Genomic DNA, 56532 nt, shown 5'->3' with positions numbered 1-56532 from the left:
GAGGCGTCAAAGTCCACCACAAACTTGCGGGTCAGCGAGTTCTCTTCAGAAGCTGAATGGCCTGCTTTACCAGAACGGGTCTGGGTAATCGGCATCAGCATCTGCTCAGAACGACCAACTTCATCACCCCAGTACATCTTGTAGTGGAACGAGAGTTCATCACCGGCTTTCACCGCTTCATTTGGCGACCAGAAGGCAACGATGTTGTCGTTGATTTCCTGATCGGTTGGAATTTCTGCAAGCATCACAGCACCGGAACCCCAGTCACCAAGAGGCTCGATCCAAAGGCTTGGACGCTTGTCATAGCGCGCTTCAAGATCTTGATAATTCTCAAGATTTTTATCGCGCTGCATCAAGCCGAACCCTGCTGGAGAACGTGCTCCAATGAAGGAAAGCTGCAGATTATCCGGGTTGGAAAGTGGCCGCCAGGAGGTCTTGCCATTGGCAAAACGCAGCTTCAGGCCATCACTGTCATGCACCTCAGGTCTGAAGTCATCAAACCCGACACGGTCGTTTTCACCGTAAAGGTACATGGAGGTCAGCGGTGCAATCCCAAGCCGCTCCACATCACTGCGGAAGAACAGATGTGCAGTCACATCCACTTCTGTTTGCTGGCCTGGTTCAAAAACAAACTGATACGCACCTGTCACACTCGGGCTATCAAGTTCCGCCCAAACGGTCACCTTGTCGGAACCCTCAGCCGGCTTGCCAAGGTAAAATGCGGTGAAGTTCGGAAACTCCTCCGGCTTGCCGCTGGCTGTATCAATAGCAAGCGCACGGGCAGACAAGCCATAAACATTGCCAGCACCCAAAGCACGGAAGTAGCTGGCGCCCAAAAACGCCACCAGTTCATCCATCCGCCCTTCCACATTCAGTGGGTTCAGCAGGCGGAATCCGGCCACGCCGGGAAAAGAAACATCGCTCAGAGATGCGGTCAGTTCTGCATCCTGATAGTCAAAGTCAGCAGCTTCAAACACGAATGGCTGAGCCGCGCCCTCTTTCACCTCATGAATTTTCAGAGGATTTTTGAACAGCCAGCCAGGATGGAAAGCATGAACACGGAAATTCTCTGTGTCCTTCCATTTGCTGCGGTCACGCTTATAGGCAATTTTCCGATAACCATCGTACTTCAATGCAGCCAGCGCTTCCGGCAATTCTCCGGATGGTTCTGTATAGCTTCCTGCGCCTGTGCCTTCATCTTTGCCACGAGTGCGCCAAAGGTAAATGGCATCTGAGACTGAGAGCTTTCGCTTGCACCAGCAGCTGCAGAAGAAGCGAAAGCCCCAAACCCAACACTGGAGCAAATGACGCCTAATACAGCGATATTGGAAAGAAAACTACTTCGTTGATTAAGCAACGAGACGCCCCCAAGGTTTCAAATACAACAAAGTGCAGTGTTCGCATACACTGCGCAACTATAAGTTCTAGCAGAGCCTAGATCTCAGACCAGACAAGTCTCCATAACGCCCGATCACCTGAAGTTTATCGTAGCGTAATAAGGCGGAGATGTGGTCGTGGCTAGGCGGAGAGGTGATGATTCACAGCGAAAATTAACCCTGTGAAACATCTCTAAACCATTAGAATTACTGAGATATTAGGGGCAACTTATTCAGGCGACACGTTTTCACCACGCTCTAACCCCAAACCCACCAAAAGCAATCACGTCTCTTCGTCAACTTCTTTGCCTGCATAGGCTGTGATCTGACTATTCTTGGCAAACCCCAGACACTCAAATTCAGATGATATCCAGTCAACTTTTCTTGGGCACGGCGCTATCTCCTGCCGCTGCGGCAGCAATACTTACACAGAACAACACGCATTCTTATCAGTTTCTCTGAGCTAGTTTTTAAGGCACTCCCCCTACCCTTTTCATAGGTTCTGAAGGAGGCCCTATGGAAATTGGCATCGGTCTGATCGGCGGCGGGTATATGGGAAAGCTGCATGCGGTGGCATTGAACGCAGCCGGTGCTGTATTTGACACCAAGCTGCGCACCCGTCTGGAGATGATCTGTACCACCACCGAAGATGGGGCGGAGGACAAAGCCAGACAATTCGGTTTTGCACGCGCCACCAGCGATTGGCGCAAACTGGTCAACGATCCCCACGTAGAAGCAATCGTCATCGCCAGCCCTCAGACCACCCATAGAGAAATTGCGCTAGAAGCATTCCGGCTCAGCAAACCAGTCCTTTGCGAAAAACCTCTCGGCGCCAGCCTGTCGGATGCCACCGCCATGGCACAGGCGGCAGAAGAATCCGGCCAGATCAACATGGTGGGCTTCAACTACATCCGCACCCCGGCAACCCAACTGGCCCTCAAACTCATCAAAGATGGGATCATCGGCGACATCACCTTCTTTCGCGGAGAACATACAGAAGACTTCTTCGCAGACCCGAATGCCCCGGCAACATGGCGCTCCAGCGGAGATGCCAACGGCACCATGGGAGACCTCTCCCCTCACATGATCAACTGCGCCCATGTTCTGGTCGGCGCAATCAAAAGCGTGAATGCTCAGATCGAAACCGTCTTCAAATCCCGCCCTTCCCAATGTGCACCCAACATCGTTGAACAAGTCACCAATGATGATGTCGCTCAGTTCATGTGCACCTTTGAAAATGGTGTCACCGGCCACCTGCTCTTCAGCCGCGTGGCTCTGGGCAAGAAGATGGGCATTATCTATGAGATCACAGGAACCAAAGGCGCGCTGCGGTTTGATCAGGAAGACCAGAACGCACTCTGGCTCTACCGTATGAAAGACGGCCCGGAGCAATCCGGCTTCCGCAAGATCCTCACCAACCCACATCACCCGGACTACGCCGCTTTCTGCCTCGGCCCCGGACACGGCACCGGTTATCAGGATCAACTGATCATTGAAGCTCGCGATTTTCTGGAGGCCATCGCAACTGGCGAAACCAAATGGCCAACTTTCAAGGACGGTCTTGAGGTCTCCAAAGTAGTCGACGCCGCCCGCCGCTCCCACAAATCCGGCAGCTGGGTCGATGTGAACTAGCTTTTCGCAACAAAAAAGGCCCACCAGACAGGCGGGCCTTTGAATTCTTTAAAGCTGGAAAACCGGCTTATTCCAGACCGATCTTCGCTTTCAGCATGTCAGACACAGCCTGTGGGTTTGCTTTACCCTTGGAGGCTTTCATCACCTGACCAACAAACCAACCCAGCATGCCTGGCTTTTCTTTTGCCTGCTCTGCTTTGTCAGCGTTCGCTGCAAGGATCTCATCCACGATGCCTTCGATGGCGCCAAGATCAGTCACCTGCTTCATGCCGCGATCTTCAACGATCTGCGCTGGATCACCACCTTCAGTCCAAACGATCTCGAAGAGGTCTTTCGCGATCTTACCGGAAATAGTGCCTGCTTTGATCAGATCGATGATCTTACCCAGCTGCTCAGAAGAGATCGGGCTGGTGGTAACGTCCAGACCTTCTTTGTTCAGGCGGCCAAAGGTATCGTTGATCACCCAGTTTGCAGCCAGCTTCGCATCACGGCCCTTCGCAACTTCCTCAAAGAAGTCACAGGAAACGCGCTCAGCAACCAGAATGTCAGCGTCGTATGGTGTCAGGCCAAACTCGTTGATGTAACGAGCTTTCTTCTCATCTGGAAGTTCTGGCAGGTTCGCTGCCATCTCATCAACCAGCTCCTGAGAGAACTCAAGCGGCAGCAGATCTGGATCTGGGAAGTAACGGTAATCATGCGCTTCTTCTTTAGAGCGCATAGAACGGGTCTCACCCTTCACGCTATCGAACAGGCGTGTTTCCTGATCGATCTCGCCACCGTCTTCCAGAATACCGATCTGACGACGTGCTTCATATTCAATCGCCTGACCAACAAAACGGATGGAGTTCACGTTCTTGATCTCACAGCGCGTACCGAACTCACCGCCCGGCTTGCGAACAGAAACGTTCACGTCCGCACGCATGGAACCTTGGTCCATGTTGCCGTCACAAGTGCCGAGGTAACGCAGAATGGTGCGCAGCTTGGTCAGGTACGCTTTTGCTTCGTCAGCAGAGCGAATATCCGGCTTGGAAACGATTTCCATCAGCGCCACGCCAGAACGGTTCAGGTCCACGAAAGACATGGTTGGGTGCTGGTCATGCAGGGATTTACCCGCATCCTGCTCCAGGTGCAGACGCTCAACGCCCACTTCAACCTGTTCCCCGTCCTTCATGTCCAGATGGATGGTGCCTTCACCAACGATCGGCTGTTTGAACTGGGAGATCTGGTAGCCCTGCGGCAGATCCGGGTAGAAGTAGTTTTTGCGGTCAAAAACGGACTTCAGGTTGATCTCTGCCTTCAGGCCAAGACCGGTACGGATCGCCTGACGCACACACTCTTCGTTGATCACTGGCAGCATGCCTGGCATCGCTGCATCAACCAAGCTCACATTATTATTCGGATCGCTGCCAAAGCTGGTGGAAGCGCCCGAGAAAAGCTTGGCCTCAGAGGTCACCTGAGCGTGAACCTCCATGCCGATTACGATTTCCCAGTCGCCTGTTGCACCCTTAATGAATTTCTTCGGGTCTGGCGTCCGCGTATCGACAAGCGTCATGCGATCAATATCCTGTGTTCGTTAAAGTCTTCGCGTAAAAATCGGCCACGCAAATGCACGGCCACGAAGACCACCTAATTTCTCAATGGTGTTGGGTAGGCCATCAACCCCGCAATGGCAAGTGAATCTTCGCCCGTTTTTTGCGCAGAGTGCCTAAATTTCGGGGAGAAGCCTGTAGAAAGACATCTTCAGGCGCACCAAGCTTGATCCACGCTGAACTCAGCGCCCTTGCCCATCACTTTGCACGGCGACGGCGTGCCCCGATTTTCATAGCAATAGCACTTACAATCAGGCCCGTTGCAAAACGGAACGGAAACAGCGCCAGCGGACCAACCTCCGGGTTCCACGGCATCGGAATCCCCACCAGCTTGATCGCACCTTCTAAAAACAGGCTCAGCGCAGCAGCAGCAAATCCGGCAATGAAGATCTTCGCTCTCTGATTGGAATAGTAACCCATATAAGCGGCGATCAGGATCGCAAACGGATTCAAAAGCCCCGGCCAGAGCAGGATTACGGAGATATCATCAGTCATCTAAGTCTCATTCAGATCAAGACGGCGGTATCTGTGAACCGCCACATATGCGCTACGTAGTTCCCCTAGCACATTCTGCAAGGAACTACTCAATAGACTTAGAGCGCATCCCCGAAAATGCACCACTACATACCTTCAGATCGGCAAAACCGCCCGATAACACCCACACGTGCGCAAATCTGCAACACTCTCTCAGCTCTGCGCAGCACACCTCCTCACTTCCCTTGCATCACTGCACCCCCTTGCCTATAAGGCAGCCATCAATCAATGGAGTTTTGATGCGAGCTCGACAAGAGTCCCGGTAAAGCCCTGTCGAAGATAGACAGGGCATGCACATAGAAACCAACCTCACTGACCGCATGAGCGGGCAGACGAGATAAGTGCATCTTCAAAACTCAAAGACATCAATGGATATTTCGAAAGCTGAACAGCGCATTTTGCATGTGCTGGCACAAGGCGGCTGCATTGAATTGCGCCGCGACGACGACGGCACTCTGGAAGAAATGAACTGCATCACCCGCGACGGATGGTATTACGCTGGCCTTTCTGAACACATCTTCAGAAAGCTGAAATACCGGCGCCTGATCTCCTCCAAAGGAGGCCGTCCATACCGGATCACCAAACTGGGCCTCTCCCGCGTCCGCAGCCAGCTCGACAATCGCTGACAAAACCACCCCGCAGCATCAGGCTGCGGGGTGAACCTTCGCTACTCGCTATCTGCCATGATCAGAAATCTGCTTCAAAACCGCAGCAACAATAGCTTCAGGCCGATCTTCCTGAACCAGATGCCCTGCCTCAGAGATCAACTGACACGCTTGACCAGATAAGGACTGCGCAAGCGCCTCTCCTTTTTCAGGAGGAATCCACTCATCACACGCCCCCCAGAGAACTGAAACCGGACAATCCAACGGCCCGTAAAGCGGCTCAACCTCATCCGTATAGATCTGATTCATCTGTGCAATCTGCCGGTAAAAGGCAGGCTGCCCAACCGGACCAATCCACGGCGCGCTATAAATCTCCAACGCCTCTTCAGAAAGCTCAATATGAGCAGCAGTTTGCAGATAAGCACGCAACATCGCCTTATGCATATACTCCGGCATCTCGGCGAAGGCAGTTGTGTGCTTGCGAACATGCTGAACCAATGGCGAACCCCAGGGAGCCAGAGCAACAGCATCGAAAATTGTCAAAGAACCATAACGCAAGCCATCCAGATAATAGGCCCGCAAAACCGTTGCTCCGCCAAAATCATGCGCCAACACATCAGGGCGTGTCAGCTCCCACTCGTCAAACAGAGCTGCCAATACCTTATTCTGCACACCAAGCGAAACATCCTGCCCTTCACGCATTTCAGAAAGACCGTAACCGACCAGATCAAAATAATAGACCGTTCTGCGGTCCATGATATGGGGCACAATCCTGCGCCAGACCTGAGATGAAAATGGTGTTCCGTGAACAGCCACCAACGGCGGCCCGTCACCCATTTTGCCCCAGCGCACAGCATTCCCATGAATGTTGGAGGTATATGGAAGTTCAAGCATAACACGACTCACATTGACATTTAGCTAAATGACTATATGAATATTCAAATGGAAAGAGCAATACAAATAAAGGCCATCTCCAGCGAGCCGAGACTGAAAGTTCTGCGCCTCCTCACAGAGCCTCAAAAACACTTCAGCCATCAGCAATCCGCTGATCCGGTTGAGTTTGGCGTGTGCATGACATTGATTGCCGAAGCTTTAGGTGTTGCCCAACCCACCGCCAGCAGGCATCTGGATATCCTCAAGCAGGCTGGTTTCATCACAGCCCAGAAGCACTTGAAATGGTCCTACTGCAAACGTGATGAAGCAGCGATCAAAGACTTCCTGCAATGGTTGGGAGATGAAATTGCACCGATCTAACCAACCAGCCCCGCAGTTACGCACTACGAGGCTGGCACTCACTTCCACAGATGAGCTTGGCCATCAGCAAGTCGTGAAAAAGAACCTGCGATCCTTCTTTTCGCGAAATGGATAAACATGACAGGTAGTTTGATACCATCCCCGATCCCACAGCTCGACGGTAATATGAGTTGCAGATGGGGTTCCGCCGGGATGCCACACGCCGTTCTCATCACGCAGGCGCAGGTACAAACCGTCAGTTCCTTCCGCATTGCGATAAGCACGTTGAATGTTGGTATTGTAGGACTCGCTCAACACTTGCCGAACGGTTGGACCGGTAAAACTTGATCGCGAGTTCAAGGTAGCATTGCCAACAAGCTTATCAGGTTCAGCGGCCCAATAAATATCAGCCTGCGCACTCGGCAGAGCAACTCCCAGTGTCAGCAAACAGACACTCATAAACTTTCCGATTTTCATTATTTCTTCCTTTCCCCAAAACTTCGGGCAAAAGGAAGACGCAGCAAACTTGGTGATGCGCAGCTGAAATCAGTAACAGCGTGAACACATCCAAAGCTCTAGCCCATTAAAAACCACAGGCTATTGCCTCAGCAACTCACGCTCATCCACCACGTAGCGCACCGGCTGCATCATGCCGACGGCGAGGTGCCAGATGTTGTGGCAGTGATACGCCCACATGCCGGGATTGTTGGCCAGAAATTCAATAGTCACCGTCTCCCCCTTCGGCACCCAGACGGTATCCATAATCGGAGCAAAGTCATCATCTGCACTGCCAAGCACACGGAAGGTATGGCCGTGTAAATGCATAGGGTGAGACATCGGCGAGCGGTTGATCATGCGCAGCTGAACCACCTCTCCCTGCTGAATGTCCAGATATGTCTTTTCTGGATGAGGACCAGCAAAAGGCTCTGGCCAGTAATGGTTGTTCATCATCCACTCGTACTTCTTCATCTTGCCGGAAAGAAGCACATCATAAACCCGGTCCACCTTGCGCCCGAAACCGGATGGATTGAGCGCTTGCAAACTCCGGAAATCAACCGTCACCCCATCAAATGTGGGTCGTTTATCATTCACAGTTACCTGCGCATCATCAGTGTGAATGACGCCAAGACACTGCTTATCATCACCTAAGGCTGCGGCATGGATCGTGTAGCTGCCACTGTCTGGCACATCAACCAGCACATCATAGCGCGCAGAGGTCGGTACAATCACATTCTGCCCTTCAATGGGCTTTACCCGGTTGCCATCCACCTCGATGACAGAAAACTTCAAGCCATCAATGGAAATGCGGAAAAACGTGCTGCCGGAGGAGTTGATCAATCGCAGCCGCAACCGTGAGCCTTTTTTGACAGTCAGCGTCCACGGCTTGGAGTTCGGCTGCCCATTCAAGGTATAGCCAACATTTACAACATCAATATCAAAGTCTTTGGTGTTTGGTGGCTCATACGCATCCTTGATCTCAGGCCGATGTCGTCCGCTTCGGAGCTCTTCAATGATCTCCTTCCCCTCTGCCGGGGGATATCGCTGAACATCAAAGCTTCATCATAATCATAGGAATATGGATTGTCCTTGGGATCAATGATAAGCGGACCGAGAAGCCCATACTGCTCCTGCACACCAAGGTGAGAGTGATAGTAGTAGCTGCCCTGCTGAACCAACGGGAATTCATAGTACTGCGAGGTTCCGGCCTCAATCGGCAACTGGGCAATCTCAGGCACACCATCCTGTAGAGATGGTAGCAAAATACCATGCCAATGAATGCAAGTTGGCTGGGTCATCCGGTTGTTGATGAGCACCCGGAACATATCCCCTTCTGTATAGCGGATGGGTGTTCCCGGCCATATGCCCCCAACCAGCATGCCCTGCAGATCAACCCCATATTGCGAATAGGGCTTTTCATCCACGACCAGCGTGTAATCTGGTTTGGCAACACCTGCCCCAAGCAAAGACTTGGCGCAGCCGGTTTCAGGAGGAACGGAAGCTGGAGGGAGAACGGGCTGCGATTGTTGCGCCCCGGCATTTCCCGCAATGAATGTCGCCGCACCGGCCGCAAGCCCGCCGCTCGCGCTGGTTTTCACAAAGTCTCGACGGCTCAGCTTCATGGGGCACCTGCTCTTCCACACATCAAAAGAGCAGCTTAAGGCAGGGAACGCCTACATTTCCCTAGCATTTTCGAGAGGATTATAAGGAATGGACTACGCGCCGATCAGACGATCAGCGCCCATGGAACCCAGAGCCAGAGAACTGGTCAGGCCCGGGCTTTCAATGCCCATGTAAGCCAACAGACCCGGAATACCGTGGGTCTCTTCACCCCAGATAGCAAAATCAGCCGCTTCCGCACCTGCTGGCACCAGCTTAGGGCGAATGCCGGAATAGTCCGCCTGCAAACTGCCATCTGCCAGATCCGGATAGTACTTGCGGATTTCAGAGTAGAACCGCTCACTGCGCGCTTCGTTCACCTCATAATCGATCTCGTCGATCCACTCCACATCAGGCCCAAACCGCGCCTGATTACCCATATCAAGCGTCAGGTGGACACCAAGTCCACCCGGCTCTGGCACTGGGTAGATAAGATGAGAGAACGGTGCATCACCCGGAAGACTGAAGTAATTGCCTTTGGCGTAGTAGAGCTTCGGCACTTCACGGCGCATGTGCCCCGCCAGCTTGGAGAGCATCTTGTTGGAATGTAGACCCGCAGCAATAACCAATTCGTGGCAGGTGATCGCATAACCATCCTTCATGACAACGGTAAAGCCGTCGCCTTTGAAGTTCTTGGCAGCAAACTCTTCGTGGTCGTCCTCATCCAGATGCTCATCAGCCGCTTCCAGATCTTCTTCCACCAGAATGTCAGCACCCATGAGCTCACTCGGGCGCATACCGGTTTCAATCTGAGTGACTTCTGTCCCAACAACAACAAGCCCGCCATGCGCCTCTAATCCACCCTGAAGGGCCATCATGTACGCATGACTATCCACAATGCCTGTGGAAGGAGAAAACAGGGCGCCCTTACACGCAAGATGCGGCTCAAATCCCCGCGCCTGCGCTTCATTGAGCATCAAAAGATCTTCAACACCATTGGCAGCAGCACGTGCGCGAATGCCATCCAACATGGAAACCTGACTTTCATCAGTCGCCACAATCAGCTTGCCAACGCGCTTGTAAGGCACTCCATATTCCTCACAGAAGGAATAGAGCATCTCCTTACCTTGCACACAAGCTTTTGATTTCAATGAATCTTTTGGGTAGTAAATCCCGGCATGGACAACTTCGGAGTTACGGGCACTGATTTCGGAGCCGATAATCTCATGCTGTTCCAGCACAATAACTTCCCGTCCCCTGCGCGCCAGTTCATATGCCGCGCTCAAGCCTACAACTCCTGCACCGATTACGATGCACTCAACGTCTGCCATGCTATTCCTGTTTGCTCTTTTATTGTTGGGAGACAGACCCATAGCACATTACGCAGCAATCTAAACAATATACCCACAGCCTTTCCCGCATTAATCCCCAAGGCAAATGTGTATATTTTGAGGCACTATGTCTTGAAACGGCAAAACACCCAATATCTAGTAGGCAGCATAATATACCAGCATTCTGCCCATCCGCATTCATCCACAACCGGACTTACCGCTTGGACAGGCAAACAAAAAAGCCTGCGCAGGACGCAGACTTTTCCAGAGCACATGTAGTGCGCATGTTAATAATATGCAACAGGCACACTGAAGATAAATCAGAGACCTATAGCATATCTCTGAAAACTGTATCAGTGGACCTTGGCAAGCTCCGCATGCTTCACCAGCTGTACACCCTTCTCAACCAACTCTGTCCGACACCCTTCCCAAGCCTTCGGATCAATAGAAAGCACAGCATCTTCCACCAGCTCCACCTCATAGCCTCGACCCAACGCCCCAAGTGCCGTGCTCTTCACACAGTAACACCCATCAAGCCCGGCAATCTTCAGGCGGCCCACATTGTGCTGCCTCAGAAACGCCACCAGCTCCTCACTGGCAAACGCATCCCCCACACTCTTCACTATATCCGCATCCGGCTGAAAACTAAGTCGCTTGTCCAACGCCAATCCATCAGAGCCTTTGGTGCCCAGCCCTTCACCAAGCCAACCGATCAGGAAGTTGGTGTAGCTCCCTTTATAAATAAGACGCGTGGTGATCACAGCCTCACCCCGTGCCTGCGCCTCTGCCGCCAACCTGTTGATCCGCTCAATCCGCTCTTCAACGAATGAGGCTGGCCACTGCCGTGCCTTGGTGTTCTGGGTGAAGTCTTCCTGCATATCCAGCACTAACAAGGCCACCTGATCCCGCCGCGTCTTATCAATCACTTCACCCTGTATAGGCCCCTGCAAACGCATCAAACGCTGCGCGGTGTAGCCAAGCCCCACCACAAGCACCAGAACCACAAGCCCAACCGCACTCCAAACACTCATTCACGCCTCCAAGTTACGTTTGAGCCAGTCCGAGACATCGCTCAAACGCTCGCTCTTCCATACCCCCACCAAACCATCCGACATCGATTCTGTCAACTCAGTTGACAAATTAGATGTAAGCGCACTGCAAATGCTCGTGCTAGGTTGCCCGTGTAATGTGTGAGTCTCTTTTTCGTTTATTTAAAGTTCTTTCATGACCACCCAAAAATCAGCAGTCGTCCTCGGCGCCTACGGCTTCATCGGCGCAGCTGCGTCAAACACCTTCAAGCAGCAGGATTTCACGTCACCGGAGTTGGCCGTTCACAATCTGCAGCACACCAAACCTTCCCGGACATACCTTGGCACATCCTCGACATCGCCCAAGCCACCACCGAAGAGTGGCAAGAGATTTTCCAGAGCGCAGACATCATCATCAACGCCTCCGGTGCTCTTCAGGATTCTGCGAAGGACGATCTAGAGGCAATCCATGTACAGGCGACTGAACGGATCTGTGAGACGTTAAAAGACACGGATAAACGCTTCATCCAAATTTCCGCGGCAGGTGTGAGCCTCGAGGCCTCCACCCACTTCTTCCGCACCAAAGCAAAAGGAGATTCTCTGATCCAGAAGCATCTCCCCCACGCATTTGTTCTGCGCCCTGCCCTCGTCATCGGCCCACAAGCCTACGGCGGCACAGCCCTCCTGCGAGCTGCAAGTGCAATGCCGCTGATTGGCTTTAAAGTGTTTCCCGATAGTCAGATCCAATGCATCTCATTGGATGACTTGGCCAAAGCTGTCACCCAATGCGCCCTTGGCAACATACCCGAAGGCACAACGGCGGACCTCGCAGAAGAAACACCACAAAGCTTCTGGCAACTCACAAAAGCAATAAGAAGCTGGCAAGGCTTCCCGGAATGGCACTACGCCATAAGTACGCCAAACTGGCTTTTGACAGTCACAAGCAAACTGGCAGACATGCTCGGCCACCTTGGCTGGCGCTCCCCACTACGCAGCACCTCCATTGAAACACTGCGGGAGGGCATTCTCGCCGACACCTCAATCTGGAAAAAAGCTGGCGGCTTCACCTGCAAATCACTTCAGGAAACACTTGCCAATTTACCCGGCTCCACTCAGGAGCGCTGGTTCGCAAGGCTCTATCTCCTGCTCCCACTCACCATCGCCTGCCTCTCTCTATTCTGGCTTGCCTCCGGCATCATCGGAGCCATCCAACTCAATGAAGCACAAAGTGTCCTGCTGGAAAGAGACTTCCCACCAGCGCTCAGCCTACTCTTTGTCTTAGGCGGCAGTCTGGCTGATATCACCCTCGGAACCTTGGCCCTCTTCCGCAAGCACACACGCCTCGCTTGCCTGGGTATGATCGCTGTAACGCTTAGTTATCTGGGGGCTGGAACAATATGGGCAACAGACCTCTGGACTGATCCGCTTGGCCCTTATGTGAAAACAATCCCCGCCATGATCCTTGCCCTCTTTCCCATTCTGCTGCTGGAGGAAAGATGACCTACGAGTTCCTCAAATTCCTGCATGTCATCGGCGCATGTGTCCTTATTGGAACAGGTGCAGGCATTGCGTTCTTCATGGTAATCGCCGCTAGAACACTAGACGCCGCCGCAATCGCTCATACGGCAAGAACGGTCGTTATTGCCGACACGCTCTTCACCGCAACAGCTGTGATCGTTCAACCCATCACCGGATATCTACTGGCAAAAGACGTTGGCTGGCCATTAACCGAAGGCTGGATCCTGCTCTCACTGGCACTTTACGTGCTTATTGGCGCATTCTGGCTGCCAGTGGTCTGGATACAAATCCAACTCAGAAACCTCGCTGCGAAGGCTGTCGAGACCAATACGCCCTTACCACCCCGCTATCACACCCTCTACCGCATCTGGTTCGCCTGCGGCTTCCCCGCTTTCATTGCAATCTTAGGGATCGTCTGGCTGATGATTGTGAGGCCAACGCTATCGCTTTGAGCAAACAACTCGATTTTCCCTTGTCCAGAAGTACTTAACTAAACTACACAACCAGCAACTGAACAAACATGACTGTAGGAAATCTAATGCGCTTACTTTTCGGAATATTTTTTATCATTTTTTCTCTGAATTTGGCCAATGCAGAAGAGCCCACAAAGGAAGCCTTGCTGGAGGAACTGTTCCAACTCACAGATTCAACTGAAGAGGCAATACTAGCTCGGTCAGGAGAAGGCTTCAGAACCCAGATTGAAGCATCATTTAAGGCCAGAAATGTAAAGTTGGCTGATGAGCACCTTCAGGCAATCGAAGAGATTTTCATCAGTGAGTTTAAAAAAGAACTCCCTGAACTAATGAGAGAAATTCGCACTCTCTCACTTGAGACTTATACGATTGAAGAGCTCCAAAAAGCTCTCGAGCTATTAAGAACACCAGAAGGCCGACGCTTTCAGAAAAAACAAGAAATGCTCATTCAAAAGTTGGTCACGATTAGCGTGAAAAGTGGAATGAGAGCAGGCAAAAGAGCACAGCCAGCGATGGCGGCCTATATGAAGGCACACGCTTCACCCAAATAAAGCAGCTAAGCGGATCACCTCCAACAAAAAAGGCCCCGGATCTCTCCGAGGCCTTTCTCATTTCATAACCGCAAGTCGCTGAGGCTTATTTGCTCCACCAGTTGGCGGAAGGCTCGAAGCGGCCGGCGGCCTGTTCGATGACTTCACCAACCTGGAACAGGGTGCCTTCGTCGAATGGTTTACCAATCAGCTGCAGGCCCAGTGGCAGGCCATCTTTGTTGAGGCCAGCTGGGATGGACATGCCTGGAACGCCAGCCATGTTCGCAGTCACGGTGAACACGTCATTCATGTACATGGTCACTGGATCAGTGATCTCGCCCGGCGCAAACGCTGCATCTGGAGTGGTCGGTGTCAGGATAGCATCCACACCGTCCGCCCATGCATTGTCAAAGTCCTGCTTGATCAGGGTACGAACCTTCTGCGCTTTCAGGTAGTACGCATCGTAGTAACCTGCGGACAGAACGTAGGTGCCGATCATCACGCGGCGCTTCACTTCATCACCGAAGCCAGCTGCACGAGTGTTCTCATACATCTCTACAATGTCGTTGCCCGGTACACGCAGACCGTAGCGAACACCATCGTAACGCGCCAGGTTGGAAGACGCTTCCGCTGGAGCAACGATGTAGTAAGCAGGCAGAGCGTACTTGGTGTGCGGCAGAGAAATCTCGACGATTTCAGCACCAGCTTCCTTCAGCCATGCAATACCCTGCTGCCAGAGCGCCTCAATCTCCGCTGGAATACCATCCATGTGGTACTCTTTAGGGATACCAATCTTCATGCCCTTGATGGATTTACCAACGAACTCTTCGTAGTTCGGCACAGGCGCATCAACAGAGGTGGTGTCTTTTGCATCAACAGAAGCCATGGACTTCAGCAGGATCGCGTTGTCACGCACAGTACGGCCAATCGGACCAGCCTGATCAAGAGAAGATGCAAACGCGACCATGCCCCAGCGAGAGCAACGACCATAGGTTGGCTTGATGCCAACAGTACCGGTCAGCGCTGCAGGCTGACGAATGGAACCACCGGTGTCAGAAGCTGTTGCCGCTGCACAAAGGTGTGCAGCAACCGCAGAAGCAGAACCACCAGAAGAACCGCCAGGAACCAGAGGCAGTCTCAGTGCCATTGCGGCGCCAAGGGTTCACAACATTGCCGTAAAAGGAAGTCTCGTTGGAAGAGCCCATCGCGAACTCATCCATGTTCAGCTTACCCAGCATCACAGCACCATCGTCAAACAGGTTCTGCGTCACGGTGGACTCATACTCAGGCTTGAAGCCGTCGAGGATATGAGAACACGCCTGAGTGTGAACACCTTTGGTCGCGTAAAGGTCTTTAATGCCGAGAGGAATACCTTCCAGCGGACGCGCTTCGCCAGCAGCGATTTTTGCGTCAGACGCTTTGGCCTGTTCACGGGCAATATCACCGGTCACAGCAACATACGCATTCAGCGCTTCATTGCCGGACTCGATAGCACCGAGATAGCTCTCAGTCAGTTCAGTTGCGGTAAAATCGCGGGCAGCAAGCTTGTCGCGCGCCTCTGCGATGGTCAGTTTGGTAAGATCAGTCACAGTCATTATCCTTGTGAAATCGGGCGCTTATTCAACAACTTTAGGCACGGTGAAGAAATTGTCTTCATGTACCGGAGCGTTGGAAACAACCTTGTCCGCATAACCGCCATCGGTCTGGCCATCTGCGCGTTTTTTCATGGACTGTTCAACAACTGAGGTCATTGGTTCAACGCCCTCAATGTTCACTTCGTCCAGCTGCTCTACGAAACCAAGGATCGCATTTAGCTCACCAGTCATTTTCTCTGCCTGCTCGTCATCAACCTTGATGCGAGCCAGCCCGGCAACACGTTTTACGGTGTTCAGATCAACCGACATGTTTCACTCCGAAATTACGGGGGCAAAAGACTGCCCTCCTCGAACTCTGGCAAAGAGCTATAAACACAAAAAAACAGCAGAACAATCACTGCCCTGCTGTTCATCCCTCATATTCTCAATATTACGGAACTATACAGTACCGATTATCAGGAAGCATACTCCAGTTGCCTACCACGAACACCAGCCACCACCAGCCACAAGGCCAGTGCCAATAACAGCGGAAGGGCTGAGAGTGAAAGGCCTGCCCAACCAACAGTGCTGTACAAGATACCTGTTGAAAGCGCAGAGATCGCAGAGACCAATGCCACCACAGAGTCATTAGCGCCTTGCGCAAGAGGCGCATCTTCCGGAGCCACAACTTCAACCAAGCGGGACGTTGCCCCAATAAACCCGAAGTTCCAGCCAATACCGAGCAGGATCAAGGCCACATAGAACGCCCACAGTTCGACACTCAGCGCCCCAATCACACCAGCAGCCGCCAACATCAAAAGGCCCAACACCATCACGGAGGTCGTTCCGATCCGGCGGATGATATAGCCAGTCACAAAGCTCGGCCCGAACATGGCCACCAGATGCCATCGGATCACATCACTGGATTGCCCAACGGAGAATCCACAGTACTCCATGGCAAGCGGTGTAGGAGACATCTGCATGGTCATAAAGCCAAAGGATAGCCCGGCGCAGGCCGTAGCACTCCAAACCGCAGGCCTCCGCAACACTTTCAGGGACTCCACAAACCCTTTGTTTTGCCCGGAGTTCTTCAAGACCGGCGGCAAACGTAAACCCAAAACAGGCAGAGCGCCAACCACAGCAACACCCGCCAAAGCCAGATAGCTGCCAACAAACGGAATAACGCCGCCAACATCCTTCACAACACCAACAAGGCTTGGCCCCAGCAAAGCAGAAAGCAACCCCATGGACATACTCAGAGAAATCGCCATGGGCTTCCATTTTTCGCTCGCACTGTCAGAAGCAGCAAAACGCATGAAGGTATAGGCCGCAGTCGCGATACCCAGCAGAACATGCCCAGCCAGCAGAACAACGAACTGATTGGCATAGAGCGCATAAACACACAGCAGTGAGCCAACAATGCTTAAGCCTACGCCCAGCAAGATGCCTTTTTGCCGACCATAGCGCCCCATAAACAGCGAGATTGGTGTAGCAAACAAGAAGTTGCCAAACATCTGCAGTGCCAGCGGCACAGTCGCCATGGTGGGATGCGGCGCAAGATAAGACCCGGCAAGCGCGCTGATCGCAATCAGAATTGGCATCTGCATGGAAAGGATTGCCGTTGCAATCAAAATGAGCGGAAAGTTGCGGGCTCTATACGTTGCCCCCTGCTCCGCCACCTCTGAAAGTCCCATAGTAATTCCTCGAAGAAACTTTGACGGCCTTGAAAATACCGCCTACAACAATTGGCAGTTAGGACATTCAAGCTTCAAATCATGCCAAACACGCAACTTGAGCAACATCGTCATATTGATGCACTCGTGTATCACGGTATCAACCTTCTGGATCTGGCGGGCCCTATGCAGGCGTTCTGGACGGCGGACAGTTATCGACCCAATTATAAACTCAGGATTCTTTCCGCTGACGGACAGCCTATAGAAACACAGCCTGGGATCAAGATTGCAGTTGATGGAACGTTTGCCGATTGGAACCCAGACGCAGACCTCCTCATCCCCGGTGGCCGCATTGATAAAGAGCTGGGCAGCGGCACCCTCCGCCCACTGCTTAAAGAAGCTGCAGCAAGAACAAATGGAGAGCGCATCATCTCTATCTGTTCGGGCGCACTCATACTGGCAGACTCCGGCATTCTGGAAGGCAAGCAAGCCAGCACCCATTGGAGCCGCGCATCCACGGCACAATCTGAGTTTCCTGATGTGGACTGGCAGCTCAATCAGCTCTTCGTCAACTCCGGCAACATCTATACCTCAGCAGGTGTCACAGCGGGCATCGACTTGACTCTGCATCTTATAGAAAAAGACCTCGGCTCAGCTATCTCACTGAAAACAGCACAGGAACTGGTGGTCTATCTGCGCCGCAATGGCGGGCAGGCCCAGTTCTCTTCCGCCCTCTCCCTGCAAGCTGCCGGACAGTCCAACATCGCCAAGCTCTCAGAAATCATTCTGTCCGAACCTGAAGCAGATTGGACCATCGAGAAAATGGCACAGTCTGCCGGCGTCTCAACCCGCACCCTGCATCGCCGTCTGAAAGAAGATATCGGTGCCACACCTGCCCAGTTCGTGGAACGCTTGCGACTGGACCTTGCCAGAACCGCCTTACTCAAACGCAGTTCCATCAAGCAGGCAGCTCACCTTTCCGGTTTTGGCCACATACAGAACCTGCGCCGTGCCTTCCAACGCAACTTCGGCATTACGCCCTCCGAATACGTGGAGAGGTTCTCCTGATGTCAGAGCAAAGCACCAAGCGAGGCCGACCGCAAAACACAGAACTCACACGCCAGATCCTCAGCACAACTCTTAACGCACTGGCAGAAAACGGCTATCACGGCACCTCTACCCAACAGATTGCAGAGCAAACCGGCACATCCAAACAGGCCCTCTACCGTCGCTGGCCCAACAAAGCCGCATTGGCGCTTGAAGCCTTGCGCTACGGGTTCCGGCAAGTGCCACCAGTCTATCCGGGCATGACTTCGTTTCAGAACGATCTGCTGGAAGCAGTCACTGGCATACTGACAGCCCTCCACGATACGCCTTTGGGCACTGCATGGCTCACCTTGCTGGCAGAACCTTCGTTATCGGAGGAACTTACCCTGATTGAAGGCGAGCAGCGCACCCACTTCAGACAGATATTTGTCTACTGGAACACCACTGCAACCATGGAGACAGGCATCGACCAACTTCTCGGTTTTGTGTTTTTCACCAGCCTCGTCCGTGGAAGAAAACCAACACTACGTGAAATTACAGAGTTAATTCAGAGCGTTACAAGCCGATCATAAAAAGTAAAAGCCGCTCTCCTCTTGGTGAAGACACTTGATTGGCACTTGTACACCCTCCTGAGGCAATAAGATTGCACCTCGCAAGAACGGGCAATTTCCGCGGGCCGAGGTTGTCGAGCAAACACAGCATTCTTCCTGACCTTGCTTTGTTTGTGCGGCGCAATTCATTGTTTCATTGAGGGTAATATAATGAAAATCAAATCCATCGCTGTTGCAGCAGCCATTGCAGGTGCAGCCCTGTCCGCAACCACATTCGGCGCATTCGCTGATGAAATCTCCACTTACACCTCTGGTGGCTACGCAATTGGCGGCACCGATCCAGTTGCATATTTCACTGAAAACAAGCCTGTTCAGGGTAAAGCAGAATTCACCGCGCAGTACGACGGCGTAACTTGGAAATTCTCCAGCGCTGAAAACCGCGACAAGTTCGTTGCTGACCCAGTTAAGTTCGCTCCTCAGTACGGCGGCTGGTGTGCAGTTGGTGCATCCTTCGGCAGCAAGCTTGAAACCAAGCCAGAGCTCTGGGACATCGTTGACGGCAAGCTCTACCTCAACGCCCATGATGGTGCAGTGAAGCGCATGCAGTCCCGCACAATCGAAACCATCACCAATGCAGATGCGAACTGGGTTGATATCCGCGACGTTCCTGCAGACAAACTCTAAGTTTCCATCAGCGCATATGCTGCAGGTAGGCGATGCCTAGCGCCTATTCCGATATCTCCCCAATTCTCATGGCAGCATATGCGTTGAGCCCTAGAGAAAGCCGCAGATCTTCTGTGGCTTTCTTTCGTTTGGGGAGCAGTTCCCCGAAAAACCTCGCCCTACAAATTTACTCAGCACCTCCAGCAAGTTACCTCGCTCCGCACATGCCTTACAGCGAGTAATCCACGGTCTCACAACCAGTTCGCAAAACGGTGATGAAGCGTTATTGGCCTTCCTCCCGCCATTCCCGCATATTGAATTCAAGACATAGATAAAAACAGGTGCCTCCCCATAAGCACCTGGTAAACCAAACAGGCCAGACTTGGCTTTACATATCAGCCCGAAGGAGTTGCCCATGCCGATCAAATCTTCAGTTCTTGCAGTTGGACTTGCCCTGTCAGCAATTGTAACTGTTCCGATGACGGCAATGGCCGATGAAATTACCAACTTCGTGGAAGAAGGTTATGCAATCAAAGGAACAGATCCTGTTGCTTACTTCACTGAAGGCAAGCCAGTTGCAGGCAAAAAAGAGTACTCCACGCAGTACCAGGATGTGACCTGGCTGTTCTCATCTGCAGAAAACCTCGACAAGTTTAAAAAGGATCCGGCTAAGTACGCGCCTCAGTACGGTGGCTGGTGTGCAACTGGTGTGAGCTTCGGAGTGAAAATTCCGATCCAGCCAGAGCAGTGGAAGATCGTTGACGGCAAACTTTACCTGAATGCCCATGCAGGTGCCCAGCGTCACTTCCTCAAAGACCCGAACGCTTCCATCGCCCGGGCAAATGAAAACTGGCCAACGATCATTCACACGCCAGAAGCTGACCTTTAAGCGAACCCAACCCAAGCTCCCTTGAAAGCCCATTCCAGTCACGCGTGCCCCCAACAAAGCGTGACCCCGCGGTGAAAGTAAAAAAACGCGGAATGTGTCCCTTTCAAACTCAAAAGGCCTCAGTTCACGCTGAGGCCTTTTCTTGTTTAAGCAGTGCGTGTCCGGTCAGGATGCAGTCACATTGTTGTTCACCGTCACTGTTTCACCCGGCTTCAGCTCAGCCACACGAAACGCATCATCTCCCATACATTCAGTAAACTGATCCGCACTCTGATCGAGGATTGGGAAGGTGCCATAGTGGCAAGGAATAATAGTCTGGAACTCAAAGTAACGCTGACAGGCCATAGAAGCTGTCCGCCCTCCCATGGTGAAGCGATCACCAATCGGCACGATACCGATCTGAGGCCGGTAAATCTCGTTGATCAGCTCCATATCGGAGAAGATATCCGTATCCCCCATATGTAACAGTGTTGGCTCATCCTCAGCCATCACCACCACACCTGCAGGGTTCCCCAGATACACATCCGCAACGCTGCCTTCAGTATCAAAAGAACAAGCCGAACTGTGCACTGCATTGGTCAGCGCAACGCCGAACGGTCCCATGTTCACGCAACCGCCGTGGTTCATGGGGTTGATCTTCTCAATCCCCTTATCCTGCGCCCACATGCAAATTTCCCAGTTTGCAGTCAGCGTCGCACCGGTGGCTTTCAGAATATCGATGGTATCGCCCACATGGTCATCATGGCCGTGGGTCAGAAGAACGTGGTCTACACCTTCACTTGCCTGCTCAACACTCATCCCTTCAGGAAAGCTCGGATTGCCAGACAAGAACGGGTCAATCAGCAATGTTGCCCCGGGAATGTGAACCTTGAAAGCAGAATGGCCCAGAAACTGTAAATCCATACTACCAATCCCCCTATGCGGTACGCCAAAAACCGGCGCCCTCCATGATGACTAAAATATTATCTAGACTAGTAGGGATTTGGTTACACAACCCTTAAATGTAACTGATCAAAGGCAAAACACCGACCAATGCCTCTAAGAGATCTGCCAGTCGATCTCTTTAAGACCATGCTCTCGCAAATATGCATTGGTTTTAGAGAAAGGAGCTGACCCAAAGAAGCCGCGCCGTGCAGAAAGTGGAGATGGATGCGCACTCATCAAAACCAGATGCCTGCTCTCGTCAATCAGCTCCAGTTTCTTCTGCGCATGTGCCCCCCACAGGATAAACACCAGATGCTCCCGTATTTCTGAAAGGCCCTTGATCGCAGCATCTGTGAATGGTGCCCATCCCTTCTTGGCATGAGATCCAGCCTTCGCCTCCTCCACACTCAAAGACGTGTTCAACAACAACACACCTTGCTCTGCCCAATGGGTCAGACAGCCATGAGAGGCCGGAGCAAACCCGAGATCACTCTCCAGCTCCTTGTAGATGTTGCGAAGAGACGGAGGCAGCTTGACGCCTTTGCGAACCGAAAAGGAAAGCCCATGCGCCTGCCCTTCTCCGTGATAAGGATCTTGCCCAAGAATAACGACGCGAACATCACGCAGCGCAGCCGCCTCAAAAGCTGCATAACACTCAGCAGCAGGCGGATAGACAGTCTTGCCTGCGGCAGCTTCCGCATCCAGAAAGGCCTGAAGCTTCTGAAAGTATGGCTTCGCCATCTCAGGAGCCAAAATACCCTGCCATCCCGCTTCAAACTGCACCTGTGTCACGCCTGTCTCCACCTGCTCAATGTTCTTGTGTCCATACCTTTACCAGAACAGCTGCCCATCAGTTCTTCTGGAAACAGCATGTCCCCGAGAAAAATATGGATTACCCGCTTGGCGTTGCTCGCAAGCCGTGCTAACTCGCCGCCATGGCAAATGATCCTTCACTTTCTCTCGAAGATTTCTGCGACGCGCTTTACGACGATGATCGCCTGATCGGTATCGACCTTGGCACCAAAACCATTGGTCTTGCTCTCACCGATTCCGGTCGACAGATCGCATCACCGCTGGAAACCATCAAGCGCAAGAAGTTCACGCAAGACGTGGAGCGTCTGCTCGATCTTTGTCATGAGCACGGTGTCTACGGCCTTGTTATCGGCCTCCCTCTCAACATGGATGGCACCGAAGGCCCACGCTGTCAGGCAACCCGCGCCTTCGTACGCAACCTCGCTCAGAAGACAGAAATCCCAATCACATACTGGGATGAGCGCCTCTCAACGGCAGCCGTGACCCGAACGCTCATCGAAGCCGACCGCTCCCGCGCCCGCCGCGCCGAACTCGTCGACAAGATGGCCGCTACATACATCCTGCAGGGCTTCCTCGACCGCGTAAACTATGGCGGCACCTCGCTCTTCGACGAAGAGTAGACACCTGCACCAACAACACTTGAGAAAATTTAAGGCGCCCTGCGCTTTACCACTCTGTTTTTTTCAGGCTACGTGAATAGACGGATACGCGCGTCAACGCGCTCTTTCTCCATCCACTTGCAAAGACAGTTTTCGTCTGAGCAACAGCCTGAAAAGCACACGCATGTTTTCTGCCCTGTCAGCCATCATCTCTGTCCTGCTCCTCACAGCCACAGGATGGTTCCTCCGCCACCGCAATCTCATTCCGAGAGAACGCTGGAGCGGTATGGAAGATCTGGCTTACTGGGTTCTGTTCCCCGCCATCATCCTGATCAACGTGGGAACCTCCGACTTTTCAGCGATGCCAGTCATCGAGATCACCATCTCAGTCCTGGGAACCTTCTCAATACTGGCAGTGCTCTGCCTCGTGCTTCAACCAGTCCTCAAACAGAAGTTCGAGATCTCAGGTCCGCGCTTCACCTCAATCTTTCAGGGTGTCGTGCGCTGGAATGGGTTCGTTGCCATGGCGATTGCAGCCAACAGCTTCGGGGATGAAGGCGTGGCGCTGGTCGCTGTAATCATGGCGATCATGATCCCGGCTGCTAACCTGCTCTGCGTGCTCATCTTGTCCATATATGCAGGAGGCTCTGCGCCTTCACCTAAGTTGCTGGCAAGAGAGCTAATCAAGAACCCCTTCATTATCAGCGTGGCAGCAGGTGGATTGATCAACGCCTCGGGCGGCCAGATCCCTGAAGTGATCGCCAACTACCTGACATTTTTGGGAAGTGCTGCTCTACCGATTGCAGTGCTATGTGTCGGCGCTGCGTTGGATCTAGGCGCTCTGCGTCGTCCCGGCCCAGCGCTCACATCTGCGCTCTTGCTGCGCAACGTACTTGCCCCCGGCATTGCCTTAAGCTTTGCGCTCACACTTGGACTGGACGAAATCTCAGCAACCATCGTTACGCTGGTCTTCTCTGTTCCAGCAGCTGGCGCGAGTTATGTTCTGGCAAAAAAAATGGGCGGCGATGCTAAACTGATGGCCGAAATTCTGACCCTTCAGACAGTCGCCGCCGCAATCACTATTCCAGCGTGGTTACTGGTCGTGGCTTACTTGATTGGGTAAAGCCACTCCAGAATGCCCATCGCATCATAACGCGCATCCAGCATGCCATAGCTTGAACGCCACTGGCCTGCCATGCGGGTTTCGATAAACGCATTGGCAATCGCAGCAGGAGCAACTTCCTTCAGCGCAGCAGCAGCAGCCGTAATCGCCAACTGTTCAGTCAGCAGACGTGCACCGCCCTCGTCTTCCAGACAAGTCCGTGCAGCAGCCTGCAGCACTTCAACAGAAACCTTGCCAGCAGGACCAAGATCCGCCTCCAGCATGCCCAGAACGTTCATAAAGCTGTCTGGTGTACGGTGCATTGCCCGCAGCAGATCCAGCGCCATGATGTTGCCAGAACCTTCCCAGATGCTGTTCACAGGTGCTTCACGGTAGATACGGGCCATATCGTGGTCTTCCACGTAGCCGTTACCACCCAGACATTCCATCGCCTCAGCCGCAACGTTTTCTGCACTCTTACAGATCCAGTACTTGGCCGCAGGTGTGATGATCCGCAGGAAGTCAGCTGCCTGACTGTCCTCACCTTCCTGATCCATGCAATGCGCTAGCTTAAGCGCAAGCGCCTCACTGGCTGCCATGTCCAGCGACATATCCGCCAGAACACGTTGCATCAAAGGCTTCTCGATCAGACGAGCACCAAACGCGCTGCGATTGGAGGTGTGATGAACCGCTCTGGAAATCGCCGCACGCATAAGCGCAGCAGAACCAATGCAGCAGTCGACACGGGTCGGCGTCACCATCTTCAAAATGGTTTTGATGCCTTTACCTGCTTCACCAACAAGGAAGCCGACAGCATTGTTGAACTCAACCTCTGAAGACGCGTTGGACTTGTTGCCCAGCTTGTTCTTCAGACGCTGGAAGTCCAGCCCATTCACTTCACCGCTTTCAAGAATACGCGGTACGAGGAAACAGGTCGGCCCTTCTTCCAGCTTCGCCAGCACGAGGAACGCATCACACATCGGCGCAGAGAAGAACCATTTGTGGCCGTTGATCACGTAAGTATCGTCAGAAACCTTCTCCGCGCGTGTGATGATCTGACGCAGATCAGAACCGCCCTGCTTTTCAGTCATGCCCATGCCAAGGCTGACGCCCATCTTCTGGCTGGCAGGACGGAAGCGCTGATCATACTTGCGACTTAAAATGCGCTCGTTCCAGACTTCGGCAAGCTCAGGAGCCTGTGTCAGAGCCATGGCAGACGCATTGGTCATGGTCACCGGACAAAGATGCCCGCCTTCCACCTGGCTCATCACGAAATACTTGCGGGCGCGGTTATAAAACGCACGATCTCCACCCGGCTCCATGGACTCGACGGACGCACTGTGCAGGCCAGCTTCAAACGAGCGGCGCATCAGCGCATGGTAGGAAGGGTGAAACTCGACAACATCAAGGCGGCGACCATATGGATCGTGTGTTTTAAGCACCGGTTCATTAACATTTGCCAATCTGCCCAGATCCAGTGCATCTGCGGCTCCACACTGCTCACCAAACTTGATAAGCTCTTCGCGTGCAGAATCGTTGGACCCTGTTCCACCCAGATCAGCAAGGAGAATTGGATCACTCTCGGCAAGGTTGTATCCACAGTATGGAGGGGCCTGATTAATTACCCCTGTCGTCATAGTGGCTTGTGAAACTTTATCCATTTTTCCTCCCGCGAGTTGCCCCAGCGATTTTGATAGGTTACCGCGCACGTTGCAACTGCGATTTGCACAATAAAAACTATACATCCGTTGAGCTCTTTACGAACTCGGTGTTTCTGCCTATAGAAGGGTCTTCGATGAGCAAGAATATCACACATCGATCCTCAGCGTTCCCGCATCGCCATCTCCTCGGTATCGAGGGATTGCAGCCTCCCCACATTAATTACCTTTTGGACCTTGCAGACGAAGCCGTCGAAGTCTCCAGACAGGTAGAAAAGCAGAAAGCTGTTCTGCGTGGGCGAACGCAAATCAACCTCTTCTTTGAGGCTTCCACCCGCACCCAATCTTCTTTTGAGCTTGCAGGCAAGCGTCTGGGCGCGGATGTGATGAACATGTCGGTCTCCACCTCATCGGTGAAGAAAGGGGAAACCCTGATCGACACGGCTGCAACCCTGAACGCAATGCGTCCTGACTTGCTGGTTGTTCGCCACCACGCCGCAGGTGCAGTTCACCTGCTGGCTCGCAAAGTCGGTTGCGCGGTCGTCAACGCCGGTGACGGCCCTCACGAACACCCAACTCAGGCTCTGCTGGATGCCTTGACCATCCGCCGCCACAAAGGAACCCTTGGTGGTCTGACAGTAGCCATTTGCGGCGACATCCGCCATTCCCGCGTCGCGCGCTCCAACATCATCCTTCTCTCCAATATGGGAGCCGCGTGCGTGTCATAGCTCCCTCTACACTACTGCCCTCTGGTATTCATAGTATGGGCGTAGAAGTATTCACAGACATGCGCGAAGGACTGAAGGGTTGCGACATCGTCATGATGCTGCGTTTGCAACGCGAACGTATGAGCGGCGCCTTTGTACCATCTGTTCGTGAGTATTTCCGTTACCACGGTCTGGACTCGGAAAAACTCTCCTACGCCAAGCCCGATGCTCTGGTCATGCACCCCGGCCCGATGAACCGTGGTGTTGAGATCTCAGCAGAAGTCGCAGATGGTCCGCAAAGCCTGATCCGTGAGCAAGTGGAGATGGGCGTTGCCATACGCATGGCCGTGCTTGAAGCCCTCGCTCAAAACCTCCCTGACAACGTGTAAGAAGGACAAGCGCATGATCAAGAATGTGAACCCGCTGGTCCTGACAAACGCCCGCATCATCGACCCTGCCAACGGTGTTGACGAAGCCGGTGCAGTGTTCGTTCAGGACGGAAACATCGTCGCTGCCGGTGCAGATGCCCTCAATCAGGGCGCTCCGGAAGGCGCAAAAACCATCGACTGTAACGGCGCTGTCGTCGCGCCTGGCCTCATCGACATGGGCGTCAGCGTTGGCGAACCTGGCGCTGAACACCGCGAAACGTTGGAAAGCGCCAGCCGCGCAGCTGCCATTGGTGGTGTAACAACCATCCTCACCAGCCCGAATACGGACCCGGTGATTGATGACCCTGCGCTGGTAGACTTCATGCTCCGCCGCGCCCGCGACACCGCCATCGTCAACGTCCACCCAATGGCCGCCCTCACAAAGGGACTGGCTGGCAAGGACATGAGTGAGATCGGCCTGCTCAAGGAAGCAGGCGCAATCGCCTTTTCCAACGACAGACTGCCAATCACCAACTCCTCTGTTCTGGTCCGCCTGCTGACCTATGCCCGCGACTTCGATGCGCTGGTGGTGCATCAGGCGCAGGACAAGGATCTGGCAGGCTCCGGCGTTATGAACGCAGGCTTGCGTGCTTCATGGCTGGGTCTGGGCGGCATTCCACGCGAGTCCGAGTTCGTCGCAATCGAACGCGACATGCGCCTCGTTGCCATGGCTAAGGGCAAATATCACGCCCGCCTGATCTCCTGCCCGCAAAGTGCAGAAGCCATCCAGAAAGCCAAGGACGAAGGCCTGAACGTCACTGCTGGCATCTCCATCAACCACCTGACGCTCAACGAAAACGACATCGGTCCATACCGGACATTCCATAAGATGTCGCCACCGCTGCGTACGGAAGATGATCGTCAGGCCATGGTCGAGGCACTGGCAAACGGCACAATCGACATCATTATGTCGGATCACAACCCACAAGATGTGGAAACTAAGCGTCACCCCTTTGCAGAAGCCGAAGATGGTGCTTTAGGGCTGGAAACAATGCTTGGAGCTGGAATGCGCCTCGTTCTGAATGAGGACATCTCACTCTCCAAACTGCTTGCAACAATGACCTGCAATCCAGCGGACCGTCTTGGTCTTCCTGCCGGTCGCCTGTCCAAAGGCGCACCAGCGGACCTGATCATTTTCGATCCGCAAAAGCCATGGATTGTAGAAAAAGAGAAAATTCGGTCCCGCTCAAAGAACACGCCTTTCGAGGATGAAACTTTAACAGGCCGGGTTTTGACAACCATTGTTGCAGGCGGCATCCTAGATCATGACGCAATTTAACGCGCTCTTCTGAACAGCCTCAAAAGCTCAGAACAGATCCCGCGTTACGCAAGAAAGTTTAAAGCAGTGTGCTCAGCCAAGCGGCAAGGCACACTGCTTTAATGCAACAACTGGAGAACACCCGTGCCTGATCCAATCAGCTGGTCCCTTGATTTACCCTACTATCTGGCTGCATTGGCCTTTGGCTATTTACTAGGCTCCATTCCGTTTGGCCTGCTCTTCACAAAAATGGCAGGCCACGGCGATATCCGGAACATCGGCTCCGGCAACATCGGCACCACCAACGTGCTGCGCACTGGCAGCAAAAAGCTGGCTGCCCTCACCCTACTCTGCGACGCCCTCAAAGGCACATTCGCCATTATTCTCATCAGCCTTTACATGGGCAATGATGCAGCCCTGATCGCAGGTCTCGGCGCATTCCTTGGCCATCTTTTCCCGGTCTGGCTGAAGTTCAAAGGTGGCAAAGGCGTTGCAACGTATATCGGCATCCTGCTTGGCATCTTCTGGCCAGTTGGCGTCATCTTCATCGCCATTTGGATCGCCACCGCCTACATCACCAAGTTCTCATCCCTGTCAGCACTAGTGGCAAGCCTTGTCACTCCCTTTATTCTGCTGGCTTTCGATCAATGGCAAATTGCGCAAATGATGGGAATACTCAGCATATTGCTATGGGCAAAACATCACGAGAACATTGCCCGCCTGCTGAAAGGCAAGGAAAGCAAGATCGGTTCCAAAGGATGAGTTGAATGGAGACAGCCACCAAAAGCCGGGCACCACACTTAAGTGACACCCAACGGCTCGCGTGGCTTCGTCTCATACGCTCCGAAAATGTAGGTCCAAGAACCTTTCGTGAGCTCCTCAATCATTTCGGTTCAGCACAGGCAGCACTCGATGCCCTGCCAGAGCTCTCAAGAAGAGGCGGTAAGAAATCTTATCGCCTTTTTTCAAAGGACAAAGCCGAAGCAGAATTGGCTGCCCTTTATAAGATAGGCGCTCGCCTCATTGCTTTAGGCGAGCCAGCCTACCCACCTCTCCTCAGACATATAGACGCGCCGCCGCCTTTATTGGCCGTTCGAGCCAGAGACCCGCTCCAGCAGGAACTCACCGGAACGCAGAAAACACTGGCTATCATCGGCGCCCGCAACTGCTCCGCGGCTGGAGCCAAGTTTGCGACCCAGCTGGCAGGTGAACTATCAACTCAAGGCTTCACGATTATCTCCGGTCTCGCCCGCGGCATCGACAGCGCCGCACACCATGCCGCACTATCTTCAGGCACCATCGCAGCCTTCGCTGGCGGCATCGACACAGTCTATCCCAAAGAAAATCTGGAACTTTTTTCATCCATGATTGCCACCAATGGTGCTGCGATCTCCGAAATGCCCATCAGCTGGCAGCCGCGAGCACGAGATTTCCCCCGTCGCAATCGTCTTATCTCGGGAATGTCATTGGGTGTCATCTTAATTGAAGCCGCTGAAAAATCCGGCTCTCTCCACACCGCCCGCTACGCGTTAGAGCAGAACCGTGAGATCCTTGCAGTTCCCGGCTCACCGTTAGATCCGCGCTCTGTAGGCGCCAATAAACTGATCCAGCAAGGCGCCGCCCTAGTTCAGTCTGTTGATGATGTACTGGATATCATGGAGCCTAAAATCTCCATGTCTCTGCCCTTACATCAGGGCATTGAAGAGCCCACAATGTGTTGGCCCGAGCTGGACAGCCCTGACACCAGCAGCCTTTCTCCCCCACCTAACGCCAACGAACAAGACAGACAAGCAGTCATCGATGCCTTAAGCGAAACACCCATAGATCAGGACGAACTGCTGCGTTTCACAGGCGTTTCCTTGCAAACGCTTCAGCTCATCCTGTTGGAAATCGAACTGGCTGGGCGACTAGAACGGCACAAACCCAACAAGCTTTCCATGATCCACGCAGGCACCACATAATAATGTGGGTGATCACTCCGCGTCTAAAGCTGCATCGGCCAGCTCAGAAGGCTCTTCATCCTCGGAAGTTCTGCCAGATCGCGCTTCAGCTTCCTTCTGCGCAAGCAGCAATAAGTACCCAAGCAGATCCAACCTGTGTGTTCGCGCCATGTCACTCAATTCACGACACATTTTGGCGCAGTACTCGGCCACATCGTGAGTTTCGATTGTTCTGTCATTTTTCGGCAACGGGTATTTACGCAAGCTTTTTAACCTTCTTATGCAACCATGACACAAGCCTCACATGGCAAAAAGCGCTTTGCAATCTGAGGGTTATAGCAATTAATGCAATTACCTTAGGTTGTATATTTTATCAAGCACAACCAAAATATGACCCAAGGAAAATTAAGGGAGTGGCTTTTCCGCTCTTGACCAATTGATCTGAAAAGGCCATTTGACAGCCGCGAAGTCATCCGAGATTGTGTCGGTTCGACTCATAAAACGGTTTTTGATTTATCAATTCCAAGACGAGATTTACGCGAAAGCCAGGAAATCAATGAACGTAGTCATTGTGGAATCACCGGCGAAAGCCAAGACCATCAACAAATATCTGGGCAAGGACTATACAGTTCTGGCGTCCTACGGCCATGTGCGTGATCTGCCTCCGAAGGACGGCTCCGTATTGCCGGACGACGACTTTGCCATGTCCTGGTCTGTGGATTCCAAATCTCAAAAGCGCCTGTCGGAAATCGCCAGCGCGGTGAAGGAGGCTGACCGCCTTATTCTCGCAACTGACCCCGACCGCGAAGGGGAAGCCATTTCCTGGCACGTCTTGGAAGTTCTGAAAAAGAAACGCGTCCTGAAGGACAAGAAGATTGAGCGCGTGGTTTTCAACGCGATCACCAAAAGTTCCATTCTGGAAGCGATGAAAAATCCGCGCGAACTGGATGAGCCGCTTGTCGATGCTTATCTGGCCCGTCGCGCGCTAGATTATCTGGTAGGTTTCACCCTCTCTCCTGTTCTGTGGCGCAAACTACCGGGCGCCCGCTCCGCAGGTCGTGTGCAATCTGTTGCACTCCGCCTTGTGTGTCAGCGTGAGAACGAGATCGAAACATTCCAGTCACAGGAATACTGGTCTATTCTGGCAAACCTGAACACACCGGAAAACGCTCCGGTGCAGGCACGCCTGACTGGCTTTGACGGCCAGAAAATCACACGTCTCGACATTAAGAACGAGCAGGAAGCCACCACAATCAAGCAGATGCTTGATGGAGCAAGCTTCCAGGTTTCTAACGTTGAGAGCAAGCCACAACGCCGCAATCCATACGCGCCGTTCACCACCTCCACCCTTCAGCAGGAAGCTTCCCGCAAGCTCGGCTTTGCAGCAGCACGCACCATGCAGGTTGCGCAGAAGCTTTATGAAGGCGCCAACATTGGCGGTGAAACAACCGGCCTGATCACCTATATGCGTACCGATGGTGTGCAGATCGCTCAGGAAGCTATCACAAGCGCCCGCGGTGTTATCGCATCCCGTTACGGCGATGAGTATGTGCCTGAAAAACCGCGCATGTACTCTTCCAAAGCGAAAAACGCTCAGGAAGCGCACGAAGCGATCCGCCCGACCGATCTGACCCGTCATCCGCGTGACATGGCAAAGTTCCTCGACGAAGACGGCGCACGTCTTTACGAGCTGATCTGGAAGCGTACCATCGCCTCCCAGATGGAATCTGCCGTTCTGGAACGCACTACCGTAGACATTGATGCAGTGAACGGCGCCAAGAAAGCTGCCCTGCGCGCATCTGGTTCTGTTGTTCGCTTCGACGGCTTCCTCACCCTTTATCAGGAAGGTAAGGATGATGAGGAAGACGAAGAAAGCAAGCGCCTACCACCGATGACACGAGGCGACAGCCTTGGTCGCAAAGGTATTGAAGCCAACCAGCACTTCACAGAACCTCCACCACGCTTCACCGAAGCAACATTGGTGAAGAAGATGGAAGAGCTCGGCATTGGCCGCCCATCCACCTATGCTGCAACACTGCAGACCCTGCGTGATCGCGGCTATGTGGAACTGGACAAAAAGCGCCTGATCCCTCAGGACAAAGGCCGCCTGGTAACTGCATTCCTTGAGGACTTCTTCAACCGCTATGTGGAGTACGACTTCACCGCGAGCCTTGAAGACCAGCTCGACAAGATTTCAGCCGGTGATCTGGAGTGGAAAGCCGTTTTGCGTGACTTCTGGAACCCGTTCCACGAAATTTGTGATGAGGTGATCAAGCGCTCCAACACCGAAGTGCTGGATGCGTTGAACGAAACCCTCAAAGCACACGTCTTCCCGGACAAGGAAGATGGTTCTGATCCACGCAAGTGTCCGAAGTGTGATACCGGTCGCCTGTCTTTGAAAGTCTCCCGCTTCGGCGCGTTTGTTGGCTGCTCCAACTACAACAAAGACAAAAAAGACGGCAAAGAGCCAAACGAGAACCCACCGCACTGCGATTACACCCGTCAGCTCACCTCCGGTGGAGATTCTGATGCTGGAGCAGCTGCAGATGGACCACAGGTTCTGGGTATCGATCCGGAAACAGGTTTGGAAGTCTCCTTGCGTACCGGCCGTTTTGGCCCATATGTACAGCTGGGCGAAGAAGCAAAACCAAAGCGCTCTTCCCTGCCACGCGGCTGGAGCGTTGCCGATCTGGATCTGGAAAAAGCTCTTCAGCTTCTTTCCCTGCCACGCGAAGTCGGTACGCACCCGGAAGATGGCAAGACCATTTCCGCAGGTCTGGGCCGTTTCGGTCCGTTTGTCCTGCACGATGGTACCTACGCCAATCTGGATAGCCCGGACGAAGTCTTCTCTGTCGGCATCAACCGCGCCGTAACCCTGCTTGCTGAAAAGCGCGCAAAGGGTGGAGGCCGCGGAGCTGCCGCAAAACCACTCAAAGAGCTGGGCGACCACCCGGATGGCGGCGCCATCAACGTATACAGCGGTCGCTACGGCCCATACGTAAAGTGGGAAAAGATCAACGCAACCCTGCCAAAGGACGTTGCACCGGAAGCTGTCACGCTGGAGCAGGCCATTGAGCTTGTGAACGCAAAAGCAGCAACCAAAGGAAAGAAAAAAGCACCTGCTAAGAAGGCAGCTGCAAAGAAAACAACCGCCAAGAAAGCAGCGCCTAAAGGGGCACTGAAAGAGCTTGGCGACCATCCGGATGGTGGAGCGATGGAGCTGCGTGACAGTGGCCGCCTCGGTGTCCGGATCAAATGGGGCAAGGAGTTCGTCTCCCTGCCAAAAGGAACAGACCCGGAGACGGTAACCCGCGAACAGGCAATTGAGCTGATCAACGCGAAGAAGGGTTAAGATCCCCCCGTTACTCTCCGGATAACGAAACACGAGGGCTTCCGATCATCGGGAGCCCCTTTTCGCAGCGCATAAGCTGCACTGGATGAGATACATTGAGCCGAAAAAAGGCCGCTGAAAAAGACACAAGGGACCGGCAGAGATGCCATCCCGCGAAGACATTCTGAAGTTTATTGCCGACAATCCCGGCAAAGCTGGCAAACGCGAAATCGCCCGCCATTTTGGCATCGTCGGCGCAGCGCGCATCCCCCTCAAGCGAATGCTGAAAGATCTGGCCGAAAGCGGCCACATCGAGAAACGCCGGAAGCGCATGCTGCGTCCAGGCGATCTCCCTCCCGTCTTCGTTGTAAAAGTTACTGGCAGAACTGGCGACGGTGAGCTCCTCGGCATTCCGATGAACTGGGATGAAGAGCATGGCGAGCCGCCAAACGTCCTCGTCTTGCCGCAAAAGAACAAAAATAAATTCAACCCGGTTCCGGGTATTGGTGACCGCGCCCTTGTAAAGCTGATGGATGATCTGGATGGATCACCAGAAGCCGAGCACGTCGTGCGCGTGATGAAGCGCCTTGAAAACCACGACACCGACATCCTCGGCATCCTGCGCATCAACAAGGCAACCAAAGCCGCGACACTGGAACCGGTCGACCGCAAACAGCGCGAAATAGACGTGGATCCGCGCGAGCTACTGGACTCTGAAGACGGTGACCTCGTCAAAGTGGAAGTCCACAAAGTTGGCAGATACGGCACACCGCGTGGCCGCATCGTCAAACGCTTTGGCTCCACCACCTCAGAAATGGCTGTCTCCGAAATCGCGCTCCACACCCACGGCATTCGCAATGAGTTCCCGGGTGCGGTAATCGCAGAATCTGAGAACATCAAGCCTGTCGGCAGCAAAGGTCGTGAAGACTGGCGCGCGATCCCTCTGATCACCATCGACCCGGCAACAGCAAAAGACCACGACGATGCGGTCTACGCGCAGCTGGACGACAATCCAGAGAACGAAGGCGGCTGTATCGTCTACGTCGCTATTGCAGACGTGGCAGCTTACGTGACGCCCGGTTCCCCGATGGACAAGGAAGCACTGCTGCGTGGCAACTCGGTCTATTTCCCGGACCGCGTTATCCCGATGCTGCCAGAGCGCATCTCCAACAACCTGTGCTCCCTGCGCGAAAAAGAAGACCGCCCATCCATGGCAACACGAATGGTCTTCGACAAGAACGGTAAGAAGATCTCTCACTCGTTCCACCGCGTTATCATGCGCAGCGCTGCCAAGCTGTCTTATCAGCAGGCTCAAAAAGCCATTGATGGCGTAACAGACGATGTCACAGGACCGCTTCTGGAGCCAGTTCTCCAACCACTCTGGGCAGCCTATGAGATCCTGAAGCGTGGCCGCGACAAGCGCCAGCCGCTGGAACTAGACATCCCGGAACGCCGCATTCTGCTCAAAGAAGATGGTACCGTTGACCAGATCGTCGTCCCGGATCGTCTGGATGCCCATAAGCTCATCGAAGAGTGCATGATCCAGGCCAACGTGGCAGCCGCTGAAGAGCTGGAAAAACGCAAATCTGCCCTGCTCTACCGTGTGCATGACGCTTCAACGCCGGAAAAGCTGGAGAATCTGCGGGACTTCCTCTCTACACTGGACGTCAAGCTGCCTCACATCGGCGGCCTACGCGCATCCGTGTTCAACAACATCCTCGACAAGTTCAAGGACACGGCCAGCGCAACCATGGTGTCCGAGGTCGTGTTGCGTTCACAGGCACAGGCCGAGTACAACGCTGACAACATCGGTCACTTCGGCCTGAACCTTCGACGTTATGCACACTTCACATCTCCTATTCGTCGTTATGCAGATTTGATAGTGCACCGCGCTCTCATCCGCGCCCTCGGCCTTGGAGATGATGGCCTGCCTTACGGCATCGAAGAGAAGCTACCAGCCATCGCAGCTGAGATTTCTGCCGCAGAACGCCGGGCAATGCTGGCCGAACGCGAGACCATCGACCGCCTGATAGCCCTCTATCTGTGTGAACGGATTGGGGCAGAATTCTCCGGGCGAATTGCCGGAGTGACCAAATCAGGCATGTTCGTCAAGCTGCTACAAAATGGCGCAGACGGGTTCATTCCTGCATCTACCATTGGTATGGATTACTACGAATATGTAGAATCAGCTCATGCCCTTGTGGGCAGAGCAACTGGTGAAACCTACCAACTTGGTGATGCTGTGCAGGTCAAACTGGTAGAAGCCGCCCCATTTGCGGGGGCTTTGCGGTTTGAAATGTTGTCGAAAGGCAAATCCAAGGGCGAGGCAGCGGGACGGGTTGCTAAGCACAAGGTTGGCAAGCAAGAAACAAAAGCAAGCCAAAAGGTTTACGCCGGTCAAAAGACGGAAATAAGCGGAAGCTAGGTAATTTACGTGCGCTCCCCTGCATTTACGGGACGGGAAAGGCAGGTATAAATGAATACCCATCAAGATCGGAATACCGGAGAAGCGGTGCTGCGCGGTATGCGCTGCAAATGCCCTTCTTGCGGCGTTGGCTCCATCTTCAACGGCTACCTGAGCGTGAAGCAATCCTGCGACAACTGTGGTGAGGAGCTTCACCACCACCGCGCGGATGATGCCCCGCCCTATTTCACAATCTTTATCGTTGGCCACGTCGTTGTTGCGCTGGCCATGTGGGTAGAGATGGCCTACGTGCCGCCAATGTGGCTTCATATGGCTGTCTGGCTGCCTTTGACCCTCATCATGTCTCTCGCCTTCTTACGCCCCATCAAGGCGCTCTGGTTGGTTTGCAATGGGCACTACGTATGGATGGCTTTGCAACTGCAGGCAAAGCACCTAGTTTTGGCCCAACACGCGCCAATCAGAGGTAAGGAATGTCCACGGAAGACCTGACGAAAGAAGTCAAAGTTGAGCGAGCGGAAGAAAACAACGATCCGAGCGCTCAACCATTGAGGCCGAAAGACGCCTCCACACTGCTTATTCTGGATCGCAAGGAAGATGGTTCCCTGCACCTGCTCATGGGCAAACGCCACATGGCGCACAAGTTCATGCCGGGTAAGTTCGTGTTCCCAGGTGGCCGCGTTGATTCCGAAGACAGCCGCGTAAAATATGTTCGCGACTATCATCCAGACGTACTGGCCAAACTGAACTACGACAAAAAGCAGATTAAAACGGAAAGCCGCCTACGCGCACTGGCAATTGCCGCCATTCGCGAAACCTATGAGGAAGCGGGCCTTTTCGTTGGCACCAAAACCGAGGGCAACAGCGAACCTGCTGGTCCGGGCTTTGAGGCTTTCGACGAGCTGGGCATCCAGCCAGATCTTGAGCCACTGCGCTTCGTGGCACGTGCAATCACCCTCCGGGCAGAACACGCCGCTTTGACGCACGCTTCTTCGCTGTCTGGGCAGACCAGATCGCGCACAAGCTGGAAACAGGCATCGGCCCGACAGAAGAGCTGGAAGAACTCCAGTGGTTACCAATCGAGCAATGCAAAGAGCTGGACTTGCCACGCATCACTCTCGCTGTTCTGACAGACTTGGAGAACCGACTGGCGAAAGACCCTGAACTTTCCCCGAATGGTCCGGTTCCATACTACTACTGGAAGAACGACGGCTTCGCGCGCGAAGAAATCTAATTCAGAATACCCAAGGCGCAACAAACATATATCACTGTGATGCTATGTGTTGCGCCTTACACTTTTCCTGATAGAAGCATTTACAGCATATTCCCGAAAAGTGATTTCGGTTTTCGGATGAGAATATGCGCATGAAAATGATTTGATGCATGATGTGCGAGTGCATATGAGCTCATTATGCTGCAAATCACTTGCTCGTATCGAGCTTAAAATGCAGTTGTGTAAATGGTTCAGTTATCGGGCACGCTAGCCAGCTCCCTCTCCCCCAGACAGGTCCGCGGCATCATTGCCGCCATCGCAGCGATTACCGCTGTTGGCCTTTCCCTGTCCGCAAGCCTTCCTCTTCTGGCACTCACGCTTGAGTATCGCGGCATCAGTGACACATGGATCGGGATCAACACCGCCTTCTCAGGCGTTGCCTCCATTGTCGCCACCCCAGTTGGTCCGTATCTCGCCCGTAAGCTGGGCACACCTCAGGCCCTTCTGATAAGCCTGTTGGTTGCGGGTTTCTCGCTACCCTTCTTCTTTGTGCTTGAAAACTTCTGGGCATGGTTCCCGCTGCGCCTGCTGTTCCATGGCGCAACCACCTCGGCCTTCATTCTCTCAGAGTTCTGGATCAACGCTCTGGCTCCTTCCAAGCACAGAGGCTTCCTGATGGGCGTCTATGCGACAGTGCTCGCGCTAGGCTTTGCTTCAGGCCCACTGGTGCTCGCCTATGCTGGCACGACAGGCGCACTTCCGTTCCTTCTGGCTGGCGCTGGCATCATCATTGCAGCTCTACCTGTCCTCGTCGGCTTCAACGCAGCACCGAGGATCGAAAGCAAAGCAACTTCAAAGCTCTACGCCTTTTTGTGGATAGCTCCAGCAGCCACCCTGGCCGGATTTGTCTTTGGAGCTGTGGAACAATCCGGTATCTCCCTGCTCCCTCTGTTCGGCCTCAAGATCGGCCTGACAGCAGAAACAGCGACCCTGCTCGTCTCTGCAATGGCAGCTGGCAACATGGTGCTGCAGATCCCTTTACGGCATGCTGTCAGACCGCATGAACCGCCGCCACCTACTCATCTATTGCGGTGCGTTTGGCGTTGTTGGTGCACTGCTCATGATCCCACTATCCGGCAGTTTCTATGGCATTTGCGCCCTTCTCTTCGTTTGGGGCGGCGTGGTTGCAGGTCTCTACACCGTGGGCCTCACACATCTGGGCGCACGCTTTGACGGCGCTAATCTGGCATCCGCAAATGCGGCCTTTGTCCTCATGTATTCCATTGGACAATTAGTGGGGCCTGCCTCTACGGGTCTTGCTCTTTCCACGTGGGGAGCCGATGGACTACCACTGGTATTTGCAGGATTCTTGGGCGCATACGTAATTATATGCCTGATAAGGGGGACAAGACTGGGCGCAGCCCGCTAATGCATCTTGACTTTAGCCCTGTGATTAGTAATGTGCGCGCTGAATTCCCAAAGTTTCACCGGAAGCGCACCCTACCCCGAAGCGAAGGTGTGAGGGTGCCACCGGGACAAACAAAACAACCGGCCACTTTCAAAAGGCCGAAAACAGACAGGATCCTTAGCGATGGCCAAGGCGACCACCATTAAGATCAAGCTGCAGTCCACTGCGGACACCGGCTACTTCTACGTGACCAAAAAGAACTCCCGCACCATGACCGAAAAAATGGTGAAGCGTAAGTACGACCCAGTCGTAAAGAAGCACGTTGAGTTCAAAGAAACCAAGATTAAGTAAGTCTTGGCTTCAGCTGAATTTTCAAAAAAGGCGTTTGCATTTTGCAAGCGCCTTTTTTGTATGCGCAGCACCGACAATCAGGCGGAACCCCCTTCTTAAAACAGAGATATTCAGGAGTAAAAGCACCCCACCTGCTCGCGCGCTCCCGCGCCGCCTCACTCAATTGTCAGGGGTAGACAACATTTCCTCACACAAGATGATTTTGACTGAGTATAGTCCCGTCAACACGGTCATTTCCGCTTCAATTTCAAAGAGAATTGGCCTTACCAAAAACTTTGACACATAACGAACTGCCCCAGACTGAATGACGGATCACACCACCTTAAAACCCATCCCGTTCTCACCACACACCATCTCATCCGCGCAGGCGAACACTGCCCAGCGCACAGCATGCGCTTGCACAGCAATGTCTCATTCTGTTGATGGGGAAGAGAATTGGTGGCCGGCGAGAACCGGATGACACGAGGAGGCCACTCAGAACCCGTTTACTCGCCGGCCAACCCCACGGACCCAGGAGATGCGGCGGACCTGAGCGCTCCGTAGGGAGTCTATCTGGCAGTATTGCTGGGATTTGTTCAATCAACCAAGAGCCAATACTGCGATCTTGCAGTCATTAATTTCATGAAGCAGATGATATCGTATATCACCATCGCAACATTTACGACTTTAGTAAAGCTTTAAGGTAATTGCGCTCCTGAAAATGGAGGGGATTCTTGACCTATACACAACAAAAGGAAAGAAACCGCCGTTTTTCAAGAGGCAACCACACAGAAACCCTGCAGTTCCAGCAAGACTCACTCGGTGATTTCATCTAGTTTCAAAGACCTACGACTTTTGATGTGAGTCTTTCATCCAGTGAAAACTGACAATCTCAAGCAGAATACTAAAGCGTTGCTTCCCGATAGTTTGCAAACCTGCAACTTCTAGCTGAACACAATTTACCAATTAACCACAATCAAAAATAATCACGGTTGTTTTATGTGTCCTGCAAGAAGCCTGAAACGGTCTCAAGGAAATTACCCACGGAGATCGGCTTGGAGATATAAGCCTCACACCCACCCTGACGGATGCGCTCCTCATCGCCCTTCATGCAAAAGCCGTTACCGCGATCACAGGAATGATCTTCAGCTCATCATCCTCTTTGATCCACTTGGTCACTTCAAGCCCCGAAACTTCGGGCAACTGAATATCCATCAGGATCAGATCCGGTTTATGTGCACGAGCAAGCTCAAGCGCCTCCATCCCATTGCGAGATTGTAAGGTCGCGTAGCCATGAGCCTCAAGCAGATCGTTAAACAGCTTCATGTTGAGTTCGTTGTCTTCAACAATCAGCACGGTCTTTTGCATCAGTTCAGTCCTGCACAGAATGCTGCCCCAAAAATGGTTTAGCCATAAATAAAGGTGTGATGCAGCCGCCCTGCGACTGGCATTGGAACAAGTCCCACACTAAATTTCCTGCTACATAGTTAATTCGGATTCGTTTCAGAAAGGCAAACACCAATGAATTTAGGCAAAACCGGCAGTTTGACCGAAGATACTGCACAGGAAATTGCAATTGGTGCCCTATCATTTCTAAGCAGCGACCCGGAACAGCTCGGCCGCTTCCTGTCTTTGGCCGGGATTGGACCTCAGGAGATTCGCGGTGCGGCAGCCGAGCCGGGCTTCCTCGCAGGGGTTCTGGAATTTTTAATGCAGGACGAGCAGCTCTTGCTGGCCTATACGGAAAGCGCTGGCATTCGCCCAACGATGATCGCAGCCGCTCACCTGAAACTTGCCGGAGGCGTTGATTACTTTGCCCACCATTAGCACAGCAAGCGCGAGCACATTGCAGCAGATCAGCCTGATCGAGAAACGCGCCCACCCTCTCCTCATCTGCGACGTAGACGAGGTGCTCCTGCAGTTCATCCCACACCTTGAACGCTTCATGCTGACAATGGCATCTCCTTCAAGGAAACCGCCTACCGCCTGAAAGCAAACATGGTCTACACCCAGTCCGGCGAAAAACTTTCAGATGATGCCTGTATGGCCGTCATTCACGACTTCTTTGAAAGCGAAGTCGGCAGGCAGGAAGCTGTACCTCATGCAGCTGAACAACTGGAGCGCCTGTCGAAACTCTGCGACATCGTCATCCTGACCAACCTGCCCGGCACCCACAACAAGCCAGCTCGCGAGAACCTCTTGAAAAGCCTCGGCATGGGTTACCCGCTTGTGACCAATGATGGCCCTAAAGGCGGTGCTGTTGCAGCTCTATGTGCAGAGCGTGCCCATCATCCTGTTATCTTTATAGATGACAGCCCAACCAACATACTTTCGGTCGGCAAAAGCACACCACACGTCCAGCTGGTGCATTTCATCGCCGATCCACGCTTCTACGCAACATCCAGCGACCTGCCCAACGTGGCTCTGAAAAGCAATTGCTGGAAAGAAACCGGCGACTTTATTGAAAATTTGTTGGTCGCTGCTGTAAAGTAAGGTCTCAGGCTGCAAGTGAACCTTTCACCAACCCAGAGAACTCAAGCGTGGAACACCTTTCAAGCACGTCGCTCCAGTATTTTCTGGAGCGTTTTGGACATTTAAACGGGGCCGTATTGCGCAGCGCCCTGTTCACTTCAGGAAAAGCAGAAGGCCCCGGCGCTGTAACGCTGGAGTTTGCCGCCCACGACTGCCAGCGCCCGGCCGCAGCTCCGCAAGATTCGCTCAGCACATTGCGGATCAAGGTGGAAGAGAGCGTCGAGTTCAATCTGAACGAACCAAGCGACTGCTCCAACACCGTCATCAAACACCCCATTGTCGGCATGTTTATGCAGGACAAGTTCTTCCTCAATTTCGATCCAGTGAACTCAAAGGACTGGACCATTGAGGAATGGGACAAGGACCAGATGCGCAGCTCTGTGTTTTATGTGGCTGGCGCACGGATTTCATGGGAGACTGACGAGTAGTTCATGCTAAAGCCCTGTCCACGAGAAAGCTGCAATTGATCGGAGCTCTGACTTCATGGCGACTGAGGCCACCACACCTCTCAAAGCACTCTGCCGGGACTGCTCACACAGATTCCGCGCAGACCTGACGCGATGCCCCAAATGCGGCAGCCCGCGCATCCTCGCCCATGCAGAACTGGACACCCTCGAAATCGCCCACATCGACTGTGATGCATTCTACGCCTCTGTCGAAAAGCGCGAGAACCCTGAACTGGCAGACCGACCTGTCATCGTTGGCGGTGGTCAACGGGGTGTCGTCTCCGCCGCCTGCTACATCGCCCGCATCTACGGCGTCCGCTCCGCCATGCCTATGTTCAAGGCACGAGAGCTTTGTCCGGACGCAGTCGTCATCAAACCGCGCATGGACCTCTACTCACAGGTCGGCAGGCAAATCCGCGAAGAGATGGAAAAGCTCACCCCCCTGGTAGAGCCGCTTTCCATCGACGAAGCTTTCCTCGACCTGTCCGGCACACAAAAACTCCACGGCGCGACACCTGCAGAACTGCTCGTACAGTTCGCGATTAAGATCCAGAAAGAGCTGAGACTGTCCGTCTCAGTGGGCCTTGCGCCCAACAAGTTTCTCGCCAAGATCGCCTCAGACCTCGACAAACCCCGCGGCTTCTCAGTGATTGGAGACGAGGAGAAGAAGGAGTTTCTGGCCAAGCAACCAACCAGCGTCATTTGGGGCGTTGGCAAAGTGTTTCAAGCCAAACTGGAACGGGATGGCATCAGAACGATCGGCCAACTCCAGCAAAAAGACCCGACCGACCTCGCCCGCAAATACGGCGCCATGGGCCTGCGTCTGGCAAAGCTGTGCCAGGGCGAAGACGATCGGAACGTCTCCTCTAACCGCGGCGCCAAAAGCATCAGCGGAGAGACTACGTTCAACACCGACATCTCAGACGTTACTCAGCTCTCCAAGAGCCTGTGGGCCCTGACAGAGAAAGTCTCTTACCGCACAAAAAAAGCGGAGAAATCCGGCAGATCCGTCACACTCAAACTCAAAACAGCGGATTTCAAAACCATCACCCGCTCCCGCATGCTGCATGACCCAACACAGCTGGCCGACAAAATCTTCCGCACAGCAGACGACCTGCTCCATAACGTTGCCGACGGTAAGTTGCGCTTCCGTCTCATTGGTGTCGGGATTGGAGATCTGGGCCCTGCCGATCAGGCCGACCCGGAAGACCTGCTGGATGAACAAGCAGGGAAACGCGCCAAAGCTGAACGCGCCATGGATGCTTTACGCGGAAAATTCAAAGACAGCTCAGTCGTCTCCCTTGGCAGATCCATCAAAACGCCGGACAAGAGATAGCCTCAGCGCAGCTGCTCTTTTTTGAGCCTGCCATCAAACGGCACACTCACCTCTTCTTCCAAAGCAACAGAACTACCGCAAGTGCTTGCAGGTATCATCGGCTTCAGCTCAAGTTCAACCAGAGCCCCTTCCAACTCAAACACCCCGTAGTTCAGGTTCATGCTTCTGGAGACGCCGTTCTCGTGCAAAACCGTATGCATTTGATAGTCAGGCGCCCGCTCACCACGCACACCATCACTCAGGTTGAAATAAGCAATGGAAACCGGCCACGCATCAGCGGTGCCTAACGCTTTGGGCAGTGAAATCTGATCAGACCGCTGATCCAGTGGATCAGCCAGCTTACGCCCCACGACAGTGGTCGCCTCAAACAACTGCTCCCCGGTCACACTGCCGTCATACAGCTTGGAAACCATGAAGTGCTTTCCGAGAGTAGCACCATCGATCACACTGTGGAGGTGTTGCAGAGGGAACATGATAGACCCATCAAAGCTCAGCGACTTACCGTCCGGGCCACCCAGATCCACATCCACTTTTGAGCTTTGATGCTCTGCTGTACCTTGGGCTTGCTCCGCCAGAAAATCACCAATGAACGTCTGATAAGTAAAGGAGAGCTGAGAGTTATCCGGCGCTTCGAAGTAGGAACTGCGAAGATCGGTGACCGTTTCCTCCCCTTCCTCATCAATGCTCATCACCACAAACCGCAGATCCACATTAAAGCCGTCACAAACCGAGCCGGAAAGCTCATAGACCATACGCCCGTTCACATCAGCGATATCCGCACCACTCTGGGCACTGGAAAGCCTCATATCATAAACGGCGCGGTGAGGTTGGAGGTCGGCAGCATTGCCAATGGAGGGAGTAAGAAGGAAGCAGAGGGAGAGAGAAGACCCAGCAATTGCGGGAAGAGCAAGCCTTCCCGATCCGTGTCCGAAGCGTAGTTTCAGCATAAAACCTCCGATCATGTCGGAACAAAAGACACGTGGGCATGCCTCTCTTCCATTCCCAAAGAGTGCATAAACGCCGGTACCAACGCAAACATTCCGCCAAGGAAATCAGAGCTAGGGTAAATCTTTCAAATTGGATACACGTTTCCCACGTAGACAACGCTCCATGCACCCTTGCAACTCTGGTGATTCTAATGTGAGTCTGCGCATCACTTTGCAAACCACGGCTTCGTGAAGAGATAAACTCTTGAGTTTTCGTGGAATTGCATCACTTATTGCAAAAGAACATTCCGAACCGGAGGGAAAGCCGAATGTCTGACACAATCCAGCAAAACCTAGAAAAGCTTAGCGTCACACTGCCGGAAGCTGCTGCTCCTGCTGCCAATTACGTGCCTTTCGTAAAAACCGGAAACCAGCTTTTCATCTCTGGCCAGCTGCCAATGCAGGATGGCAAGATCGCAAAAGTTGGCAAGGTTGGCGCGGATCTGAGCATCGAAGATGGTGTGGAAGCTGCACGCCTTTGCGCTATCAATCTGCTGGCACAGGCAAAAGCGGCAACCGGCGACCTGTCCAAAGTCGTCCGCCTCGTCAAAATCGTTGGCTTCGTCAACTCCAACGGCGACTTCGGTGATCAACCTAAAGTCATCAACGGCGCATCTGATTTCATGGTTGCAGCCATGGGTGATGCTGGCCGTCACGCACGCTCCGCTGTCAGCGCTGGCTCCTTGCCTTTCAACGCTGCCGTTGAGATCGAAGCAATTTTCGAAATTGCCGACTAATCCCATTCTGTCCGCAGAACACATCTCCTTTTATTGAAGAAGCAGTTTCGAAAATCCATGCAAGATCTTTCCTGGCTCACCGCCCGTCCGATCGCTCACCGCGGCTTCCATAACAAAGAAGCAGGCATTCTTGAAAACACTCCGTCCGCAGTCAAAGCTGCTGTAGAGAACAACTTCGCCATTGAAGTTGATCTACAAGAGACCAAGGACGGTCAGGTCATCGTGTTCCACGACCCAAACCTTGAGCGCCTCACCCACGGCGAAGGCAACGTGATCGACTTCGATCTGGCTGACCTGCGCAAGCTGTCCATGCGTGGCTCCGACGATCCAATCTGGACCCTGCAGGAGCTGCTGGAGCTGGTTGACGGCAAAGTGCCACTGGTTATTGAAATCAAAACCCTGAACCTTCCAGAAGGTCAGGATGAGTTCATTAAAACCATTGCCAAAATCCTCAGCGATTATAAAGGCCCGGCAGCAATAAAATCCTTCGACCCGAAAATGCTTCGGACCATGAAGGACGTTGCACCGCAAATCCCACGCGGCTGCATCTCTATGACCACGTTGAGCGAAAATGATCATCTGAACCTGACAGAGCACGAGATCGAGAAGATCTCCTGGATGGTGCACATGGCTGGCACCGATCCGCATTTCGTTTCGTTCTTCGTAAAGGATTTGCCAGCAGACGGCCCAAGCTTCCTGCGTGAGTTCTATGGCCTGCCGGTGATGACATGGACAGTCAGAACCAAAGAAGACCGTCTCAATGCTGCCAAGCATGCTGACCAGATTGTTTTCGAAGGCTTCAATCCGGACAAAGAGCCCCTCTAGGATCTATCGATTTGTCAGTACCACCATCACCCGTTCTGAAAGCCCTCTCCTCTCTGGATGAGATCCCCAGCATGGATTGGGACGCACTGGCAAATCCCGGCACACCGCCGATCCTTTATGATCAACAGGATTGGATCGATTCACCTGAAACGACCCAATCCAACCCAAACCCGGAAACTGAATCAAACTCTCAAGTTTCTGAGTTTAACCCTATGCTTTCACATGCCTTTTTGCAGGCACTGGAAGAAAGTAAATGCGTTGGATGGGAAGCAGGGTGGATCCCCCAACATATCTGGTGGGAGCAAGATGGCAAACCCATCGCCGCGATCCCAACCTATGCCAAAAGCCATAGTCAGGGCGAGTACGTCTTCGATTATGCATGGGCTGACGCCTTCCATCGTGTAGGCGGAAACTACTACCCCAAACTGCAGTGTTCCATCCCGTTCACACCCGTTCCGGGTCGGCGACTCCTGATATCACCGGAAGCCAACCGCCCGGAGACCATCAAGATCCTCACGCAGGGCCTAAAGGAACTGACGGTCCGCATCGAAGGCTCCTCAGCTCATCTCACCTTCCTCACAGAACAGGAATGGACCGAGCTCGGCAAAGAAGGCTTCCTGTTGCGCACCGACCAACAGTTCCATTGGGAGAACAACGGCTACAGCAATTTTGCGCAGTTTCTGGAGGCACTCTCCTCCCGCAAACGCAAAAGCATCCGCAAAGAGCGTAAAACCGCGCTGGAGAACGATATAGAGGTCGAGTGGATCACCGGCTCTGATCTGACAGAAAGCCACTGGGACGCGTTCTATGAGTTCTATCTGGATACTGGCAGCCGCAAATGGGGTTCTCCCTACCTCAATCGCGAGTTCTTCTCACTGCTGGGGGAAAGGCTCTCTGATCACACCCTGTTGATCATGGCCAAACGCGAAGGCCGTTACATTGCGGGCGCACTCAACATGATCGGCGGCAACACGCTTTATGGCCGCAATTGGGGGTGTATCGAAAACCACCCCTGCCTGCACTTTGAGATCTGCTATTATCAGGCCATCGAGTTTGCCCTATCCCGCGGCCTGCAGCGGGTTGAGGCTGGCGCACAGGGCAGCCATAAACTGGCACGCGGCTACATGCCGAGCCTCACCTATTCTGCGCACTGGATTGCACACCCTTCTTTAAGGAATGCAGTCGCAGACTATCTGGAACAGGAACGTCAAGCCGTTCTGCACGAACAGAAAATCCTGTCGGAACACGGCCCGTTCCGCCAACAGGACAGCTAGAACTCACTTCAAGACATTAATTCAAGACTCTGAAGAGACTCATGAATCCCTCCAAACTTAAATCAGTTTCTTAAGTACGATCAGGTTCTCAACAACTCCACCCAAACCACACATTGATTCTCCAGTGATCTTGGTCAATGAATCGGATTAACTACCGGGAATGACCTGTGAGCCATTTCGCTTACAACGGATACACCGGTAAAATGATAGAGCGTATTCCCGAAAAGTGGCTCCGGTTTGCGGATAAGAATACGCGCTAAAGCAAAATTAGGAACATGGCGCGTGAATGCAAATGAACGCAAGCATGTTCCAATTCAGAGGATATCAAGATGACCAGCCCGTCCTACGATGACCAAAACATCTTCGCTAAGATCTTGCGCGGCGAACTGCCTTCCGAGAAGGTCTACGAAGACGAAAACACCATTGTTATCATGGATATCATGCCACGCGCAGATGGCCACGTGCTGGTTCTTCCTAAGAAGGGTTCCCGCAACATCCTTGATATCGAAGAAGCCGAACTGACCGCTGTTGCAAAAACAGCGCAGAAAATGGCACGCGTACTTAAGCAGGCATTCGATGCTGATGGCATCACCATTCACCAGTTCAACGAAGGCGCTGGCGGACAGATGGTGTTCCACACCCACTTCCACGTCATCCCACGCACCGAAGGCATCTCCCTGCGCCCACACACCGGCGAGATGGAAGACAGTGAAAAGCTCAAAGCAAACGCAGATAAAATCCGCGCAGCTGTTGCAGCTCATTCCTGATCATTTCACCTGAAACAACCTCGCGCATTCACACCAGATTGCGCGAGGAAATTTCGATTCACCTGAAATGACCACCTCCCCCCGACCAGCAAATTCGAATCTGATTTCAACGCACTAGCCCACACACTTGAATCAGATCCTTATGCCCCGCAAAAATTCGATTCACCTGAAACAATCAAACCGCTTCGATAGACACTTTCTCATTCAATGCCTTTTGCATGATCTTGTCGAAGCGTGAATCCATGCAGACACTCAGGTCCGTGGTGACAAATCTTCCACTCCAGTAAAGCGAGAAAATCGTGGCAGGCGTCGGTGCTGACTGTGCCTTCTCAAGCGTATCCAGATGAACGATCTTGAGCGGCAACCCACGTCGCTGAGCAGCCTCTTTCAGGTTCTGCGTCACGTGATGGTCCGTGAACGGACAGCGGTTGGAGTAGTAAGCAACCAGCCCCTCCCCGCTCAGCCCTGCACTCTTCTGAACATTCTCCGAGAATGAAGCAGAACCACCCGCATCACCAACGCCAAGTCGCAGCAGCTCAATCCCATCAGGAGAGCTGTCACAAACCTCAAAACCTTGCTGCTTGAACCATTTGCCATCTGAGAGGAAAGGCATCTTCTTAGCACCGGCAATCGTCACTAAACCATCAGCACCAGCTTGCTCAGCAGCCTCCACCGTCTTGGCGAGCAATGCCTTACCGTGCCCCTGCCCTTTGTACTTGCCGGAAACCCAGAAGCAGTTCACCAGCAAGTGCCGTGGAGCGACCACAGGCGCCCAGCCAGCCTCTGCAGGCCCGAACTCGATAAACACCTTTGCCCGCTCATCAAGCTTGATGAACTGATAGCCCGAGGCGAACTGCTGTCCCAGCCAATCCTTCTTCAACTGATAGCCTTGCGCGCATTTCTTGTCCGAAATCGCACAGCAGGTGTGTTCGTCACAAAGGTTGTGTTCGCCCAACGCAATATAGGTCATAGCAAGCCCCCAGCTCTCCTCTATAGATTAGAGAGGGAAATGAGACCCAGCAATGCGTGCGATCAAGCTTAGCAAGAATGGCTAAATCAAAAACGCCCAGCCACCGATCAGAACAAATTCAGCCGAGACAATCCCTGCCATTAACCGATCATTGAGCAGCTTGTAGCCAACCACCCCGCCAGCAACAGCTGCAAGGCGAAGCCAGATCGGCACATCACCCAGCACCCCGTCAGGGAACAGAACCAACCGCGCAATGATTCCTGCAATCAGCGCCGTCGCCACAGCCCGCACCCACGCAAACAGCAGACTGTCCTCCCGCAGTTTGCCAGAGGCAAACACACCAATCCAACGCCAGCACTCTGTCGCCAGAAAGCCTGCAACGAGGATCATCACATAAGGCCACCACCAGCTGCCGTAAATCTCACTCACAGCTCAGCCCTCCGCGTTGCGAACAACCACCCCACAAAGGCAACCGTGCCGCCCACAAAGCCCGTCAGCAGCAAATCCGCCCCGGGAAAGAAGTGATAAAAGATCGGCCCCAGAATGAGCCCCAGGATCAGCGCAGCCTTATCACCGCTGGTACGCGACGCCTGATACATGGAGAACATGAAGTAGATCGGTGTCAGCAAAACCAACCCAGCCGCAATTGGCCCTTCAAGAGCGGGAAGGACCATGTAAGACAACGCGGTTGAACACAGCACCACAAAATGCACCGTCGACCCAAAGCCCGCAAAGAATGGCAGACGCGCTGCACGCGGCAAGCTTGGCAGATTGCGCATGGCAAACACCCACGCGGTCACCGCCACAAAGTGAGAAACAAACAACATCTGCCATGTCTTCGTCCGCTTCTCATCCCGCAGAACAGGCATCAACGCCACCGTCATCGGCATCAGACGTACAGCGGAGAGCGCCACCGCAATCGCAGCGGGGATCAAACCCGCCCCGGCACTCATGGCGCCGGTCAAAACTACAATACTCGGCAAAGCCCACATCAGCAGGCTCATCAGCAACACTTCAACAAGCGTCAGCCCAACTTCGCGGGCCAGCGATGTGAAGCCAACAAAGGCCATCATCAAAATAAGTGTCGGGAGGCAAAACGCACCTTTAGCCCCTTGGCGGAACCAATAGGCACCTCCCTCAAATTCAGAAGGATCTTCTCCTTCATCAACATTCATCTCTGAACTGGTCATTTAAGAACTCGAAGACTCTCGAAAACAGGAGAGCTTGGGGGAAGCAGAACCGCAGCCTTATCAGCAGCAGGTAAGAGCCTACACAAGACTACGTAGACCCACCATACAAAAAAGCCGGAGCAAGTGCTCCGGCTTTTTCTCAAGTATCTTTGTCTTAATCCGCAATCGGAATACCCGGCACATCACCACGCTTGGTGGCATCCGCACCCCGGCCCGTTTTCGGAACAACGGACTTGCCTTTACCTTTGGCAGCAGGCTTCTTCTTGGCAGCCTTCGCCTTAGGTGTTGGACGGTCCTCAACGCTTTCCAGAAGCAGTCCTTCAAGATCTTCAGAAACGGAAACCTTCACAGTACCGCCCTTCTGAAGCTTGCCGAACAGAACCTCATCAGCCAATGGTTTCTTGATGTGCTCCTGAATGACACGGCCCAGCGGACGGGCACCCATCAACCTGTCGTAACCCTTTTCAGAGAGCCAGGCCACGGCTTCAGGTGTCAGTTCAAAGGTCACGTTACGCTCTGCAAGCTGAGCTTCCAGCTGCATAACGAACTTCTCGACCACACGATGGATAACATCGTTGTCCAGGTTCGCGAATGGAATGATCGCATCAAGACGGTTCCGGAACTCCGGAGTGAACATCTTGTTGATCGCTTCCATGTCATCGCCATCACGGTCAATGCGATTGAAGCCCATAGGAGCCTTCGCCAGATCAGCCGCACCAGCATTGGTGGTCATGATCAGGATCACATTGCGGAAGTCGACAGACTTACCATTGTGGTCAGTCAGCTTACCGTGGTCCATCACCTGCAACAGAATGTTGAACAGATCCGGATGGGCCTTCTCGATCTCATCCAGCAGCAGCACGCAGTGAGGATGCTGATCAACAGCGTCCGTCAACAAGCCACCCTGATCAAAGCCCACGTAACCCGGAGGCGCACCAATCAGGCGAGAGACCGTATGACGCTCCATGTACTCAGACATATCGAAGCGAACCAGCTCAACACCCAGCGTAGACGCCAACTGACGGGCAACCTCTGTCTTACCAACACCGGTCGGACCGGAGAACAGGTAAGAGCCGATTGGCTTATCAGGCTCGCGCAAACCGGCACGGGCCAGCTTGATGGACGCAGACAATGCTTCAATCGCAGGGTCCTGACCATAAACAACGCGCTTCAGACTATCCTTCAGGTTGGACAGCACTTCCGCATCATCCTTGGAAACGGACTTCGGCGGGATGCGAGCCATGGTCGCGATGGTTGCTTCGATTTCCTTCAGGCCAATGGTCTTGCGACGCTTACCTTCTGGCAGCAACATCTGCGATGCACCGGATTCATCAATCACATCAATCGCTTTATCCGGAAGCTTCCGGTCAGCAAGATAGCGGGAGGACAGCTCAACAGCCGCCTTGATCGCATCATTGGTGTACTTGATGTTATGGAAGTCCTCAAAGTATGGCTTCAGCCCTTTCAGGATTTCAATCGCATCCGGAATGGTAGGCTCGTTCACATCCACTTTCTGGAAGCGACGCACCAGCGCACGGTCCTTCTCGAAGAACTGGCGGTATTCTTTATATGTGGTGGAACCGATACAACGGATCGTGCCGGAAGCCAACGCAGGCTTCAGCAGGTTCGATGCATCCATCGCACCACCAGAGGTCGCACCCGCACCAATCACGGTGTGGATCTCGTCAATAAACATGATCGCGCCCGGATAATCTTCGATTTCCTTCACGACCTGCTTCAGACGTTCCTCAAAATCACCGCGGTAACGGGTACCCGCAAGCAGTGAGCCCATGTCCAGTGCGAAGATTGTTGCGCTCTTCAGCACCTCGGGCACATCACCGACAACAATGCGGCGTGCGAGACCTTCAGCAATTGCTGTTTTACCAACGCCCGGATCACCCACATAAAGCGGATTATTCTTGGCACGGCGGCACAGGATCTGAATGGTCCGCGAAATTTCCTTTTCACGACCGATCAGCGGATCGATCTTACCGGAAAATGCTTTGTCATTGAGGTTTTGACAATAAGCTTCAAGAGCTTCTGTTTTCCGTTTGGTTTGTTCAGATGAGCCTCCGGATGGAGGTTGTGGCATGCTCACATTTGGATCAGCGCCACTATCGGAATCTTCTTCAACACCACGCACCCGACGTGGCTCAGACAAGCCAGCCCGCTTGGCAATACCATGGGAGATATAATTGACAGCGTCGTACCGTGTCATTTCCTGCTCTTGCAGGAAGTAAGCAGCATGGCTTTCGCGCTCGGCAAAAATGGCAACAAGAACGTTAGCACCGGTCACTTCTTCACGTCCGGAAGATTGAACATGAATGACAGCACGCTGAATGACGCGCTGGAAACCGGCGGTTGGTTTTGAATCATCATCCCGTCAACAACGAGGTTCTCTAGTTCAGTATCAATATATTCGACAATGCTTTTTCGCAGTTGATCGAGGTCCACATTGCATGCACGCATCACCGCAGCAGCATCCTGATCATCAATCAATGAAAGCAGCAGATGCTCCAGGGTCGCATATTCCTGATGGCGCTCATTAGCAAACGCCAAAGCTTGATGGAGAGCTTTCTCCAGACTGCGAGAAAATGACGGCACAGGCGCCCCCTATTACTTTTTCTCCATTACACATTGCAACGGATGTTGGTGTTTTCGGGCGAAATCCATTACTTGTGTGACCTTTGTCTCGGCCACTTCATAGGTGAAGACTCCACACTCCCCTACGCCATGATGATGGACATGGAGCATGATCTGCGTTGCGCTCTCACGGTCCAAATGGAAGAACCGTTCCACCACGTGGATCACAAACTCCATCGGCGTATAATCATCGTTCAGCAGCAAAACTCGATACAAACTCGGCCTTTTTGTTTTTGGCTTCGGCTTGGTAACGGTTATCGTCCCGCCATCATCATCATTATCCAGGTCGAAATCGCTGCTCATTCGTTCTCTTTGTCCCTCCATGTATAACGCAGAGGACTTTATAGTATTTAAACGTACCCCCTGCGAATTCAAGGGATATGCATTTTCATAGGGCACACCAACAACTCCAGAAAAATCAAACAGTGTTTCACTTTCTGTTTCATTATATACTGGAAGCATAAGTTTATCTCCCCTGAGAACACTCATTGCCTGTCGCTGGTCTTTCATTCACACACTCACCGCAGCATCATCGCTGTCTGTTGTCTCTAGAGTATGAGGCTACCCACGCAAAGGCCAGCCTCAAACCTGTCTGCGCTCTTTCCTATTTCTACCGCTAATCCAAGGGATTGCAGGTATTTAGAAGCAGCGCGTATCTCTCATTGATTTTAGTACTGATTATTCCCTGAGCAAACTGCAAAAAGCAAACCATTAAGCTGAGAAAATGACCAGACTATCCGAAGGGTTAAACCCTGCTCCCAACGTAAGATGAACATCTCCGGCTCCTTGAGGGTACCGGCATTCATTCCGCAGCACTGAGCAAAGCTGAATCACAATGTTTTGAGGGGGCCTTGAAGAAGAGAGATAGGTTTTCTGAAAATGAAAACAACCGGAGCAATAAATTAAAGGCGCCCCAAAAACCAAAAAGCCCGAAGCGATGATCCGCCCCGGGCTTCATATTCGGTTATGCCAGTAGATTACTTGGCAGCTTTAGAGAGCATGTTCTCATATGGCTTATAAGCGTCTTTAGCGACTTCAGCGTACATTTCGCCGATCTTGGTCGCCTGACCAACCATGCTTTCGTAGCTCACCTTGCAAAATCTGCCTGAGCTTCCATAGCCTTATCGAGAGATTTCGCGCTGACCATTTTTTCAATCGCAGCACTGCTATCTTCCATAGACTTCTTGGAGTAGTCCGCAACCTCAGCAGAGATCGCCTGCATCCCCTTGGAAAAGGCACCGAAGCTCTGCATAGCTACGTCCATGTTATCTTTTCCAAGCTTCTGAATATTCTCAAATCCTGTGACCATGAAAATTCCCTCATCAATTGGGCGGCGCCGGTAATTCGATGATTAGGTTTTTGTCTCTTGGGGAGCAAACGCCACATTCCAAAACTTACGCAACGGATATTATGCGCTGCACAAAATTTGTCAACTCTTATTTTGCACTGCAATATTATGAAAAGACAGGGGCGTAGCCACAAACAAAAAACGGATAAAAACAAGATTTTTGCAATCTGCCTTTGCGCATTTACAGAATTGTAACCGTAATCGCATCATTCTGGGTATGACGCGAACGGGGGGAGCCACCTCTGCTGCATTTTTAGCGGCTGAGGCTTTCAGAACACACCTCCGCTAGCACTCAGCGATTTTTTTTAGTACAGAGCGCGTAACCGCCATTATTGCTCACGGGGCGAAAAGAACATGGGTCTGCGTAAATTTGGGCCATTTGGGCGCCTAAAAAAGGCATTTGGACAAGCTGTCGGCATCATTGCCGTTTCAGTAGCACTCGCTACAGCTCCATCCGTTGCCGAGGCTAATTCCAAATATGCTGGTATTGTCGTTGATGCAAAAACCGGAAAGGTTTTGTACGCCAACAACGCCAATGCACGGCGCTATCCGGCATCCACCACAAAGATCATGACACTTTACGTGCTCTTTGAAGAGTTGGAAGCAGGCCGCGTTTCGCTCAATACCAAAATGAAAGTGTCCCGCTACGCTGCAGGCCGCCCACCAACCAAGCTCGGCTTGAGAGTTGGCGGTTCTTTGCGCGTGAAGGATGCGATCTACGCCCTCATCACCAAGTCCGCAAACGATGCGTCGACTGTGATTGCAGAGCATATCTCAGGTTCTGAAAAAGCCTTTGGGCGCCGCATGACGCAGACCGCGCGCGCCATTGGTATGCGGAACACCACCTTCAGAAACCCACATGGGCTGCCAAATTCCAAGCAGGTCACTACAGCAGCTGACCTTGCTCTGCTGGGCCGCGCCATTCAGGATCGCTTCCCGAAGTATTATAAGTACTTCAACACCCGCTCCTACACTTACGCTGGCCGCCGCATGGGCAACCACAACAAGCTGCTGGGTCGTGTACGCGGCGTAGACGGCATCAAAACCGGCTACACAAATGCATCCGGCTTCAACCTCGTCACCAACGTAAAGCGCGACAATCGTCAGATCGTTGCCGTGGTTCTGGGTGGCCGCACCGGCAAAAGCGTGATGCGCAGATGGTAAAGTTGATCAACCAGTACCTGCCAAAAGCATCCCGTGGTCGTCGCACCGCACCTATGCTCTACGCAGGCACAACAACACGCTATCAATTCCCGAAGGTGGCACCAGCAATCCCTGTTGCAAAAGCAACTGGTCGCCCTGCACAGCAGCCAACTTTGCTGGCCTATGCCAACGCAAATGGCGCAACACCGAACTCGAAACCAACCGATCCGATCGCAAGAATGCTCGAAAGCCAGGCCTCAAGCCCAGCTCCGGCGCCGCGTAAGGAACTGGTTGCAAACTCTCTGGCCGCCCCTGCAGTTTCCGCATCTGCTAAACTGCAGCAGCCAGCCACAGCGCCTGCGCCATCTTCCGCTCCAATCGCGAGCAAGATCGCAAGCCTGAAGCCAGAGGACATCGACACATCTGGCTGGCACATTCAGATTTCTGCGACCGACAGCCAGGATAAAGCAATCCGCATCCTGGAAAGTGCGCGCGCTGCTGCAGGCTCTACCCTGAGCAACAAGCGCATTTACACTGAACCGGTCAAATCCAAGAAACAAACCCTGTACCGCGCGCGGTTCATCGGGTTTGAAACCAAAACAGCAGCCTGGGACGCTTGCGCCAAACTCAAGAAGGCCAAGTACTCCTGCTATGCCGTCTATCAGTAACTAGTATCAGTCACGGTGAGTCTAATGTCTGTTGAGAAGCCTATCCTTCGCCTCGTTGAGTTTGGAAGCCAGGAAAGCAGAACCTCCACTATCGGGGTGCAATCGTTTAATCAGTCGGCGGTGAGCGGCGCGGATGTCGTCCACGGAGGCTCCCGGCGCAAGTCCAAGAACCTCGTAGGCCTCCTTCTCAGTCAGAGCGCTCGAGCCCGACGCGTCTCTCTGCCCCGCTGTGGAATCCGCCTGGAAGTCTACACGCCAGTTGGAGAGCCTGCTGTCGAGGTAAGCTTCGAGTAGGGCAACGCTGTCCCCATCCGGCTGCACTTCACGCCAAAGCTGCCTGAGATCCGCAACCTGCAGAGAACTCAGGGCATGGCCAGCAAATGTACCGGCGAGCACTTTGCCCTCCAGCTTCTTGCTGTCATGATCCAGCTCCATATGGAGAAACTTGGAAGAGATGGTGGAAGTCTGACCGGCGCTCTTTGAGGCGCCTCCCAGCCCACCAAGGGAAAAGCCCCCGGGAAACCGGAGGTTCTGCGCAGATCCCCATCCCAGAAGGGAGAGCGCAAAAACGGCAAGTGGCGCGGCCACCACGTATTTGCCGGTCACCGCGAGAAACGCACAGACCAGCAGCAAAAGACCGCCAATCAGTTTTTTCAAAGTATCTGCAAGCTTCGCAGGGTTGGACTGTGTCAGCCACTTTGCGAAGAAATAGAGGATGGCAAGCACCAATCCTCCTAAGACCAAATAGCCCATGTACTACCTGAGGTGTTCTATCAAGAATTGAGCACCTTTATGCCCCGATTGCTCAAGCCGCTCAAGGGCCTCCCTGCCCCCTGCGGAAAACGTGGCAATCGCAGCAAGCAATCCGCGCAGGCTCGCAGCCGATCCTTCATCGAAATTCAGATAGACGCCATTGCTCAACCGGGCGATTTCCCGATAGGCCCGTTCCGCCACAATGTCCTGTCCTTCCTGAAAGACGAACACCGGCACCCCAAGCATCCCAAGCTCTCCGGCCTTGTCACAAATCAGATCCGGATTTTCTTCCATACAGTCGCCGATATAAACCACCGCCTGAACCCGCTTCCTACGCGTTTCACTCAAAGCATGATCCAGCACTTTGCGAATCTGCGTCCGACCAGCCTGCACCCGGATCTTGCGCATCATCCGGCCAAGCTCTTTGGAGTTACTCAC

The 56532-nt window shown here is 53.2% G+C and carries 54 protein-coding genes and 7 pseudogenes (2 of these 61 only partly in view); 34 read left to right on the top strand and 27 right to left on the bottom strand.

Annotated elements, in window-relative coordinates; translation table 11 throughout:
- Both JCM12308_RS19680 and JCM12308_RS30570 read right to left on the bottom strand, forming a co-directional pair.
- A protein-coding gene (locus tag JCM12308_RS19680) for an OpgD/OpgG family glucan biosynthesis protein (protein WP_208978785.1) crosses the window boundary here: on the bottom strand, nucleotides 1–1154 show its 5' portion. Its footprint begins 250 nt before the window's first position; only the first 1154 of its 1404 coding nucleotides appear in the window; the start codon lies at nucleotides 1152–1154; the stop codon falls past the left edge of the window.
- Complete coding sequence (locus JCM12308_RS30570; protein WP_208978784.1) at nucleotides 1130–1357, bottom strand: hypothetical protein; 228 nt, start codon at nucleotides 1355–1357, stop codon at nucleotides 1130–1132. The genes JCM12308_RS19680 and JCM12308_RS30570 overlap by 25 nt, the downstream gene beginning before the upstream one ends.
- A gap of 535 nt (nucleotides 1358–1892) precedes the next feature.
- On the opposite strand from JCM12308_RS30570, the gene JCM12308_RS19675 reads away from it, so the two are divergent.
- A complete protein-coding gene (locus JCM12308_RS19675) occupies nucleotides 1893–3008 on the top strand; it encodes a Gfo/Idh/MocA family protein (protein WP_054784821.1) in 1116 nt (371 codons plus the stop codon).
- 67 nt (nucleotides 3009–3075) lie between these two features.
- Here JCM12308_RS19675 and gatB read toward each other — a convergent pair whose 3' ends face one another.
- Nucleotides 3076–4560, bottom strand: a complete 1485-nt coding sequence (gatB, locus tag JCM12308_RS19670; RefSeq protein ID WP_054784820.1) for an Asp-tRNA(Asn)/Glu-tRNA(Gln) amidotransferase subunit GatB — start codon at nucleotides 4558–4560, stop codon at nucleotides 3076–3078.
- Between the two features lie 235 nt (nucleotides 4561–4795).
- The gene (locus JCM12308_RS19665) at nucleotides 4796–5092 is read right to left on the bottom strand and encodes a hypothetical protein (RefSeq protein WP_008552962.1); all 297 of its coding nucleotides are present in this window, start codon (nucleotides 5090–5092) and stop codon (nucleotides 4796–4798) included.
- Between the two features lie 407 nt (nucleotides 5093–5499).
- Between JCM12308_RS19665 and JCM12308_RS19660 the strand changes: the two genes are divergently transcribed.
- The gene (locus JCM12308_RS19660; RefSeq protein WP_014286212.1) at nucleotides 5500–5757 is read left to right on the top strand and encodes a YjhX family toxin; all 258 of its coding nucleotides are present in this window, start codon (nucleotides 5500–5502) and stop codon (nucleotides 5755–5757) included.
- A gap of 48 nt (nucleotides 5758–5805) precedes the next feature.
- Here JCM12308_RS19660 and JCM12308_RS19655 read toward each other — a convergent pair whose 3' ends face one another.
- Nucleotides 5806–6630 carry an alpha/beta fold hydrolase gene (locus tag JCM12308_RS19655; RefSeq protein WP_054784819.1) on the bottom strand — a complete coding sequence of 275 codons (825 nt, stop codon included), beginning with the start codon at nucleotides 6628–6630 and terminating at the stop codon, nucleotides 5806–5808.
- Nucleotides 6631–6678: 48 nt separating this feature from the next.
- Between JCM12308_RS19655 and JCM12308_RS19650 the strand changes: the two genes are divergently transcribed.
- Nucleotides 6679–6990: an ArsR/SmtB family transcription factor gene (locus JCM12308_RS19650; protein WP_208608835.1), complete on the top strand. Its 312-nt coding sequence runs from the start codon at nucleotides 6679–6681 to the stop codon at nucleotides 6988–6990.
- A gap of 63 nt (nucleotides 6991–7053) precedes the next feature.
- On the opposite strand, the gene JCM12308_RS19645 is transcribed toward JCM12308_RS19650, so the two are convergent.
- From JCM12308_RS19645 to JCM12308_RS19630, 5 genes are all read right to left on the bottom strand, one after another.
- The gene (locus JCM12308_RS19645; RefSeq protein ID WP_041768665.1) at nucleotides 7054–7446 is read right to left on the bottom strand and encodes a hypothetical protein; all 393 of its coding nucleotides are present in this window, start codon (nucleotides 7444–7446) and stop codon (nucleotides 7054–7056) included.
- A gap of 120 nt (nucleotides 7447–7566) precedes the next feature.
- The gene (locus JCM12308_RS30565; RefSeq protein WP_208978783.1) at nucleotides 7567–8376 is read right to left on the bottom strand and encodes a multicopper oxidase family protein; all 810 of its coding nucleotides are present in this window, start codon (nucleotides 8374–8376) and stop codon (nucleotides 7567–7569) included.
- Nucleotides 8377–8390: 14 nt separating this feature from the next.
- Nucleotides 8391–9089 (bottom strand): multicopper oxidase domain-containing protein, encoded by a 699-nt coding sequence (locus JCM12308_RS30560; RefSeq protein ID WP_208978782.1) that lies wholly within the window; start codon nucleotides 9087–9089, stop codon nucleotides 8391–8393.
- Nucleotides 9090–9182: 93 nt separating this feature from the next.
- Complete coding sequence (locus tag JCM12308_RS19635) at nucleotides 9183–10397, bottom strand: NAD(P)/FAD-dependent oxidoreductase (protein ID WP_054784817.1); 1215 nt, start codon at nucleotides 10395–10397, stop codon at nucleotides 9183–9185.
- Nucleotides 10398–10750: 353 nt separating this feature from the next.
- A complete protein-coding gene (locus JCM12308_RS19630) occupies nucleotides 10751–11428 on the bottom strand; it encodes a cysteine hydrolase family protein (RefSeq protein WP_054784816.1) in 678 nt (225 codons plus the stop codon).
- 159 nt (nucleotides 11429–11587) lie between these two features.
- Between JCM12308_RS19630 and JCM12308_RS19625 the strand changes: the two genes are divergently transcribed.
- The 3 genes from JCM12308_RS19625 (at nucleotide 11588) to JCM12308_RS19615 (ending at nucleotide 13967) form a co-directional block, all read left to right on the top strand.
- Nucleotides 11588–12925 carry an SDR family oxidoreductase gene (locus JCM12308_RS19625; protein ID WP_208978781.1) on the top strand — a complete coding sequence of 446 codons (1338 nt, stop codon included), beginning with the start codon at nucleotides 11588–11590 and terminating at the stop codon, nucleotides 12923–12925.
- Nucleotides 12922–13395: a DUF2269 family protein gene (locus JCM12308_RS19620; RefSeq protein ID WP_054784815.1), complete on the top strand. Its 474-nt coding sequence runs from the start codon at nucleotides 12922–12924 to the stop codon at nucleotides 13393–13395. Before JCM12308_RS19625 ends, JCM12308_RS19620 begins: the two co-directional genes overlap by 4 nt.
- 68 nt (nucleotides 13396–13463) lie before the next feature.
- Nucleotides 13464–13967, top strand: a complete 504-nt coding sequence (locus JCM12308_RS19615; protein WP_054784814.1) for a DUF2059 domain-containing protein — start codon at nucleotides 13464–13466, stop codon at nucleotides 13965–13967.
- Between the two features lie 85 nt (nucleotides 13968–14052).
- Here the strand turns inward: JCM12308_RS19615 and gatA are convergent.
- The 3 genes and pseudogenes from gatA to JCM12308_RS19600 all read right to left on the bottom strand — a co-directional run bounded on the left by gatA (nucleotide 14053) and on the right by JCM12308_RS19600 (nucleotide 17214).
- Nucleotides 14053–15535, bottom strand: a pseudogene (gene gatA / locus JCM12308_RS19610) (Asp-tRNA(Asn)/Glu-tRNA(Gln) amidotransferase subunit GatA).
- Between the two features lie 27 nt (nucleotides 15536–15562).
- A complete protein-coding gene (gatC, locus tag JCM12308_RS19605; protein ID WP_008552959.1) occupies nucleotides 15563–15850 on the bottom strand; it encodes an Asp-tRNA(Asn)/Glu-tRNA(Gln) amidotransferase subunit GatC in 288 nt (95 codons plus the stop codon).
- 146 nt (nucleotides 15851–15996) lie between these two features.
- Nucleotides 15997–17214, bottom strand: coding sequence for an MFS transporter (locus JCM12308_RS19600; RefSeq protein WP_054784813.1), 1218 nt, complete (start codon nucleotides 17212–17214; stop codon nucleotides 15997–15999).
- Between the two features lie 81 nt (nucleotides 17215–17295).
- Here JCM12308_RS19600 and JCM12308_RS19595 point away from each other — a divergent pair, with 81 nt between their 5' ends.
- From JCM12308_RS19595 to JCM12308_RS19575, 4 genes are all read left to right on the top strand, one after another.
- On the top strand, nucleotides 17296–18261 hold the full coding sequence (locus JCM12308_RS19595) for a GlxA family transcriptional regulator (protein WP_037038228.1): 966 nt from the start codon (nucleotides 17296–17298) through the stop codon (nucleotides 18259–18261).
- A complete protein-coding gene (locus JCM12308_RS19590) occupies nucleotides 18261–18812 on the top strand; it encodes a TetR/AcrR family transcriptional regulator (protein WP_054784812.1) in 552 nt (183 codons plus the stop codon). Before JCM12308_RS19595 ends, JCM12308_RS19590 begins: the two co-directional genes overlap by 1 nt.
- Before the next feature lie 189 nt (nucleotides 18813–19001).
- On the top strand, nucleotides 19002–19475 hold the full coding sequence (locus JCM12308_RS19585; RefSeq protein ID WP_054784811.1) for a YHS domain-containing (seleno)protein: 474 nt from the start codon (nucleotides 19002–19004) through the stop codon (nucleotides 19473–19475).
- 394 nt (nucleotides 19476–19869) lie between these two features.
- Nucleotides 19870–20343, top strand: coding sequence for a YHS domain-containing (seleno)protein (locus JCM12308_RS19575; protein ID WP_008552977.1), 474 nt, complete (start codon nucleotides 19870–19872; stop codon nucleotides 20341–20343).
- 165 nt (nucleotides 20344–20508) lie between these two features.
- Here JCM12308_RS19575 and JCM12308_RS19570 read toward each other — a convergent pair whose 3' ends face one another.
- A complete protein-coding gene (locus JCM12308_RS19570) occupies nucleotides 20509–21246 on the bottom strand; it encodes a metal-dependent hydrolase (protein ID WP_054784809.1) in 738 nt (245 codons plus the stop codon).
- Nucleotides 21247–21381: 135 nt separating this feature from the next.
- Nucleotides 21382–22059 carry a uracil-DNA glycosylase gene (gene ung / locus JCM12308_RS19565; RefSeq protein ID WP_083416759.1) on the bottom strand — a complete coding sequence of 226 codons (678 nt, stop codon included), beginning with the start codon at nucleotides 22057–22059 and terminating at the stop codon, nucleotides 21382–21384.
- A gap of 143 nt (nucleotides 22060–22202) precedes the next feature.
- Here ung and ruvX point away from each other — a divergent pair, with 143 nt between their 5' ends.
- Together ruvX and JCM12308_RS19555 are read left to right on the top strand one after the other, a co-directional pair.
- Nucleotides 22203–22700, top strand: a complete 498-nt coding sequence (ruvX, locus tag JCM12308_RS19560) for a Holliday junction resolvase RuvX (protein WP_014286226.1) — start codon at nucleotides 22203–22205, stop codon at nucleotides 22698–22700.
- Nucleotides 22701–22863: 163 nt separating this feature from the next.
- Entirely contained in the window at nucleotides 22864–23802 is a 939-nt protein-coding gene (locus JCM12308_RS19555) for an AEC family transporter (RefSeq protein WP_008552979.1), read from the top strand.
- Here the strand turns inward: JCM12308_RS19555 and JCM12308_RS19550 are convergent.
- Nucleotides 23787–25442, bottom strand: coding sequence for an acyl-CoA dehydrogenase family protein (locus tag JCM12308_RS19550; RefSeq protein WP_083416738.1), 1656 nt, complete (start codon nucleotides 25440–25442; stop codon nucleotides 23787–23789). The two genes, JCM12308_RS19555 and JCM12308_RS19550, sit on opposite strands and share 16 nt — an antisense overlap.
- Nucleotides 25443–25576: 134 nt before the next feature.
- Here JCM12308_RS19550 and JCM12308_RS19545 point away from each other — a divergent pair.
- The 4 genes and pseudogenes from JCM12308_RS19545 to dprA all read left to right on the top strand — a co-directional run bounded on the left by JCM12308_RS19545 (nucleotide 25577) and on the right by dprA (nucleotide 29793).
- Nucleotides 25577–26535, top strand: a pseudogene (locus JCM12308_RS19545) (aspartate carbamoyltransferase catalytic subunit).
- A gap of 13 nt (nucleotides 26536–26548) precedes the next feature.
- Nucleotides 26549–27853, top strand: coding sequence for a dihydroorotase (locus tag JCM12308_RS19540; RefSeq protein WP_054784808.1), 1305 nt, complete (start codon nucleotides 26549–26551; stop codon nucleotides 27851–27853).
- Between the two features lie 123 nt (nucleotides 27854–27976).
- The gene (plsY, locus tag JCM12308_RS19535) at nucleotides 27977–28594 is read left to right on the top strand and encodes a glycerol-3-phosphate 1-O-acyltransferase PlsY (RefSeq protein WP_054784807.1); all 618 of its coding nucleotides are present in this window, start codon (nucleotides 27977–27979) and stop codon (nucleotides 28592–28594) included.
- A 5-nt stretch (nucleotides 28595–28599) separates the two neighbouring features.
- Nucleotides 28600–29793, top strand: coding sequence for a DNA-processing protein DprA (gene dprA / locus JCM12308_RS19530; RefSeq protein WP_054784806.1), 1194 nt, complete (start codon nucleotides 28600–28602; stop codon nucleotides 29791–29793).
- Nucleotides 29794–29805: 12 nt separating this feature from the next.
- Here dprA and JCM12308_RS27915 read toward each other — a convergent pair whose 3' ends face one another.
- Nucleotides 29806–30036: a hypothetical protein gene (locus JCM12308_RS27915; protein WP_128647445.1), complete on the bottom strand. Its 231-nt coding sequence runs from the start codon at nucleotides 30034–30036 to the stop codon at nucleotides 29806–29808.
- A gap of 292 nt (nucleotides 30037–30328) precedes the next feature.
- Here JCM12308_RS27915 and topA point away from each other — a divergent pair, with 292 nt between their 5' ends.
- From topA to rpmG, 7 genes and pseudogenes are all read left to right on the top strand, one after another.
- A complete protein-coding gene (gene topA, locus JCM12308_RS19525; RefSeq protein ID WP_054784805.1) occupies nucleotides 30329–33124 on the top strand; it encodes a type I DNA topoisomerase in 2796 nt (931 codons plus the stop codon).
- Nucleotides 33125–33266: 142 nt separating this feature from the next.
- The gene (gene rnr / locus JCM12308_RS19520) at nucleotides 33267–35528 is read left to right on the top strand and encodes a ribonuclease R (protein ID WP_054784804.1); all 2262 of its coding nucleotides are present in this window, start codon (nucleotides 33267–33269) and stop codon (nucleotides 35526–35528) included.
- A gap of 51 nt (nucleotides 35529–35579) precedes the next feature.
- Nucleotides 35580–36017: a DUF983 domain-containing protein gene (locus tag JCM12308_RS19515; protein WP_306303359.1), complete on the top strand. Its 438-nt coding sequence runs from the start codon at nucleotides 35580–35582 to the stop codon at nucleotides 36015–36017.
- A pseudogene (locus JCM12308_RS19510) lies at nucleotides 35999–36759 on the top strand (NUDIX hydrolase). Before JCM12308_RS19515 ends, JCM12308_RS19510 begins: the two are co-directional and overlap by 19 nt.
- Nucleotides 36760–36984: 225 nt before the next feature.
- Nucleotides 36985–37719 (top strand): annotated as a pseudogene (locus tag JCM12308_RS19505) (MFS transporter); the annotation flags it as partial.
- Nucleotides 37720–37783: 64 nt separating this feature from the next.
- Nucleotides 37784–38167, top strand: a complete 384-nt coding sequence (locus tag JCM12308_RS31725; protein ID WP_306303358.1) for an MFS transporter — start codon at nucleotides 37784–37786, stop codon at nucleotides 38165–38167.
- A gap of 162 nt (nucleotides 38168–38329) precedes the next feature.
- On the top strand, nucleotides 38330–38497 hold the full coding sequence (gene rpmG / locus JCM12308_RS19500) for a 50S ribosomal protein L33 (RefSeq protein WP_008552972.1): 168 nt from the start codon (nucleotides 38330–38332) through the stop codon (nucleotides 38495–38497).
- Between the two features lie 976 nt (nucleotides 38498–39473).
- On the opposite strand, the pseudogene JCM12308_RS19495 reads toward rpmG, so the two are convergent.
- A pseudogene (locus JCM12308_RS19495) lies at nucleotides 39474–39844 on the bottom strand (response regulator).
- 153 nt (nucleotides 39845–39997) lie between these two features.
- Here JCM12308_RS19495 and JCM12308_RS19490 point away from each other — a divergent pair.
- The 5 genes from JCM12308_RS19490 to JCM12308_RS19475 are packed head-to-tail and all read left to right on the top strand — an operon-like array spanning nucleotide 39998 to nucleotide 42790.
- Nucleotides 39998–40303, top strand: a complete 306-nt coding sequence (locus tag JCM12308_RS19490; RefSeq protein WP_054784803.1) for a DUF3572 domain-containing protein — start codon at nucleotides 39998–40000, stop codon at nucleotides 40301–40303.
- Nucleotides 40290–40466 (top strand): hypothetical protein, encoded by a 177-nt coding sequence (locus tag JCM12308_RS30555; RefSeq protein WP_208978779.1) that lies wholly within the window; start codon nucleotides 40290–40292, stop codon nucleotides 40464–40466. Before JCM12308_RS19490 ends, JCM12308_RS30555 begins: the two co-directional genes overlap by 14 nt.
- An 8-nt stretch (nucleotides 40467–40474) precedes the next feature.
- The gene (locus JCM12308_RS19485) at nucleotides 40475–40969 is read left to right on the top strand and encodes a hypothetical protein (protein WP_208978778.1); all 495 of its coding nucleotides are present in this window, start codon (nucleotides 40475–40477) and stop codon (nucleotides 40967–40969) included.
- Between the two features lie 47 nt (nucleotides 40970–41016).
- A complete protein-coding gene (locus tag JCM12308_RS19480; protein WP_208978777.1) occupies nucleotides 41017–41436 on the top strand; it encodes a hypothetical protein in 420 nt (139 codons plus the stop codon).
- A gap of 55 nt (nucleotides 41437–41491) precedes the next feature.
- Nucleotides 41492–42790 (top strand): DNA polymerase IV, encoded by a 1299-nt coding sequence (locus tag JCM12308_RS19475; protein ID WP_054784801.1) that lies wholly within the window; start codon nucleotides 41492–41494, stop codon nucleotides 42788–42790.
- A 2-nt stretch (nucleotides 42791–42792) separates the two neighbouring features.
- On the opposite strand, the gene JCM12308_RS19470 is transcribed toward JCM12308_RS19475, so the two are convergent.
- On the bottom strand, nucleotides 42793–43737 hold the full coding sequence (locus JCM12308_RS19470) for an EipB family protein (protein ID WP_164845337.1): 945 nt from the start codon (nucleotides 43735–43737) through the stop codon (nucleotides 42793–42795).
- Between the two features lie 308 nt (nucleotides 43738–44045).
- On the opposite strand from JCM12308_RS19470, the gene JCM12308_RS19465 reads away from it, so the two are divergent.
- The 4 genes from JCM12308_RS19465 to JCM12308_RS19450 all read left to right on the top strand — a co-directional run bounded on the left by JCM12308_RS19465 (nucleotide 44046) and on the right by JCM12308_RS19450 (nucleotide 47379).
- Nucleotides 44046–44513 carry a RidA family protein gene (locus JCM12308_RS19465; protein WP_054784800.1) on the top strand — a complete coding sequence of 156 codons (468 nt, stop codon included), beginning with the start codon at nucleotides 44046–44048 and terminating at the stop codon, nucleotides 44511–44513.
- 57 nt (nucleotides 44514–44570) lie between these two features.
- On the top strand, nucleotides 44571–45338 hold the full coding sequence (locus JCM12308_RS19460) for a glycerophosphodiester phosphodiesterase family protein (RefSeq protein ID WP_008552974.1): 768 nt from the start codon (nucleotides 44571–44573) through the stop codon (nucleotides 45336–45338).
- 71 nt (nucleotides 45339–45409) lie between these two features.
- Nucleotides 45410–46612, top strand: coding sequence for a GNAT family N-acetyltransferase (locus tag JCM12308_RS19455; protein ID WP_054784799.1), 1203 nt, complete (start codon nucleotides 45410–45412; stop codon nucleotides 46610–46612).
- Between the two features lie 329 nt (nucleotides 46613–46941).
- Nucleotides 46942–47379, top strand: coding sequence for an HIT family protein (locus tag JCM12308_RS19450; RefSeq protein ID WP_054784798.1), 438 nt, complete (start codon nucleotides 46942–46944; stop codon nucleotides 47377–47379).
- 175 nt (nucleotides 47380–47554) lie between these two features.
- Here the strand turns inward: JCM12308_RS19450 and JCM12308_RS19445 are convergent, their stop codons facing one another.
- The 6 genes and pseudogenes from JCM12308_RS19445 to JCM12308_RS19420 all read right to left on the bottom strand — a co-directional run bounded on the left by JCM12308_RS19445 (nucleotide 47555) and on the right by JCM12308_RS19420 (nucleotide 53491).
- Nucleotides 47555–48349 carry a GNAT family N-acetyltransferase gene (locus tag JCM12308_RS19445; protein ID WP_054784797.1) on the bottom strand — a complete coding sequence of 265 codons (795 nt, stop codon included), beginning with the start codon at nucleotides 48347–48349 and terminating at the stop codon, nucleotides 47555–47557.
- An 81-nt stretch (nucleotides 48350–48430) separates the two neighbouring features.
- Nucleotides 48431–48778, bottom strand: a complete 348-nt coding sequence (locus JCM12308_RS19440; protein WP_014286251.1) for an AzlD domain-containing protein — start codon at nucleotides 48776–48778, stop codon at nucleotides 48431–48433.
- Nucleotides 48775–49539 (bottom strand): AzlC family ABC transporter permease, encoded by a 765-nt coding sequence (locus tag JCM12308_RS19435; protein ID WP_014286252.1) that lies wholly within the window; start codon nucleotides 49537–49539, stop codon nucleotides 48775–48777. The genes JCM12308_RS19440 and JCM12308_RS19435 overlap by 4 nt, the downstream gene beginning before the upstream one ends.
- Before the next feature lie 154 nt (nucleotides 49540–49693).
- Nucleotides 49694–52143: pseudogene (gene clpA, locus JCM12308_RS19430) on the bottom strand (ATP-dependent Clp protease ATP-binding subunit ClpA).
- A 12-nt stretch (nucleotides 52144–52155) separates the two neighbouring features.
- Entirely contained in the window at nucleotides 52156–52485 is a 330-nt protein-coding gene (gene clpS / locus JCM12308_RS19425) for an ATP-dependent Clp protease adapter ClpS (RefSeq protein ID WP_008553008.1), read from the bottom strand.
- A gap of 674 nt (nucleotides 52486–53159) precedes the next feature.
- Nucleotides 53160–53491: pseudogene (locus JCM12308_RS19420) on the bottom strand (phasin family protein).
- Between the two features lie 393 nt (nucleotides 53492–53884).
- Here JCM12308_RS19420 and JCM12308_RS30550 point away from each other — a divergent pair.
- On the top strand, nucleotides 53885–54694 hold the full coding sequence (locus JCM12308_RS30550) for a D-alanyl-D-alanine carboxypeptidase family protein (RefSeq protein WP_208978776.1): 810 nt from the start codon (nucleotides 53885–53887) through the stop codon (nucleotides 54692–54694).
- The gene (locus JCM12308_RS30545) at nucleotides 54688–55341 is read left to right on the top strand and encodes an SPOR domain-containing protein (RefSeq protein WP_208978775.1); all 654 of its coding nucleotides are present in this window, start codon (nucleotides 54688–54690) and stop codon (nucleotides 55339–55341) included. Before JCM12308_RS30550 ends, JCM12308_RS30545 begins: the two co-directional genes overlap by 7 nt.
- A gap of 21 nt (nucleotides 55342–55362) precedes the next feature.
- On the opposite strand, the gene JCM12308_RS19410 is transcribed toward JCM12308_RS30545, so the two are convergent.
- On the bottom strand, nucleotides 55363–56067 hold the full coding sequence (locus tag JCM12308_RS19410; RefSeq protein WP_128647443.1) for a DnaJ domain-containing protein: 705 nt from the start codon (nucleotides 56065–56067) through the stop codon (nucleotides 55363–55365).
- 30 nt (nucleotides 56068–56097) lie between these two features.
- Nucleotides 56098–56532, bottom strand: the 3' portion of a protein-coding gene (locus JCM12308_RS19405; RefSeq protein ID WP_054784796.1) for a vWA domain-containing protein. 288 nt of this gene lie beyond the right edge of the window; 435 of the gene's 723 nt are visible here — the last part of the coding sequence; its start codon lies off the right edge, out of view; it ends in the stop codon at nucleotides 56098–56100.

Origin of the sequence: Pseudovibrio denitrificans JCM 12308 (assembly GCF_001310815.1) — a bacterium.
GTDB classification, from domain to species: Bacteria; Pseudomonadota; Alphaproteobacteria; order Rhizobiales; family Stappiaceae; genus Pseudovibrio; species Pseudovibrio denitrificans.
Note: the sequence above shows the minus strand (reverse complement) of the source record. Positions and strands in the feature narration are given on the sequence as shown.

Bases quoted from the DNA above. Each gene is read 5' to 3' on its own strand.
- JCM12308_RS19615 (WP_054784814.1), top strand. From the start codon at position 13,464: ATGACTGTAGGAAATCTAATGCGCTTACTTTTCGGAATATTTTTTATC.
- JCM12308_RS19445 (WP_054784797.1), bottom strand. From the start codon at position 48,349: ATGACCTATATTGCGTTGGGCGAACACAACCTTTGTGACGAACACACC.
- JCM12308_RS19620 (WP_054784815.1), top strand. From the start codon at position 12,922: ATGACCTACGAGTTCCTCAAATTCCTGCATGTCATCGGCGCATGTGTC.
- JCM12308_RS19540 (WP_054784808.1), top strand. From the start codon at position 26,549: ATGATCAAGAATGTGAACCCGCTGGTCCTGACAAACGCCCGCATCATC.
- JCM12308_RS19475 (WP_054784801.1), top strand. From the start codon at position 41,492: ATGGCGACTGAGGCCACCACACCTCTCAAAGCACTCTGCCGGGACTGC.
- JCM12308_RS19455 (WP_054784799.1), top strand. From the start codon at position 45,410: ATGGATTGGGACGCACTGGCAAATCCCGGCACACCGCCGATCCTTTAT.
- rpmG (WP_008552972.1), top strand. From the start codon at position 38,330: ATGGCCAAGGCGACCACCATTAAGATCAAGCTGCAGTCCACTGCGGAC.
- JCM12308_RS19435 (WP_014286252.1), bottom strand. From the start codon at position 49,539: ATGACCAGTTCAGAGATGAATGTTGATGAAGGAGAAGATCCTTCTGAA.
- JCM12308_RS19630 (WP_054784816.1), bottom strand. From the start codon at position 11,428: ATGAGTGTTTGGAGTGCGGTTGGGCTTGTGGTTCTGGTGCTTGTGGTG.
- JCM12308_RS19555 (WP_008552979.1), top strand. From the start codon at position 22,864: ATGTTTTCTGCCCTGTCAGCCATCATCTCTGTCCTGCTCCTCACAGCC.
- ruvX (WP_014286226.1), top strand. From the start codon at position 22,203: ATGGCAAATGATCCTTCACTTTCTCTCGAAGATTTCTGCGACGCGCTT.
- JCM12308_RS19645 (WP_041768665.1), bottom strand. From the start codon at position 7,446: ATGAAAATCGGAAAGTTTATGAGTGTCTGTTTGCTGACACTGGGAGTT.
- JCM12308_RS30550 (WP_208978776.1), top strand. From the start codon at position 53,885: ATGGGTCTGCGTAAATTTGGGCCATTTGGGCGCCTAAAAAAGGCATTT.
- JCM12308_RS19460 (WP_008552974.1), top strand. From the start codon at position 44,571: ATGCAAGATCTTTCCTGGCTCACCGCCCGTCCGATCGCTCACCGCGGC.
- dprA (WP_054784806.1), top strand. From the start codon at position 28,600: ATGGAGACAGCCACCAAAAGCCGGGCACCACACTTAAGTGACACCCAA.
- JCM12308_RS19585 (WP_054784811.1), top strand. From the start codon at position 19,002: ATGAAAATCAAATCCATCGCTGTTGCAGCAGCCATTGCAGGTGCAGCC.
- gatC (WP_008552959.1), bottom strand. From the start codon at position 15,850: ATGTCGGTTGATCTGAACACCGTAAAACGTGTTGCCGGGCTGGCTCGC.
- JCM12308_RS19595 (WP_037038228.1), top strand. From the start codon at position 17,296: ATGCCAAACACGCAACTTGAGCAACATCGTCATATTGATGCACTCGTG.
- JCM12308_RS19485 (WP_208978778.1), top strand. From the start codon at position 40,475: ATGGTCTACACCCAGTCCGGCGAAAAACTTTCAGATGATGCCTGTATG.
- JCM12308_RS19590 (WP_054784812.1), top strand. From the start codon at position 18,261: ATGTCAGAGCAAAGCACCAAGCGAGGCCGACCGCAAAACACAGAACTC.
- JCM12308_RS19665 (WP_008552962.1), bottom strand. From the start codon at position 5,092: ATGACTGATGATATCTCCGTAATCCTGCTCTGGCCGGGGCTTTTGAAT.
- JCM12308_RS19570 (WP_054784809.1), bottom strand. From the start codon at position 21,246: ATGGATTTACAGTTTCTGGGCCATTCTGCTTTCAAGGTTCACATTCCC.
- JCM12308_RS30560 (WP_208978782.1), bottom strand. From the start codon at position 9,089: ATGAAGCTGAGCCGTCGAGACTTTGTGAAAACCAGCGCGAGCGGCGGG.
- JCM12308_RS19550 (WP_083416738.1), bottom strand. From the start codon at position 25,442: ATGGATAAAGTTTCACAAGCCACTATGACGACAGGGGTAATTAATCAG.
- JCM12308_RS19575 (WP_008552977.1), top strand. From the start codon at position 19,870: ATGCCGATCAAATCTTCAGTTCTTGCAGTTGGACTTGCCCTGTCAGCA.
- JCM12308_RS19660 (WP_014286212.1), top strand. From the start codon at position 5,500: ATGGATATTTCGAAAGCTGAACAGCGCATTTTGCATGTGCTGGCACAA.
- rnr (WP_054784804.1), top strand. From the start codon at position 33,267: ATGCCATCCCGCGAAGACATTCTGAAGTTTATTGCCGACAATCCCGGC.
- JCM12308_RS31725 (WP_306303358.1), top strand. From the start codon at position 37,784: ATGCTGTCAGACCGCATGAACCGCCGCCACCTACTCATCTATTGCGGT.
- JCM12308_RS19650 (WP_208608835.1), top strand. From the start codon at position 6,679: ATGGAAAGAGCAATACAAATAAAGGCCATCTCCAGCGAGCCGAGACTG.
- clpS (WP_008553008.1), bottom strand. From the start codon at position 52,485: ATGAGCAGCGATTTCGACCTGGATAATGATGATGATGGCGGGACGATA.
- topA (WP_054784805.1), top strand. From the start codon at position 30,329: ATGAACGTAGTCATTGTGGAATCACCGGCGAAAGCCAAGACCATCAAC.
- JCM12308_RS19675 (WP_054784821.1), top strand. From the start codon at position 1,893: ATGGAAATTGGCATCGGTCTGATCGGCGGCGGGTATATGGGAAAGCTG.
- JCM12308_RS19655 (WP_054784819.1), bottom strand. From the start codon at position 6,630: ATGCTTGAACTTCCATATACCTCCAACATTCATGGGAATGCTGTGCGC.
- gatB (WP_054784820.1), bottom strand. From the start codon at position 4,560: ATGACGCTTGTCGATACGCGGACGCCAGACCCGAAGAAATTCATTAAG.
- JCM12308_RS19465 (WP_054784800.1), top strand. From the start codon at position 44,046: ATGTCTGACACAATCCAGCAAAACCTAGAAAAGCTTAGCGTCACACTG.
- JCM12308_RS30545 (WP_208978775.1), top strand. From the start codon at position 54,688: ATGGTAAAGTTGATCAACCAGTACCTGCCAAAAGCATCCCGTGGTCGT.
- JCM12308_RS19450 (WP_054784798.1), top strand. From the start codon at position 46,942: ATGACCAGCCCGTCCTACGATGACCAAAACATCTTCGCTAAGATCTTG.
- JCM12308_RS19635 (WP_054784817.1), bottom strand. From the start codon at position 10,397: ATGGCAGACGTTGAGTGCATCGTAATCGGTGCAGGAGTTGTAGGCTTG.
- JCM12308_RS19470 (WP_164845337.1), bottom strand. From the start codon at position 43,737: ATGCTGAAACTACGCTTCGGACACGGATCGGGAAGGCTTGCTCTTCCC.
- JCM12308_RS19490 (WP_054784803.1), top strand. From the start codon at position 39,998: ATGAATTTAGGCAAAACCGGCAGTTTGACCGAAGATACTGCACAGGAA.
- JCM12308_RS19515 (WP_306303359.1), top strand. From the start codon at position 35,580: ATGAATACCCATCAAGATCGGAATACCGGAGAAGCGGTGCTGCGCGGT.
- JCM12308_RS19600 (WP_054784813.1), bottom strand. From the start codon at position 17,214: ATGGGACTTTCAGAGGTGGCGGAGCAGGGGGCAACGTATAGAGCCCGC.